Raw genomic sequence first — 56,201 nt, forward strand, 5'->3', positions numbered from 1 at the left:
GCCGTTCCTGCTGCGCCTCTCCTCCGCCCCCGGCTGCCCCACCACGCCCGCCGCCTGGCGCAACGGCGGCGCCGACTGGCGGACCGCCGGGCCCGGGGTGTTCCAGGCGTTCCCGTACTGGGCGCTGGAGGCCGTCCCGGCCGGGCTCTGGCTGCGTCCCGAACCGCCGCACGTGCTCACCCCGCGCTTCCGCCGGCCCGAGCCGAGCCGTCCGCTGCTGATCGTCGGGGAGCGGGACCGCCCGGTACCGGCCGACGCGTTCGAGGAGCTGGGCGCCCTCCTGGGCCGGCTGCCGACGGCCGGCGCCGAGGGCTTCGGCCTGCTCGTCCACGGGCTGCTGGAGCCGGACGCCGAGACCGTCGGACGGTTCGTCGCCCGCACCTACGAGCTGGAGTGGCTCGGTTCCGAGCAGCCGGGCGGGCCGCCCGCCGTCGCGCCGGTGTCGTACGGCCTCGGCGGCGCGGACGCGGTCCGGCGGGCCGCGTCGGTGGCCGCGCCCCCGGTCGCGGCCGCCCGGACCGCCGCCGCCGTCGGTGGAGCGGGGCCGCAGGCGCCCGCCGCGCTGGGGCCCGGCACCGCCGCCCCTTCCGCGCACCGGGTACCGGCCGTCCCCGGGCCGGCCGTCCCCGACGGGTCGCGGACCGCCTCGCGCGGCGAACTGCCGACCGGTCACCGGGTACCGCCCGTGCCGGACACCGGTGGTGCGGCCGAGGCCGGTGCCGGTACCGGGGTCGGGGTCGGGGCCGAGGCCGGTGCCGGGGCCCGTGCCGGATTTGGGGCCGGGGCCGGGAGCCGCTTCGAGTCGCAGGCCGAAGGACAGCTCCGGCACCGGATGCCGCCCGTCCCCGAAGCCGGGGCCACGGACGGGTCCACGGACGGGGCCGGTGCCGAACCGCCGCTGCCGCCCCGGACGCCCGCCGTCGGCGACCCCTCCCCCGAGCCCGGGGAGGAGAGCCCGTACGCGTCCCAGGCCGACCCCCGGGCCCGGCACCAGCTGCCCACCGCGCCCGGGAGCGCCTCCGGCCAGGAGCCCGAGGCCGAACCGGTCCCGGTTCCGATGCCCACACCCGTCCGGGCCACCGGCGCGCCCGCCACCGGCAGCCTCGCCGGAGCCGGAGCGCCGCCCCGGCGGGTCCCCCTGGCGAGCGCCGACCCGGCCGCCGCCCCCGCCACCGGCACGGGCGCGGGCACGGGCGCAGCGTCCTCGGCCGGGAGCGCCACCGCCGGGTCCGGGTCCGCCCCGGCCGGCCCCGACCTCGTCGGCCGGCCGGGCGGGCCCGGCGAGCCGGAACGCCCACCGGTCCGGACCCCCGAGGTCCCCCCGCTCGCGTCGCCCGCACCGCCCGCCGGACCGGAGCCCGCAGCGCCCGCACCGGAGCCCGAGCCGCCGTCCGCGCCCGTCGCCCCGGAGGCACCGACGGAGGAGCCGCTGGAGGAGCCTCCGTCCGGGCCACCGCTCTCGACCGTTCCGGAACCGGCCCCGGCCCGGTACTTCGGCCTCGACGACAGCCCGGCCCCGGTCACCGCGAGCAGCGCCGCCGAGCGCGACACCGTGCGGGCCCAGCTCGGCGACCACTACCACCGCTGCACCGGCCGGGTCGAGCTGCTCGCCACCCGGCTCCCCGGTCTGCGGTCCACCTCGCAGGACGACTTCAAGCCCGACCTGGCCGCCGTCCTGCTCCACCACACCGACGCCGGCGTGCCCGCGACCCGGGCCGCCCTGATCGCGGCCGCCCGGTCCGGGGACCCGGAGCTGCAGCCGTTCCTGCGCTGCCTCGGCTCCGGTCTGCGCCGCCTGCCGAGCCACCACGGCGCGGTGCTGCTCGGCGCCGGGGCCGGCCTGGACCCGGAGTCCGTGCTGGCGCACTACCCGACCGGCCGACAGTTCCGGGAACCGGCACCGCTGGCCGGTCTGACCGCGCCGGGGGCCGAACTCCCCGGCTCGTCCGTGGAGTTCCTGGTCTGGTCGGCCACCGGCCGGCGCACCTCCGTCTTCGACCCGACCGACGGCCCGGCCCAGGCGGCGTTCCCGCCGGGCACCGCGTTCACCGTGGTCGGCCAGGTGCCGGCCGACGGCGACCGCCCGGCCTGCGTCCTGCTGCGCGAGTCGGGCGGCGACCCGTCCGAGCGCAACCGCAACTCGCTGACCCGGCTGCGCGCGTGGCTGGAGCGGCGCGCGGCGATGCCCCCGACCGAGCGCCCCCGGGCGGAGTCCCCCGAACGCTTCCACCTCACCCCGGGCGTCCACCTCGACACCCCCGAACCGCCGGAGCCCGCCCCCGGGGCCCCGGAGGACCCCGACGCGCCGGGCACCGACGACCCGGACCCCGCCCCGGCCGCCTGAGCGCCCGTCGCCCGGCCCGGGCCCGGCCGATGAGCGGCCCCGGTCCGGCCGGGCCGCGGGCCACGGCCTCGACGACACCCCGCCGGCGGGGAAACCGGGGTGCCCCGACGGCCGCCGCTCGGGTACCGTGCGGGCCATGTCGAGTCCCGAGTCAGACACGGTGGGGGCTTTCGGTCACGCCGTCAGCCCCCTGAACCACTGAGTTCGTAGTCCTGCCGTCCCGCCGCGTTCCGCGGCCGGACGAGCGCGCCCCTGGGTGCTGACCGCGGTGACGGGTTGACCTTCCCGTGCTTCTCCTCACCCCGGAGCCCTCGATGCCCCTCCCGCTGTATCTGCTCGCCCTGGCCGCCTTCGCCATGGGCACCTCGGAGTTCATGCTCGCCGGCCTCCTGCCGGACCTCGCCCCCGACCTCGACGTGACGGTCGGGACAGCAGGCGCCCTCACCTCGGCCTTCGCGGTCGGCATGGTCGTCGGTGCCCCGCTCGTGGCCGTGCTCGCCCGCCACCGGCCCGGACGTTCCGCCCTCACGGGGTTCGTCCTGGTGTTCATGGCCGCCCACGTCGTCGGTGCCGCCACGTCGAGCTTCCCGCTCCTGGTGGCGACCCGGGTGGTCGCGGCACTCGCCTACGCGGGGTTCCTCGCCGTGGCTCTGACGACCGCCACCACGCTGGTCCCGCCCGACCGGAAGGGACGCGCGCTCGCCGTCCTGCTGTCGGGAACCACGGTGGCCACGGTCGCCGGTGTCCCCGGCGGGGCGGTGCTCGGCACCTTGTTCGGCTGGCGGGCCGCGTTCTGGGCCGTCGCCGCCGTCTGCCTGCCCGCGGCCGTCGGCATCGCCACCGGGATCCCGGCGCGACGGGGGCGGAAGGCCGCCGCCGACGGCCCGGGCCTGCGGTCGGAACTCGCGCAGCTCAAACGGCCGCGGCTGCTCCTGGTCATGCTGCTCGGCGCCGTGGTGAACGCGGCGACCTTCGCCGGCTTCACCTTCCTCGCCCCCGTCGTGACCGGCACCGCCGGGCTGGGCGAGCTGTGGATCCCGGTCGTGCTGGCGCTCTTCGGCGCCGGCTCCTTCGCCGGGGTGACCGTCGCCGGCCGGTGGTCCGACCGGCGCCCCGGTCCGGTCGTCGCGGTCGTCGGTCCGCTGCTGCTCGTCGGCTGGCCGGCCCTGGCCGTGCTGGCCGACAGGCCGACCGCGCTGCTCGCCCTCGTGTTCGTCCAGGGCGCGCTGTCGTTCGCGCTCGGGAGCACGCTGATCACGCGGGTGCTCTACGAGGCGACGGCAGCGCCCACCCTGGCCGGCTCCTGCGCGACCGCCGCGCTGAACACGGGCGCCGTCGTCGGCCCCCTCGTCGCCGCGACGACCCTCGGCACAGCGGCCGGGGACCTCGGACCGTTCTGGGCGAGCGGACTCCTGGTCCTGGTCGCGCTGCTGGTCGCGTTCCCCCTGCGCGCTGTGATCGCGACCGACCGGAGCAGCGAGGTGCTCCGGTGACACCCGCCGACGCCCCGTCGGGCGTCACCCCGCCGCCGGAGACCGCCCTCCCGTCCCACGCCTCCGCGCGGGCGCCACCGACGTCGTGGTCGGCCACACCCTGAGGTTGTCCGACAACCCCTAGCGGCCGCTCCCCCAACCCTCCCGGGCCTCGCCACCCGCCACCGGCGCCGCCCGCTCGGCCTCCACCGGCCGGGCCTGCAGCGGCCTGGCCTCCAGCGCCCGGCCCTGCACCGCCCGGGCCGTCGGCGCGGGCCACACCGCCGGGGCGACCCGGCCCGTCGCCAACCGGCCCGCCTCCGCCGGGACGGCGTTCAGCAGACCCCGCTGCCCGGCCTCCGCGGCCCGCACCCCCGGCACCGGCCGCGCGGCCGGTGCCGGGGACACCGCGGGCATCGCGGGAACACCGGGCATCGCGGGAACGCCGGGCACCGCCCCGCCGACCGTGCCGGGCCCCGTGCCGGAGCTGGTCCGCAGACCGCCGCGGACCGCCGGGCCCACCGCCTCGGCGGCGGCCGGGGCCGCGCCCGGACGCTCCGCCACCGTCGCGGACAGCCGCAGCACGAAGTTCCGCTCGGTCGGGTCGCCGTTCGGCCAGTCGCAGTCCTTGCTGCGCACGATCCGGCTGCGCAGGCCGCCGGAGGTCTGCCACGGGTACGGCAGCACCCGGACGTTGGGCCGCCAGCCCGCGCCCGGCACGCAGTGCTGCAGCTCCAGCTCCCACTCCTCGGCCTGCACGTCCAGCGAGGCCCCGGGCCTCCCCTCCAGCACGAACGTGCCGTACGGGGTGCGCACCACCGCGCGCTGCTCGTAGTAGGCGTCCTTGTCGAGGACGGTGATCCGCAGCGGCCCGTTCATTCGCAGCATGGTGGCCCTTCCCGGCGGTCGAAGCTCTCGGAACCGCGACGGCCCCGCACTCTGATCGACGGGTCGTCCGGACGCCCGGGTTCATCTCCCGCCGGCAGGTGAACCCCGGATGGACATCCGTCCGTTGAACTCGTGGGACGGGTCGTCAGGGAGTCCGCCCGGAGCCCCGCGGCCGGTCCTGAGACCCCGTTCGGGGGTTCCCCTTGGGGCATCCCGGCGGGCCCGATCGCGCACACCTCCCGAACCGCCGGGCACGCGCTCCGCCCGGACGGTCCGCGCCGCTGGGACCCCGCTCCCGGGCCACAGGTCCCGGGCCTCGGCTCCCGGTCGCCGCCGCCGGACCCTCCCGCACCACCGCCCGCACCCGCCGCCGCCGCACCCGGCCCGCCCGGCGGCCCCTTCGTCAGCACGCGGACGACAGTGCCTCACCGGCGGCGCGACAGCGGCCCCGGAGCCTCGCCGGGCGGACACACCGTCCGCTTCCGGCCGGGGGACGCCCCCGCGCGCCCCCGCGGGGACCACGAACGGGCTGCCGTCAACCCCCCGGTCGGACAGATACCCACCATTCCCGAAATCGCACACCGAACGTCACAAGACGAACCTCCAGCGTGGCTAGACTGCGCCCCGCACAGGGATGGAAACCCTCGTCCACCCGCTCTCACCAGGGAGGATCCGTGTTCGTTCGGCTGCTGGGCCCGGTGGAACTGCGGACCGCCGACGGCCGGTCCGTCGAACCCGCCGCCGCCAAGCGGCGCGCCACGCTGGCCCTGCTGGCGCTCGAACTCGGCCGTACCGTCCCGGTCGGACGCTTCTTCGAACTGCTCTGGGGGGACGCGCCCGCCGGCCGGGCCCGGGCCGCACTGCAGGGCCACATCGCCGCGCTGCGCAAGCTGATCGCCGGTTCGGGCCTGGTCCTCTCCACCCGGCCGCCCGGCTACCGGCTGGACGGCCCGGCGGACGCGGTGGACTCGCTGCTGTTCGAACGGCTGGTCGCCGACGCCGCCGCCCGGACCGCCCCGGACGGCGACGAGGCGGCCGCCGGGCTGCTGCGCCGGGCGCTCTCCCTGTGGCAGGGGCCCTCCGCGCTCGCCGACCTGCCCGAGACCGACCTGCGGGACGCGCTCGCCGACCGGCTGCGGAAGGACCGGACCCTCGCGCTGGAGGCCTGGGCCGACCGCCTGCTCCGGCTCGGGCTGGGCGCGGACGCCGTGCCCGAGCTGGACCGCGCCGCGGAGGCCGATCCGTGGAACGAGGCGCTGGCCGCGCGGCTGGTGCTCTGTCTGCAGCAGTCCGGGCGCTCCTGGGACGCCCTGAACGCCTATCACCGCACCCGCCGCCGGCTCGCCGCCGACCTCGGCGTCGGTCCGGGCAGCGCGCTGCGGTCGGCGGTGTCGGGGGTGCTCTCCGACGACCCGGCCCGGCGCCCGGCAGCGGCGACGACGGCGATCACGGCGGGCGCGGGAACGGGCACGACCCCGGGGCCGGTCCGCCTCATCGGCCGTCCCCGACCCGGCACCGTACCGGCCGCCGCCCGCCCGGCCGCCGCCCCGGTCCCGGCGACGACCGCCGCCGCCCCGGCCGTCCGGCCGCCCGCGGCGGCACCGTTCGCGAGCTGCAAGTCGTCCACCCGCCCCTCCGACGGCGCACGCGCGGCCGTCACCCGGCCCGTGTCCGCGCCCACGTCCGCGCCCGCGGTCACCACCCCCGCCGCACCGCCCGCACCCCCGACCCCGACCCCGGCCGCCACCCCCGACCAACTCCCCCGCCCGGCCGCCGGTTTCGTCGGCCGGACCCCCGAACTCGACTGGCTCTCGGACCGCTTGCGCGGCTCGGCCGGCACCGACCCGGACGCCGTCGAGGCGGCCGCCGTCGGCACACCGGGCGCCGGCACATCGGACACCGGCACGCCCGGCGCCGCCGCGCTCGGTGTCCTGGTCGGCCCGGCCGGAACCGGCAAGACCGCCACCGCCCTCCGCTGGGCCCACGACGCGGCCGCCGCCTACCCGGACGGACGGCTCTTCGCCGACCTCAACGCCTTCGGCCCGGGCCGCCCCGCCGACCCCGCCGCCGTCCTGGGCCGGTTCCTCCACGCCCTGGGCGTACCGGAGTCCGAACTGCCCGCCGACCGCCCGGCCCGCGCCGCGCTCTACCGCTCGCTCAGCCGCGGCCGCCGCCTGCTGGTGGTACTGGACGACGTCGCGGACGCCGGGGACCTCACCGACCTGCTGCCCGCCGGTCCCGGCTGCGCGACCGTGGTGACCAGCCGCAGCACCCTGGAGGACCTCGTGGTCACCGAGGGCGCCGCCCTGCTGCGCCTCGGCCCGCTGCCCGCCGAGGAGGCCGGGCGACTGCTGGAGCACCTGCTCGGCCGCCCCCGGGTGGCCGCCGAACCGGAGGCCGCCGCCCGGCTCGCCGAGCTCTGCGGCCGACTGCCGCTCGCCCTGCGGATCGTCGCCGCCCGGCTGGCCTCCCACCCCGCCTGGGCGATCGCCGACCTGCTGCCCGAACTCGACGACGAGCGGACCAGGTTGCACGCCCTGGGCACCCGGGGCAGCAGCAGCCTGCGCGCCTCGCTGGACCGGTCGCTCCGCCACCTGAGCGGTACGGCGGCCCACCTGCTGGCCCTGCTCGCCGTCCACCCCGGCCGGGAGACCGACGTCCCCGCCGCGGCCGCGCTGCTCGGCGCGGGCCCGGACGAGGCCCGGGACGCGCTGGCCGCCCTCGCCGCGCACCACCTGCTCACCGAGATCGCGCCCGGCCGCTACCTCCGCTGCGACCTGGTCCGGCTCTACGGGGCCGAACTCCTCGACGAACGGCACGCGTCCGAACACGTCACCGCCACCGCCGCGCTCGCCGACCACTACCTGGCGACGGTGGCCCACGGCGCCGCCCTGCTCCAACCCGCCCCGGGCGCCGCCGGTCCCACCGGCCCCGGCTCCACCCGCCCCGGCTCCGTCGGCCCGGGCCCCGGCGGCCCGCTACCGAGGCCCGGCGTCCGACGCGCCGACCGGCCCCATCTGCCCACCGTCCGCTCGATCCTGGACTGGTTCCAGGCCGAGGAGCCCGCCGTCCGGGGCCTGGTCGCCGCCGCCTCCGGGACCGGCGACCACGACCGCGCCTGGCGGCTCGCCTACCGCGCCGACGGGCTCTACTACAGCGTCGGGCGCCGCCAGGACCGGCTGGCCTGCCTGCGGACCGGACTCGACGCGGCCGGCCGCACCGGCGATCCGGCCGCGGTGGCCGCGATGGAGGCCGTGACGGCCCGCGCCCTGAGCGGCCGGGGCCGGACGGCGGAGGCGCACCGGCTGGCCCTCCGGGCGGTCGACCGCAGTTCCGGCACCGACGACGCCGTCCGGGTGCAGGCGCTCACCGTGCTGGCCGTGACCACGGCGGCAGGCGGCCGACCCGACGAGGCGGTCCGGCTGGGCGAGCGGGCGATCGCCCTGGCCGAGACGCACGGCCACGCCGAGCACGCCCCCTACGCGCTCAGCAACACCGCCGGCCTGTACGGGCTGGCCGGCGAACCGGCCCAGGCACTGCGCCGCGCCCGGGAGGCCAGGGCCCTGCTCGCCGAGCACCCGCTGGCCGTCTTCCACCTCTCCGCGATGGTCAACGAGGCGCACGCCCTGCAGCTGCTCGGCCGGTACGGCGAGGCCGAGGAGGCCTGGCGGCAGACGGTGGAGCGCTGCCGGTTCGCCGGCGCCGTCCATCTGCAGGCGGTGGCCGAACGCCACTTCGCCGATTTCCTGCTGGCGACCGGCCGCACCCCGGAGGCCGTCGGCACCCTGCGGGCGGCACGCGGACTGTACGGGCGGCTCGGCGACACCTCGGTGGTCGGCGAACTGGACCGGCGGCTGGCGGTGTTAGCCGGCTGAGGCGCGTCCGGACCCCGGGTCCCCCACCCCGGACCCCGGGTCCCCCACCCCGGACCCCCCGGCCGGGCCCGTCGACCCGACCGACCGCGCCGAGCCCGCCGACCGCGCCTCCCCGGCCAGTTCGGCCGTCAGCATCGTGACGCCGTCCTCCCCGAAGCGGTCGAGCAGCAGCGCCACCCACTCCACGGCCTCCGCCCGCTCCCGCTCCGTCCACGCCCCCGCCGACGGGTGCTCGTCCACCACCAGGGCCTCGGCGATCAGCCGCAGCCCCTCCGGCGCCGGCGACGGCGTACCGCCCGGCCCAGGACCGGCCCCGGCCAGCCGCCGGGCGGCCGCGACCACCACCGCCCCGGCGGCCGGGGGCACCGCCCACCCGCCGTCGGCCGGTTCCCCGCCGCCGGGCCCCTCCTCGCCGGGCCGCTCCGCCGCGAGCCACCCCGCGACCAGCTCCCGGACTCCCGCCTCACCCACCGCTTCCGCCATGGCGGCCAGCTTGCCAGCACCGCGTCCCGAGGTCATCACTGTCACGGTGACGGATACGGCCCGCACCCCGTCGCGCGTTCACCGGCACCCCGGCCCCGGCCCGGCGGGACCGCCCGACGACGCGCCGACCTGCGCGCCGACCCGCGCGCCGACCTACGCGCCGACCTCCCCGTCGATCGCCTCCCGCAGGAAGTCCGCGTGCCCGTTGTGCCGCGCGTACTCGTGGATCAGGTGCAGCATCACCAGCCGCAGCGACACGTCCTCCTGCCAGCGCGCCTGGTACCCGGTGACGTCCAGCGACTCCGCCTCCCGCTCGATCCGCCGGGCGTGCTCCACCTCCGTCTCCCAGGCCGCGAAGGCCTCGGCCCGGTCCGCCCCGTCCGCTTCGTAGGCGGCCTGGAAGTCGCCCTCCGCCGACCACACCAGCGGGACGTCCTCCCCGTCGATGACCCGCCGGAACCACGTCCGCTCGACCTCCGCCATGTGGCGCACCAGCCCGAGCAGGGTCAGGGTCGACGGCGGGCTCGACCGCAGTCGCAGCTGTTCGTCCGTCAGCCCGGCGCACTTCATCGCCAGCGTGGCCCGGTGGAAGTCCAGGAAGGCCCGCAGCGTCTCGCGCTCGCCCCCGGTCAGCGGCGGCGCGATCCGCCCGTCCCCCGCACCGCTCCCCGCGCCCGTCCCCATCCCCATGACACTCCCCGTTTCCGTCGGACCCGAACGATCGGCGCCCAGTCTCCCAGCCCGCTCCTCTTCCGCCCACCCATTTCCCACCTGCCCCTCCTGACCTGCTCCTCCCCTCCCGAAACCACTTCCTTCGGGTAGTTCCACCAGCGGCCGGTTTGGGTACGTACTGCGGCGCGCGCCCGCGGGAGCCCGGTCCACCGGCCCTTCCCCGCCCGCGCCGTCACCCCGGCCACCGCCTTCACCCGGCCGTCGCCACGACACACGAGGAGCCCGAGCGAGCCATGAACCAGGACCGCATCCCAGGACCGGTACGCCAGACCTACGGCGCCGACGACCTCTCGCAGGCCGCCTCCTTCGCGGGCGGATTCATCAACTTCGGCGACTGGAGCGGCATCCGCACCACCGACCCGACGACCGAGGACCGGGTCCGCAGTCAGGAGAACCTCTACCGCCGGGTGCTGCGCGCCTTCCCCGGACCGGCCGAGTCGCTGCGGCTGGGCGAGGTGGGCTGCGGGCGCGGGCTGGGCGCGGCGCTCGCGCTCTGCGAGTTCCGGTTCGCCGCCGTCACCGGGGTCGACATCCACCCCGACCAGATCGAACGCGCCCGCGCCGTCAACGCCAAGGCGCTGGCCACCTTCCCGGACCGGCTCGGCTACACCCTGGGCTCCGCCGACGACCTGCCCTTCGCGGGCGCCTCGCTGGACGGCCTGTACTCGGTCGAGGCGGCCCAGCACTTCCGCGAGCTGACCGGCTTCGCCCACGAGGCGGCCCGGGTGCTGCGCCCCGGCGGCCGGCTGGTGGTGACCACCTTCTTCTCCGCCGAGGGGCCCGAGGTCGCCGAGCGGCTGAGCATCCTGCTCGGCAGCTTCGCCAACGGACTGGACGTGCCCCACCCACTGGACGGCTTCACGACCGACCTCGGGGCGGCCGGCTTCGCCGAGGTCACCACCGAGTCCATCGGCCCGGACGTCTGGCCCGGCCTCGACCGCTATCTCGAAGGCACCGTCCCGCCCGGCCACTGGACCCGCAACTTCCTCCCCGCCTGGCGGGACGGCCTGTTGGACTACTACCTGCTCACCGCCACCCGCCGCTGACCGCGGCACCACGGCACTCTGTCACCCCGGCACCCAGCCCCCGAGCGATCCCCGCACGCCGCGGGGATCGCCCCGACCCGGCCCTGCCCCGGTCGGCCCGGCCCCGGTCGGCCGACGGGTCAGCCCGTGTGCACCAGCAGCGCGCTCCGGACGGCCGACTCGAGCGCGCCCTCGATCCAGGCCGGCTTGGTCGAGGTGTGGTCCCCCGCGAAGTGCAGCGGCCCCTCCGAACCGGGGATGTCGGGGAAGAGCTCGGTGTGCTGGCCCGGCAGCAGCACCGAGGCCTCCCCGTAGGCGTAGTGGTCACGCATCCACGACTGCGTCCTGCCCTTGGTGGTGGAGAAGACCTCGCAGCGGCGGCCGAAGACGGCCTGCACCCCGGCCAGCGCCCGCAGGTAGCGCTCCTCGTCGGCGTAGGCGTCCCACTTCAGCGCGTCGTCCGCCCAGCTGTAGGAGGCCAGCACCACGCCGCCCTCGCTGCCCTTCACCGGGTGGTCGGGCTGGAAGTAGACGAACCGGTTGGCGTTGTCGGTCACCGCGCCGCCGCCGCGCACCCGGGCGGCCGGCGGGTCGCCGCCGACCGGGCGGAAGGCCGCGAAGCACTCCCGCAGCTCGCCGGGGACACTCACCCCCAGCGCCTTCACCGAACCGTGGGCGCCGAGGTACCGCCCGTCGGGCACCTTGTCCTGCCGGTACTTCTCGTAGAGACCGGGCTCCACCGAGTCCAGCGCGGCCCGCCAGTCCTCCTCGGTGAACTCCCACCAGCGGCGGGAGAACTCCAGCAGCACCTTGGTCGCGGCGTCGTAGTGGAGTTCGGTGACCGCCCGCCGCTTGCCGTAGCCCAGCGGCGGGTCGAAGGTGACGTGCCGCAGCCCGGCGAAGGGGACGGTGACGATCGCCTCGTCCCCCTCGAAGACCTCGGCGACCCCTCCGCGGCCGGTCCCGCCGTCCTCGGAGACGGTGTGCACCCGGACCTTGCCGCCCTGCCGGTCGATCCGCACCGCGCGCCGGTCGAACCGCACCTTCCCCTTGACCGCCGCGTACAGGGCGTCGACGAGCTTCGCCGTGCCGCCCTCGATCTCCCAGAACCTCGTCCTCGGGTCGATCAGCGCGGCGGACAGGAAGCTGTGCACGAAGGAGAGGTGCAGCCGCGAGGTCACGTTCTGGACGGTGCCGATCAGGTCGATCGTCCTGGTGTCGAGCCGGCCCTGCTCGGTGAGGTACCGGTACATCGACCAGTGCCCGTACCGGCGCAGCACGGTGGTCCAGCCCTCCACCAGTGCCGCCCCCTCCTTGCCCCGGACGAGCGCCAGCGCTCCCTCCAGCGCCTCGGCGTAGATCGCGGCGGCGGTCCTGGCCCGGTTCGGACCGGTGACGCCGAAGGACTCGTTGACCGCCGAGGGGTCCCGCTCGTAGTCGGCCCGCCGGACGTGCAGCCCGTTGACGTGGATCCAGGTGCGGTTGGTCCGCTGCGCGGGGTTCCCCGGGTCGACGTCCACCAGCAGGAACTCCTGCTTCGGCAGCCGGTACTTGTCGAGCAGTTCCATCACCAGCGGGTGGCTCTCGGGCAGCCGCATCGCCCCGGCCTCGGCGTACAGCAGCGGGTCGGCGAAGGGCTGGGCGGCGTTCTCGTGGCCGCCCTTGCGGAAGGTCTTGATCCGGCCGCCGACGCGGTTGCCGTTGGCCTCGATCACGACCACGTCGTGCCCGGCCCGGTTGAGCAGGTCGGCGGCGAGCAGTCCGGCCGGTCCGGCGCCGACGACCAGCACCCGCTTGGTCCCCCGGGCCCGCCCCGGCGGCAGGCCGTTCCGGACGATCTCCCGATAGCCCGGGACGAGCGGTCGGTCGAGGTCGTCGTGGACGGCGATGGCCCGGGCGACCGTCGTGTACGCCTCGTCGTCGGTGCCGGGCGGCACGGCCGGCGGCGCGGCGGCGGGCGGGTCGGCCGCGGGCGGCACGGTCGGCGGGGCCGCGGGGGCGAGCGCGGCGGCCGGAACGGCGGCGGCCGAGGCGAGGCCGGCGGCGAGCACCGACACGCCGGTCGCCGTGACGACCGACCGCCGGGCCGGCCCGGACACGGCGCCGGCCGGGCCCGGGCGGGATACGTCCAAATCTTCAGTGGTCATGGCGCACCACTCTTGGCGCTTCTTGGCGCACGAACGGCCCGACGGAGCCGCTGTCACCCGGACGGGATGTATCCGCCACCCGATCGCGTCAAGCCGCGCGCCCCGCCTTGACGCCCGGACCTGCGTTGACGCTCAGGCCCGCCCCGACGCCCGGCCCCGCCCCGACGCTCAGGCCTGCCGGGTCGGCAGGGCCACCAGATGACGGAGGTTCACATGGCGCGGGCGGGTGACGGTGAAGGCGATCAGCTCGGCGATGTCCTCGGCGGTCAGCGCGGGCATCGCCTCGAACATCCCGTCCAGCTGCGCGCGCAGCACCGGGTTGTCGATGTGCCCGCCGAGCTCGGTGTCGGTGAGCCCGGGCTCGATCGCGGAGACCCGCACGTCCCGGGGGCCGAGTTCGGTGCGCAGCGCGGCGGACAGCTGGGTGAGCGCCGCCTTGGTGGCCCCGTAGACGGCGTAGTCGGGGAACAGCACGTGGGAGGCGATGGAGGAGACGTTGACCAGGTCGGCGGCGCGGCCCTCGGCGGCGGCCGCGACGAGGTCGGCGGAGAAGGCGCGGACGATCCGCAGCGCCCCGGTCAGATTGGTGTCGATCATCCGGGTCCACTCGTCGATCCGCCCGTCCGCGAGCGGGTTGGGCAGCATCACCCCGGCGTTGTTGACCACCAGGTCGACCGGGCCCCAGGTGTCGTGCACGGTCCGGACGGCGGCGTCCACCGAGGACTGGTCGGTGACGTCGGCGGTGACGGCGAGGGCCCGGCCGCCGTCGGCGGTGATCGCGGCGGCGAGGGCGTCCAGCCGCTCGGCGCGGCGGGCCAGCAGGGCGACCCGGGCCCCGCCGGCGGCGAGCAGCCGGGCGGTGGCCTCACCCATGCCGCTGGCGGCTCCGGTGACGACGGCGGTGCGGGTGGCGAGGGCGGGGGCGGCGTGGTTCATCTTCTGCTCCGGTGCGGTTCGTTGGCGGCCGACGGCCTGACGGGAACCACTCTGGTCCCACCGCCGCGCGCCACCCAGGGCCCTGTTCCACCCGGGTCCGGCGGACCATGGGTCCGGCAGACCCTGGTTGCGCCGTCGCACCTCCGCACGTCCGCACCTCTGCACCTCTGCGCGTCCGCACCTCTGCGCGTCCGCGCCTCCGCACCTCTGCGCAGCCGCACCGCTGCGGCACGAGGTGCCGGGGACCGGGGCCGGTCCCGCCGATTTCGCCGCGGCCCCGGAAGGATCCGCGGGACCGGCCCCGGTCAGTGCTTCATCAGCAGGTGACCGGCACAGTGACGGTGGCGGTCGACGGCGGCCAGCCCCACTGGGTCACGTTGAACGTGGCCTGGACGCTGGAGCCGCACGGCGCGGTGCCGGAGACGTTGCCGACCGGGATGCCGCCGCCGGGGATGAGCACGTAGGGCGAGTCGCTCCCGATCAGGGCGCCGCCGACGACACCGGCGGTCAGGTTGAAGGCGACCTTCTGCGGGTTCCACGCGACGCTGGCGGGGGTCGCGTAGCCGGAGAACACGACCTGGTCGCCGGTCACCGAGGCGCAGAGCCGCAGGTTGACGACGCCCGGGAACCCGTCGACGCAGTTCTTGGTGGGGCCGGTGGGGCCGCCGGTGGTCTGCGCGGAGGCCTGGGTGGCCCCGGTGACGGCCAGCGCGGAGAGCGCGGCGCCGGTGGCGAGGAGCGCGGCGAATCGCTTCATCTCGGTACTTCTCCTTCGGACGAACGGAGGGTGGGTTCGTTCGCGAGGCGGGCACCGCAGGTGATCGCACGTCACACGTGATCGCACGTCACATGTGCAATGTCACGCCTCACATGCGAGATGCTGCCACGCCACCACCGGGAATACCGACCGGTAGCCCGGGCTCCGAAGATCCTTACCGGAATTGACCTTCTTCTGGCGCGATTTCGCGGCCGTAGCGCAGACTCTCCGGGACGGCTCCCACCGCACCCGCCCGCACCACCACCCCGCATCCGCACCAGCGCATCGGAGAACCCCCACGGTGACCACGAGTCGACAACTGGAGATACCCTTCGCCGACGGCCGCTCCGGCAGCGGCCCCGCCACCTGGGGCCAGCGAGCCATCTGGGACGTCGTCAACCGCCTGGCCCCCGCCGACCGCCCCCGCTACAACATCGGCACCGCCACCCCGCTCGACCCCGGGCTGCCGCTCCCGGTGGTCCTGGACGCCCTCGGGCACCTGCTGCACCTGCACGACTCCCTGCACACCCGGCTGCTCCCCGAACCGGACGGCCCCGGGCTGCGCCAGACCGTCGACCCGACCGGCACCCTGCCCGCCGTGGTCCACGACCTCCCCGCCGGCACCGACCGCGCCGCGCTCACCGCCGCCGGAGCGGCGCTGCACCGGGAACTGACGGGCCGTGCCTTCGACTGCGGCACCGAGTGGCCGATCCGGGCCGGCCTGGTCGTGGCCGACGGCCTGGTCCGGCACATCTCCCTGGTGCTCTCCCACACCGCCGTCGACGGCACCGGGATGGGCCTGCTGGTCCGCGACCTCACCGCCCTCGCCCTGGGCGCCGACCCGGCCGCGGTCCGGGCCGGCCGGACCACCCAGCAGCCCCTGGAGGAGGCCGCGTTCCAGACCTCCGAGCGCGGCCTCAAGCGCGACGCCAACGCCCGCGCGCACACCCTGCGCAAGCTGCGCGCCGCCCCGGCCCGGCTGTTCCCGCCCGCCCCGGCGGCCGACCCCGCCGCCCGGTTCCCGAACGCCGTCCTCAGCTCGCCCGCCCTGCTGCGCGCGGTCGACACGGTGGCCGCCGCCCACCGGACCGGCTCCTCCGCCGTCCTGCTGGCGGCCACCGCCGCCATGACGGCCCGGCTGGCCGGCCGCCCGGACGCGGTGCTCCAGGTGGTGGTCAACAACCGCTTCCTGTCCGGCCTCACCGACGCGGTGAGCGTGGTCGCCGGTGACGCCCTGCTCCACCTCCAGGACGCCGACGGCGAGTTCGGCGCGGCCGTGCGCCGCACCCACGCCGCGTCGATCGCCGCCTACCGGCACGCCTACTACGACCGACGTCTGCTGGACGCCGAGATCGAGCGCCTCACCGCCGACCGGGTACCGCTCGCCGACCGCTCCTGCGTCTTCAACGACACCCGCGACCTGCTCCCCGGCGGCCTCACCGCCCCGGACCAGGAGGTCGCCGACGGCGGGGCCGACGGGGGCACCACCCTCGACTGGCCGGTCGACTTCGACCCGCGCCCCGGACTCACCTACGCCCTGGACGCGATGCGCACCCCGACCGCCCTGCAACTCGCCATGACGGCCGACCCCTCGGTGCTCCCCCGGCCCGCGATGGAGCGCTTCCTGCGCGGCGTCGAGGACCTCGTCCTCACCGAGGAGCGCGCACTGCGCCCCTGAGAACCCGGAGGCCCGGCCGTCCGCCCCCGTGGTGGGCGGCCGACCGGGCCCCGACGGCGCCCGCTCCGCGCCGGCGCCGGACCGTCAGCCCCGGTGCTCGTGCACCGCGTTGGTGTCCTGGATCTTCTGCCAGGACTTCGGCTGCGCCGGAGCCGCCGCCGACGCCCCCGGGGCGAGGGCCGCGACCCCGGGCGCCGCCGCGAGCGCCGAGGCGGCCGGCGCGCCGGACGAGCCCACCGCCGGCTTCCCGGCCGTGAACAGCCAGGTGTTGAACAGCGCGCCCAGCGGCTTGCCGGAGATCTTCTCCGCGTAGGCCTGGAACTGCGGGATGGTGGCGTTGCCGTACTTGCGCTCGGTCGGCCACCCCTTCAGGATCGCGAAGAACTTGTCCTCCCCGACCGTGTTGCGCAGCGCCTGGATGGCGATCGCGCCCCGGTCGTAGACCGCACCGGCGAACTGGTGGTCCGGGCCCGGGTCGCCCGGCCGCACGGACCAGAACGCGTTGTCGGCCGCGTAGTTGTTGTAGACGTAGTCGGCCAGCTCCTGCGCGGTGCCCTCGTTCTCGTGCTCCGACCAGAGCCACTGCGCGTACCGGGCGAAGCCCTCGTTGAGCCAGATGTCGCTCCAGCGCTGCACCGAGACGCTGTCGCCGTACCACTGGTGGGCCAGCTCGTGCGCCACCACCGAGGTGTTGGCGCCGCGCGCGAACTGCGCGGGGCTGTAGAAGACCTGGCCCTGGGTCTCCAGCGCGTAGCCGGTCGGCACATTGGGCACGTAGCCGCCCACGGTGTCGAACGGGTAGGGGCCGAACACCGTGCTCAGCCAGTCGGTCAGCTCGCCGGTCCGCTCGACGCTGGCCTGCGCCGCGCCGAGGTTGACGCCGAGGTCCGGGCTGTAGGCGGTGATGACCGGCAGCCCGCCGTCGGTGGTGTCCTTGCGGATGTCGAACTTCCCGATCGCCAGCGTGGCCAGGTAGGTGGCCTGCGGCTTGGTCTGCCGGTAGTTGTAGCGGGTCCAGCCGGGCCGGGAGCTGGTGGTCTGGGTGCCGTTGCTGACCACCTGGGTGCCCTCCGGCACCAGCACCGAGACGTCGAAGGTGGCCTTGTCGGTCGGGTGGTCGTTGGCCGGGAACCACCAGGCGGCGCCCTCGGGCTCGTTGGCGGCCACCCCGCCGTCGGGGGTGCGCAGCCAGGCGGAGTACCCGCCGCGCTCGACCTCGCCCGGCTTGTCGGCGTAGCGGACGACCACGGTGAGCGGGCTGCCCTTGGCGACGGTGCGGGACGGGGTGATCACCAGCTCCTGCTCGCCGCTGGTGGTGAACTTGGCGGCCCGGCCGTTGACCAGCACCTCCTTCACGCTGAGCACGAAGTCGAGGTTGAAGCGGGTGAGGTCCTGGGTGGCGGTGGCCAGGACGGTGGTGGTGCCCTCCAGCTCGTCGGTGGCGGGCTGGTATTTGAGCCGGATGTCGTAGTGCGAGACGTCGTAGCCGCCGTTGCCGGCGTTCGGGTAGTAGGGATCGCCGATGCCCGCCGCGCCCGGGCCGGCCTGGGCGGCGGAGGCGGGGACGGACAGGAGCAGGGCGAGCGCGCCGGCAGCGGCAGAGACGATCAGCCTCTTGCGCACAGGGGTCCTCCACAGGGGTCACTGGGACAACTGGTCGGATCGATCCTTGTCCCAACGAACCCGGTCCTACGCCTGAATGATGAAATGTTCATGAGAAGAAACAGGCCGAAATGGCCGGGCGGCCCAGTCGTGACCCGGCGTCATGCCCCCGCGGCCGCAGGCCGGCTGCCGCCCCGTCAGGCGCCCAGCGCCACCGGCGCCCGGACCAGCGAGCCGTACTCGGTCCACGACCCGTCGTAGTTCTTGACGTGCTCGAAGCCGAGCAGCTCGGTCAGCGCGAACCAGGTGTGCGCCGAGCGCTCCCCGATCCGGCAGTAGGCGATCACCTCCTGCTCCGGCCCGACGCCCCGCCCGCCGTACAGCTCCCGCAGCTCCTCCGCCGACCGGAACGTCCCGTCCTCCCTGGTCGCCTGCGACCAGGGGATGTTGACGGCGCCCGGGATGTGCCCGGGCACCTGGGCCTGCTCCTGCGGCAGGTGCGCCGGGGCCAGCGCCTCGCCCCGGTACTCGGCCGGCGAGCGGACGTCCACCAGCACCGCGTCCGAACCGGGCTTGGCGAAGACCTCCGCCTTCGCCAGGACCTCGTCCCGCATCGCCCGCACCTCCGGGTGCTCGGGCCCGGTCAGCCGGTACGGGCTGTGCTGGTGGTCCATCACCTCCGCGGTCAGCTCCCGCCCCTCCAGCTCCCACTTCTTCCGCCCGCCGTCCAGCAGCCGCACCGGACCGAAGCCGCGCAGCCGCAGCAGCCAGAAGGCGTAGGCGGCGAACCAGTTGTTGTTGCCGCCGTACAGCACCACGGTGGTGTCCTGCTCGACCCCGGCCGCGCGCAGCAGGTGCTCGACGCCCGCGCGGTCCACGTAGTCGCGCCCGACCGGGCTGTGCAGATCGGTGGCCCAGTTCCAGCCGACCGCGCCGGGCACGTGGCCGCGTTCGTAGGCGCCGTTGTCCTCGTCCACCTCGACCACGCGGAGCGTGCCGTCGTCGAGGTGCCGGGCCAGCCACTCGGTGCCGACCAGTGCCTCGGGGTGTGCGTAGCCGTTGCCGGTCATCGACGCCCTCCTTCGCTCGGGCCTCAGGGCCTGTCCCCGCCGGGCCGCTCCCGGCCGGGGCGGGCGCTACGCCGCGACGGCCAGCCGCGCCACGTAGTACTGGTTGAGCGGATCGCCGTCGATCCGCGACACGTCCACCGAGCCGAACCCGGCCTCGGCGAGCATCCGGCGCGCGGTCTGCTCGCCCCAGACGGTGCCCAGCCCGGCGCCGCCCTCGCCGAGCGAGACCGTCATGCAGTAGAAGGTCGAGAAGGTGTACAGCGCCGGGGCGAGCGGGTGGTCGATGTTGTCCTCCAGCAGGCTGCTGGCGGCGATGTCGCCCATCAGGAAGACGCCCTCGGGCCGCAGCACCCCGGCGACGGCCCGCAGGGTGCGGTCGGGGCGGGCCAGGTCGTGGACCACGTCGAAGGCGGTCACCAGGTCGTACCCGCCGGTCAGGTCGGCCGAGTCGGCGAGTTCGAAGCGGGCGTTGTCCAGTCCGTGCGCGGCGGCCTCGGCCTTGGCCGCGCCGATGCCCTGCTCGGAGATGTCCGTCCCGGTGAACCGGCTGGCCGGGAAGGCCCTGGCCAGGACGTTGACGGCGTGGCCCTGCCCGGTGCCGATGTCCACCACGTCGATCCCGGCCCGCAGCCGCTCGGCGAGGCCGGGCACCAGCGGCACCACGGCGTCCACCAGCGACAGGTCGTAGCCGGCCGCGCTCTCCTCGGCCTGGAGCTCCTGGAAGCGCGGGTAGGCCGAGTACGGCAGTCCGCCGCCGGTGCGGAAGGCTTCGACGATCCCGTCCTCGACCTCGCCGAACAGGGCGAGGTACTGCATCATCCCGGCCAGGTTCTCCGGCCCGGCCGCCCGGGTCAGCGAGGCGGCGTGCTCCGGCGGCAGCCGGTAGGTGCGCTGCTTCGGCTCGTACTCGACGAAGCCGCCGACCACCATCGCGCCCAGCCACTCCCGGACGTAGCGCGCGTCCAGTCCGGCCGCGGCGGCCACGTCCTCGACGGTCGACGGCGGCAGGCCGGCCATGGTGTCGAAGAGCCCGGTCCGGTGGCCGAGACTGGCCATGAATCCCAGGCAGGCGTCGTTGAGCACCTGCAGTACGCGACCCGCGAACTCCTCCTGCTCCGCCGGGTCCGGTTCCCGTTCGGACATCGTTCCTCCTGCGCCGTGTCGGGACTGCGCGAACCCCTCCCCCGGCCACGCTACGCCGTTCGTGCGCGATCCCCCATCCCCGGCGGCCGGCGGCGGCCACCGGCGACCGCTACCGGGCCGGCCAGGGCACCTCGTGCCGCCGCTCGTAGGCGTAGCCGGCGGCCTCCCAGCGGGCGCCCTCCTCGGCGAGGCGGCCCTTGAACCGCCCCCAGTCGTGGCTGTCCCGGGGCGACCAGCCCAGCTCGGCGAGCGCGGGCAGCCGGGGCAGCAGCATCAGGTCGAGCTCGCCGGGGGTGTCCAGGGTCTCGGTCCACAGCGGGGCCTCGACGCCGACGACCGAGCCCGCCCGCAGCGGCAGCAGGGTGTCCGGGTCCCAGTCGTACGCGGTCCTGACCTCGACGGTGCCGGCCCAGACCAGGCCGAGCGGATAGGTCGACTCGTACTTCATGTCCAGGTAGCTGCGGCCGGACGGCGACATGATCACCTCGGCGCCGCGTTCGGCGGCCTCCCGCAGTTCGGTGTCGCGCCCGGCCCGGCCGTCCCAGAACTGCAGCAGCCCGATCCCGCCCGGCGCGGCCTGGTTCCAGCCGACCGGGGTCTTCCCGGCCGCGCGCACCTGCTCGCCGACCCGCCGGACGAACTCCGCGTACTCGGCCGGGGCTATCCCCTTCACCTCGTCGCCACCGAGGTGGAGGTACGGCCCCGGGGTGAGCCGGGCCAGCTCCGTGACCACGTCCCGGGTGAAGGAGAACACCGCGTCACCGGTCGGGCAGAGCGTGGAGAAGCCGACCTCGATCCCGGTGTACGGCCAGGGGCGGGCGCTGCCCGTGCAGTCCAGCTCGGGGTAGGCGGCCAGGGCCGCGTTGCTGTGGCCCGGCAGGTCGATCTCCGGGACGACGGTCAGGTAGCGCTCCTGCGCGTAGCGGACGATCTCCTGGTAGTCGGCCGCGGTGTAGAACCCGCCGGGGGTGCCGCCGACCTCGCTGGTCGCGCCCACCGCCGTCAGCGCGGGCCGGGCCGGGACCTCGATCCGCCAGCCCTGGTCGTCGGTCAGGTGCAGATGCAGGCGGTTGAGCTTGTACAGCGCGAGGCGGTCGACGAAGCCCTTGACCTCGGCCGGGGTGAAGAAGTGCCGGGCGACGTCGAGCATCGCGCCCCGGTAGGCGTAGCGCGGGCGGTCCTCGACGGTCACCGGGGCGAGCGTCCACTCGGTGCCGTCGGCCACCGGGGTCGGGCTCTCGACCTGCGGCGGCAGCAGCTGCCGGAGCGTCTGGGTGCCCCGGAACAGGCCCTCGGGGCTGCGGGCGGTGATCCGCACCCCGTCGGCGTCGGCGGTCAGCCGGTAGCCCTCGGTGCCGGTGGCCCCGGGGAGCGCGGGGTCGAGTGCCAGGGCGATGCCGTCGCCCGCGCTGGGCTCCACCACCGGGAGGGGCAGTCCGGTGGGGCGGCGCAGCGCCTCGGCGAGCCGCTCGGCGATCCCCCGCACCTCCCCGGCCTGCCGTTCCACCGCCTCCGCCGCCGGGGCGGTCCGGATCACGGTGCGGTCGGTGAGCCGGTAGCCGGGGCCGCTGCCGGGGGTGACGGAGAGCGGCACCGGGACGATCCGGTCGGCGGTGCGCGGTCCGGCGGGGACGGGCCGGGCGGCGGTGGCGTCGTGGGACGACCCGAGCACGCGCTGGAGGCCGAGGCCGACGGCGGTCAGGGCGAGGACGCAGAGGACGGTCAGAAGTACGCGGGTCCGGGCGGACAGCCCGGCGATTCCTCTCGGCACGGACGCTCCCGGTGTCGTTTCACCGGAATGGTCTCAACCAATCGCCGAACTGTCCCGCATTTCGCCGAAGTCGGCGGCCTCAGGAGAACAGCACCGAGCGGAAGTGCAGCCGCCGACCGGCCGAGGCGCCCGGGTCCAGCACCCGGTAGACGTCCCCGACGCAGCCGAAGTCCAGGAAGGCGACGGCGCTCCCGTTGGTGCGGTTGACGGGTGCGTAGGCGGCGTCCTGGTCGGTGGCTCCCTTGACGTCGACGCACTCCTCGGCCTTGGGGTCGACCAGTTCGCCGCGGTGTTCGGAGCCGTCGGCCCGGTAGGTGTAGCGGAACACGCCGTCGGCGGCGTTGGCGGAGACCGGGACGGCGAGGACGAGGCCGATCGCGCTCGTGGCGGCGAGCAGGGTGTTGCGGAGACGCATGACGGGGGACCTTTCGGGCGGTACTCGACGGCACCGGGGGAATAGTGCGGTATCACCCTAAGGGCCCCAAAATTGGGGAAACGATTCTGCTAATCCATCCTTTCGGGTGGTTTATCCGCTATTTGCGCGACCTTTTCGACTCCGGCCCCCTGTGCTCAGGACATCAGCCGGGCGGGGCGGTGAAGTGGTAGCCGGAGTCGATCAGCACCGGCAGGTACGCCTTCAGCGCCGCCACCGTCTGCGAACGGTCCCCGCCGCCGTCGTGGTTGAGCACGATCGCGCCGGGCCGGACGTCCTTGAGGATCCGGTCGGTGATCACGACCGTCCCCGGGCGGGCCCAGTCCCGGGGGTCGACCGACCAGGCCATCGGGCGCATACCGAGCTCCGCGCTGACCTTCAGCGAGGCCGGGGACCAGTCGCCACCGGGCGCCCGGAACCAGGTCGGCGCCTTGCCGGTGGTCCGGTGCAGCAGCTCGGAGGTGCGCTCCAGCTCCTCGCGGACCTTGGCCTCGGAGAGGTGGCGCAGGTCGGGGTGGGTCCAGGTGTGGTTGGCGATGTGGTGGCCCCGGGCGGCGATCTCCCGGACCAGGTCGGGGTGCTCGACGGCGTTCTCGCCGATCAGGAAGAAGGTGGCCCGGATGCCGTGCTGCTCCAGCAGGGCCAGCACGGTCGGGGTGTGCCGGGGGTCGGGGCCGTCGTCGATGGTGAGCGCCACCACCCGCCGGTCGGCGTCGAGCTCGTACACCGGGCGGCTCTCGGCCTCCGTCAGCGCCCGCGCGGGCGCCGCCCCGGCCGGGGGCGCGGACGGTGCGGCGGCGGTGGGCGAGGGGGCGGAGGCGGGCGCGGCGGCGGACGGCGCGGCGGGGGCGGCGGACGGGGCCGCGGACGGCCCGACGGTCGACTGGGCGGACGGCTCGGCGGCCGGAGTCGTGGGCGGCCCGTCGGCGGACGGCTCCCCCGGGAGCGGGTCCGGACCCGCCGAACGGGCCGCGGCGGCGGCCCTCGCCACCTCCTCGGCCCGGCCGCACCCGGCGACCCCGAGCAGCGACATCCCCGCCGCGACCAGCAGCAACCTTCGCGAAGTAATCTGACGATCAGACAGCATGAACAATCTGTCCCCCGTTCATCGGCCCGTCTCCCAGCGGCCGCCCCGACGGGTCCGATCACCACCCCAACGGCCCAAGGCGGGCCCTGTGCACCGGCTGTTCGCCCACCCCGTGACCGGATCCCCGCCGGGCCCGCTAATCTGACCTCTCCCAGTGTGATGATCTGTCTTAAAAGGACGTGGCCATGACGACGAGTCAGGACTTCGCCGACCGGTCCGAGAACGATGCCGCCGAACTCAGCCAGTGGGAGAAGTACGGGGTCGACACCAGCACCCCGCACTCCGCCCGCGTCTACGACTACTGGCTGGGCGGGAAGACCAACTTCCCGCCCGACCGCGCGATGGGCCAGGCCATCGAGCAGGCCGTGCCCACCATGAAGGCGCAGGCCAAGGAGAACCGGGGCTTCCAGAAGCGCGCCGTGCGCCACCTCGCCGAGCGCTACGGCATCCGCCAGTTCCTCGACCTCGGCACCGGCATCCCCACCTCGCCGAACACCCACGAGATCGCCGAGTCGGTCAGCACCGGCACCCGGGTCGTCTACGTGGACAACGACCCGATCGTGCTGGCCCACGCCCGCGCGCTGATGGTCTCCACCCCGGCCAGCCGCACCACCTACATCCACGCCGACCTGGGCAAGCCCGCCGAGCTGCTGGCCGACCCGGCCCTCAACACGACGCTGGACCTCGACCAGCCGGTCGGCATGCTGATGATCGCCGTGCTGATGCTGATCGCCGACGAGGACGACCCGTGGGGCAAGGTCGCCGCGCTGCGCGACGCCCTCCCCTCCGGCAGCTACCTGGCGCTCACCCACCCCACCCAGGACTTCAACGAGGCCGCCGTCGCCCAGGTGACCGCCTCCGCCCGCGCCGCCGGGATGACCCTGGTGCCGCGCAGCAAGGAGGAGGTCACCCGGTTCTTCGACGGCTGGGAGCTGATCGAGCCCGGCGTCGCCCCGGTGATGGCCTGGAACCCGGACGGCGAGCAGCCGGCCGACCCGTACGCGGCGTACTACTGGGGCGGCCTCGCCCGCAAGCCGTAGCCCGTCCTCGGCGTCCCGCCGGCCCCGCCTCCCGACACGGAACGGGGCCGGCCGTCGGCGTGCGCCGCTCCGGCCGCCGCACCGCTCCGGCGGCCGCGCTACTTCAGCAGCCGGGAGAGCCGCCGGTCCGCGAGCGGCTTCCCCCCGGTCTGGCAGGTCGGGCAGTACTGCAGCGAGGAGTCCGCGAACGACACCTCCCGCACGGTGTCCCCGCACACCGGACAGGGCTGCCCGGTCCGCCCGTGCACCCGCAGGCCCAGCTTCTTCTCCGCCTTCAGCTCCCCCGCCGCCAGTCCGCGCGAACGCTCCACCGCCTCCCGCAGGGTCGAGCCGAGCGCCTCGAACAGCCGCGCCGACTCCTCCTCCGACAGATCGGCCGCCAGCTTGTACGGGGACATCCGCGCCACGTGCAGCACCTCGTCCGAGTAGGCGTTGCCCACCCCGGCCAGCACCGTCTGGTCCCGCAGCACTCCCTTGATCCGGCGGCGCTCACCGGCCAGCAGCGCCCGGAAGCGCGCCAGGTCGAAGTCCGGGTCGAACGGGTCCGGGCCCAGCCTGGCCACCCCCGGGACCTCCTCGGCCTCCCGCACCACGTACACCGCGAGCCCCTTCTTGGTGCCCGCCTCGGTGAGGTCGAAGCCGTCCCCGTCCGGGCCCTCCAGCCGCACCCGCAGCGCCAGCGGGTTGCGCCCGCCCGGCTTCGGCGGCTCCGTCGGCAGCTGCTCCCGCCAGCGCAGCCAGCCCGCCCTGGCCAGGTGGACCACCAGGTGCAGCCCGTCCGACCCGGTGTCCGCCGCCCCGGTGGCCGCCGACCCGGTGTCCGCCGCCCCGGTGTCCGCCGCCCCGGTGTCCGCCGCCCCGGTGGCCACGAACCCGATGTCCAGGAACTTCCCGTGCCGGACCACCGGGCCGACCGTCCGACCGGCCAGCGCCGTCACCGGCGGGTCGTAGGTCTTGAGCGCGCTGATCGCCACCGGCCGCACCTCGGCGACCACCCGCCCGGTCAGCCGTTCGGACAGGAAGGCGGTCAGGGCCTCGACCTCGGGCAGCTCCGGCATGTGCCCAGTCTCGCCCGGCCGCCCGCCGTTCGCCTCCTCCGCCGCCCGCTGCTTTGCCCGGGGCGGCCCCGCGGCGCAGTCTGGAGGGGCGGCCCGCGCGCCAACCCGAGGAGGTCCGGCCGGCCATGAGCACGCTGGAGGAGCAGATCGACATCGACGCCCCCGTCCTGGCGGCCTGGGAGCAGCTGCACCGCGTCCACGAGTACCCGCGCTTCGTCGACGGCGTCCGCACCGCCCAGCCGCACGGCCGCAACCTGGCCCATCTCGGGGTGGAGATCGCCGGCGCCGAACGGGACGTCGAGACCGAGATCACCGACCGGGGCCGCGGCCGGGTGATGGCCTGGCGCACCCTGGACGGTCCGGAGCTGCACGGCGCCTTCGCGCTGCGCCCGCTCGACGCGGCGCACACCCGGGTGCAGGTCCGGGTCGAGTACGACCCGGGGGCGCTCCGGGAGGCGTTCGGCGGGCCCGGCGGCTTCGCGCTGGCCGGGGCGATCGAGCGGACCGTCCGGACCGACCTGGAGGCGTTCCGGGAGCTGGTCGAGGCCCGGGTCGCGGCCGCCGCGGAACCGCCCGAGCCGGTCGTCGAGGCCCCCGGCACGGTCACCGTAAACGGCATATAAGCGCAGCTCAGGACCGGTGGTGAGGATCTTCACAGCGGACCCCGCAGCCAGTCGTCCGACTTTCAACCTGTGGCACACTCGGGACTCATGAACTGTGCCCGGGACACCAGGACGCTGCGCGCGGCGGTCTTCGCCGCGCTGCTCGTGCTGCTCGCCGGGCTCGGCCAGGTGCTGGTCACCGACCGCCCGCTGCCGCTGGGCACGCTGGCGGTGGCCGGGGCCGCCGTCTTCGCGGTGGCCTTCGCACTGTCCGGCCGCGAGCGCGGCTACCGGGTCGTCGCGGCGGTCTTCCTGCCGCTGGAACTGGGCCTGAGCGCCCTGTTCGACCTCGCCCAGTCGACCTGCCCCTCGCTGCCGCCCGGCACCGCCCGGGGCCTCGAACCGCTGCTGTGCGGCGGCGGCTCGCTCGGCGGCCTCCTGCTCGGCCACGGCCTCTCCCGGCCGGTCGGGCTCGCCCTGCTGCTGCTCCTGCACACCGCGCTGGCGCTGGCCGCCGCCTACTGGCTGCGCAGCGCCGACGCCGCGCTGTCCGGGCTGGCCCGCACGGCGCGGATCCTGGGCGACTTCGCCCGGCGCTTCCCCGCCGCGGCCGGCCACTGGCTGACGCTGCTCACCGCACCGCTGCCGGCCCGTCCGGTGGCGCGGGTGCCGTTCCCCCGGGCCAGCCGGGTGCTGGTCCCCGCCGAGTCCGTCCGGCTCCGGCCCGCCGTCCGGCGCGGCCCGCCCGCGCGGCTGCCGGCGCCCGCCCGCTAGGCGACCCGCGGACCCTCCCGGTCCCCCGGTCCCGGCCGGCCGTGCGCCCGACGCGCCCGCACGCCCCGCCACGAGCACCAGGACGACCTCCACCATGAGCACCTCCCCCAAGAAGAGCACCACGCCCGGCGACCGGAAGGCCGCCCGCCGGGCCGCCACCGAGCAGATGCGCCGGGAGCGCGAGCAGGCCGAGCGCTCGGCCCGGATCCGCCGCCGGGCGGTGGTCGGCACCGCCTCCGCCGTCCTGCTGGCCCTCGCCGCGGGCGTCGCCTTCGCCGTCGGCGGCTCGACCGGCTCCGGCGGCGGCTCCGGTTCCGCCGACATCTCGGGCCCGCTGGTCGTGCCGGCGAACGCGAGCGGCGCGGACGGCACCGTGGTCACCTACGGCAAGGCGGACGCCCCGCACACGCTGGAGGTCTACGAGGACTTCCGCTGCCCGTTCTGCGAGCAGCTGGAGACCACCACCGGCCCGACCGTCCAGCAGCTCGCCGACGCGGGCAGCTACAAGATCGAGTACCACCTGGCGACCTTCCTCGACCAGGGCCTCGGCGGCAAGGGCTCGCGCACCGCGCTGGCCGCCGCCGGCGCGGCGCTGAACGAGGGCGTGGACAAGTTCAAGCAGTTCCACGACGTGCTCTACGCCAACCAGCCGGACGAGCGCGACGACGCCTTCGCCGACGTCAACCACCTGCTCGACCTGGCCGACAAGGTGCCGGGCCTGAAGACCGACGGCTTCGTCAAGGCGGTCCGCGAGGGCACCTACCTGCCCTGGGCCGGCCAGGTGAACAAGGCCTTCGACAAGAGCGGCGTCACCGGTACCCCGACCGTCCGCCTGGACGGCAAGAAGCTCGACGTGTTCTCCGGCGGCAAGGCCGTCTCGCCCGAGCAGTTCACCACGATGGTCAAGCAGGTGACCGGATGACGGCCCCCGCCCCCGCTCCCGTCGGCACCCGCCCCGGGTACGGCGCGAGCCGCCCGTTCGCCCTGCTGCTGGTGATCGGCGGCGCGCTCGGGCTGTTCGCCTCGGCGGTCCTCACCCTGGACAAGATCCGGCTGCTGAAGGACCCGTCCTACGTCCCGAACTGCAACATCAATCCGATCATCAGCTGCGGCTCGATCATGCGCAGCGACCAGGCCGAGGCCTTCGGCTTCCCCAACTCGCTGCTCGGCCTGGTCGGCTTCGCCGTGGTGATCACGATCGGCGCCGGACTGCTGGCCGGCGCCACCTACCGGCGCTGGTTCTGGCTGGGCCTCCAGGCCGGCACCGTTTTCGGGATCGGCTTCGTGACCTGGCTGATGTACCAGGCGCTGTACCGGATCGGCGCGCTCTGCCCGTTCTGCATGGTGGTGTGGACGGCGATGATCCCGCTGTTCTGGTACACCACCCTGCACAACCTGCGCACCGGCGTCGTCCCCGTCCCCCGCTCCCTGCGCCCGGCCGTCCGCGAGGCCGCCCGCTACCACTGGGTCGTCCCGGCCCTCTGGTACGCGGTGATCGCCCTGCTGATCCTGAACCGCTTCTGGTACTACTGGTCGACCCTGCTCTGACCGGGCCTCCCCGACGGCCCCCACCCGCGGTTCCCCGGGTGGGGGCCGTCGGCTTGTCCGCTCCGGGCCGTCGCCGGCCACCCGGAGCGGACCTGCGGATTCCTACAAGCCCGCGTCGGTCCGGGCGCCCTACGCTCGGGACGGAAGACCGCACGACCCCACGGCTCGGCATCCTCGCCCCCCACGGAGCCGGCGGCGCCCCGAGGCGCCGGCCGTCCGGCACCGACGCGTCGCTGCCCCCTGCCGCCACCGGCGATCCGGTGGCGGCCGCGCGAGCCGCCGCTTCTCCGGCACCACCCGTGAGCGCCCTCCGCCCTGAGGAAGGCGCTCGTGCGAGAGAAGAGGATCGCCCATGACCGGCAAGAAGCTCCGTCCCGCCGTGGCGGCCCTGGGCCTGCTGGCCCTGCCCGTCGTCGCCGCAACACCCGCCGCCGCCAGGCCCGTCGCCGCCGCGCCCACCGCGACGGCGGCGTCCCCCGGCGTCCGCGTCCCGTGCTCCGACAGCCGCTACTACTGGTGCGACCAGGTGGACGCCACCGGCACGCACGCCACGCTGTCGATCCACAACGGCGCGGACACCGGTGGGCACGACGTCGCCTACATCGACTTCTGGGGCAACTGCGGTCAGAACGTCTGGATCCTGACGTCCAACGGCAGCGGTGGCTGGACGTGGGAGGGCATCCCCGCGGACCTCTACCTGACGCAGGGCTACTGCTACATCGAGACCAGGTCCAGGTCCGACCGCGGCGTCCTGATCAAGCTCGCCGCCTACAACTACGACACCGGCGCGTACATGTACACCAACGCGCACTGATCCACGCGAGCGCCCGGCGGCCGCCGGGCGCTCGCTCCCGCGGCCGTCTCAGGCGGTGCCGAACTCGTAGGCATCGACCTCGGCCAGCAGGGCAGCGCGGCGCTCCTCGGGCAGGAAGGACGCCCGGAAGGAGTTGGCGGCGAGCAGGCGCAGGGTGTCCTGGTCCAGGCCGAGCGCCTCGGCGAGGGCGTCGAAGTTGTCGCCGACGTAGCCGCCGAAGTAGGCCGGGTCGTCGGAGTTGACGGTGGCCAGCAGGCCGGCCGCGAGGATCGCGGGCAGCGGGTGGTCGGCCAGCGTGTCGACGCAGCGCAGCCGCACGTTGGAGAGCGGGCAGAGGGTGAGCGGGATCCGCTCCCGGACCAGCCGCTCGACCAGGGCCGGGTCCTCCAGGCAGCGCAGCCCGTGGTCGATCCGCTCCACCCCGAGCACGTCCAGCGCCTCGGTGATGTACGAGGCGGGGCCCTCCTCCCCGGCGTGCGCGACCCGGTGCAGCCCGGCCTCGGCGGCCCTCCGGTAGACCTCGCGGAACTTGGCCGGCGGGTGGCCGACCTCGGCGGAGTCCAGGCCGACGCCGGTGATCCGCCCGCCGAACCACGGTCGGGCGGCCTCGAAGGTCTCCAGAGCCGACTCGGCCGACTCGTCCCGCAGGAAGCACATGATCAGCCGGGTGCTGATGCCGTGCCGCTGCTCGGCCCGGTCCAGCGCCCGCCCGAGCCCGTCCACGACGACCGGCAGCGGAACCCCGCGCGCGGTGTGCGCCTGCGGGTCGAAGAAGATCTCCGCGTGCCGCACCCCCTGCGCCGCCGCCCGCGCCAGGTACGCCTCGGCCAGCTCCTCGAAGTCCTCCTCGGTCCGCAGCACCGACATCAGCGCGTAGTACAGGTCGAGGAAGGACTGCAGGTCGCCGAACGCGTACGCCCGCCGCAGCTCCTCGGCGTCCGCGAACGGCAGCTCCACGCCGTTGCGCCGGGCGAGCGCGAACGCCAGCTCGGGCTCCAGAGTGCCTTCGATGTGCAGGTGGAGTTCGGCCTTGGGAATTGCCATCGACGCCTGTCCGGTGGTTTCGGTGCGGATACGAAGGTTTCATCCTACGTTTCCGCAGACCTGGCACGACCCCACCACCATCGAACAGGTGTACCGGTGGGGCCGACGGGGCAACGGGTACTCGGGGGGTTTCCCGTCCGAGGAGGAGTGGACATGGCGCACCCCGACACCGCGCACGCCAGGCCCGAGGGCATCTCCCCGCACGCCCTGGGCAACGACACGCTGCTGCACGAGCTGGAGCAGCTGCACCGGACCAGGCACGAGACCTTCCTGTACGGGTCGGAGGACGCCCTGAAGCGGCACACCCTGCGCACCGGCCAGCTGGAGGCCGAGTACCTGCACCGCTTCCCCAACCGCCTGATCACCGCCGGGCGGACCAGGGCCGGCGCCCGGGCCCGCGACGCGGCGGCCCGGGCGGAGGCGCTGCCGGAGTAGGCCGGGGCCGCCGGGCCGACCGCCCGCGCCGGGGCCGTCCGCCGGGACACGCCGGGCGGGGGTGGTACCCGGGGCGCGGGCGGTGGGCCAGGGTGGGAGGACCGACACCTCCACCCCCGCGCACCCCTGGGAGGGGCCCCGATGCCCATCGCAAGCGTGAACCCGGCGACCGGCGAGACCCTGGAGACCTTCGAGCCGCTGGACGCGGCCGGCCTGGAACAACGGCTGGCCCGCGCCGAGGAGGCCTTCCGCACCTACCGCACCACCTCCTTCGCCCAGCGCGCCGGGCTGCTGCGCCGCGCCGCCGAGCTGCTCGACGAGGACCGCGAGACCCTCGCCCGGACCATGACCGAGGAGATGGGCAAGCCGATCGCCGCCGCCCGCGCCGAGGCCGCCAAGTGCGCCAAGGCGATGCGCTGGTACGCCGAGAACGCCGAGGCGCTGCTCGCCGACGAGCACCCGGAGCCGGCCGACGTGGCCGACGCCGGGGCGGCCCGCGCCTATGTGCGCTACCGGCCGCTGGGCGCGGTCCTGGCGGTGATGCCGTGGAACTTCCCGTTCTGGCAGGTGGTGCGGTTCGCCGCGCCCGCGCTGATGGCGGGCAACGTCGGGCTGCTCAAGCACGCGTCCAACGTGCCGCGCACGGCGGTGGCGCTGGAGGAGCTGTTCCGGCGGGCCGGCTTCCCGGAGGGCTGCTTCCAGACGCTGCTGATCGGCTCGGCGGCGGTGGAGGCGGTGGTCCGCGATCCCCGGGTGGCCGCGGTGACGCTGACCGGCAGCGAGCCGGCCGGGCGGGCGGTCGCGGCCGCGGCGGCCGACGAGGTGAAGAAGGCGGTGCTGGAGCTGGGCGGCAGCGACCCGTTCGTGGTGATGCCGAGCGCGGACCCGGACGCCGCCGCAGCCACCGCCGTCACCGCGCGGGCGCAGAACAACGGGCAGTCCTGCATCGCCGCCAAGCGGTTCATCGTGCACACCGACGTCTACGACCGGTTCACCGCCGCGTTCACCGCCGCCATGGCGGCGCTGCGGGTCGGCGACCCGATGGACGAGGCGACCCAGGTCGGCCCATTGGCCAGCCGGCAGGGCCGGGACGAGATCGCCGAGCTGGTCGAGGACGCCCGGGCGCACGGGGCCCGGGTGGAGTGCGGCGGGCGGCGGCCAGAGAGCCTGGACGCGGGCTGGTTCTACGAGCCGACGGTGCTGACCGGCATCACGCCGCGGATGCGGATCCACCAGGAGGAGACCTTCGGCCCGGTGGCCACGGTCTACCGAGTGGCCGACCTGGACGAGGCGGTGGCGCTGGCCAACGACACCCCGTTCGGGCTCAGCTCCAACGTCTGGACCGAGGACCCGGCGGAGCAGGAGCGGTTCGTCCGGGACATCCAGGCGGGCGGGGTGTTCTTCAACGGCATGACCGCCTCCCACCCGGCGCTGCCGTTCGGCGGCGTCAAGCGTTCCGGTTTCGGCCGCGAGCTGTCGGGCCACGGCATCAAGGAGTTCTGCAACGTCACCACGGTGTGGATCGCCTGAGTCCGCTCCCCCGCGCGACCTGTGCGCCTCCGCGCCCCCGGCCGGGGCCGTGCGCCCCGGCCGGATCCGGCCAAGTTCGGGCACGGTCGATTGCCCGTTTTGCCTGCTTGCCCCGGGCCCGTCGCCCGAAAGGGAACCCGCCGGCCTTCACACGGCCCGGACGGACCCTCCACAGAAACCCCTTCGTTGACAAACAGGCGTGAATTATTGCTCTAATATTCAGAGCATTTTGACGATATAACTCACCGTGGCCGAAGAAGGTCGGGCCGAACCGGTCGTCGTACCGTCACCGGCGCATTCCCGGATAAGTTCCGTAACGACCGGCCGGAGGGCCGGTCACCACGGGAAGGAAATGCGATGAATCTCCTCCAGCGCACCGTCGCCCTCGTCGCCTCGACCGCCGTCCTGGCCGGCGGCGCGACCGTTCTGGCCGCCGGCCAGGCGAGCGCCGCCACCAGCGAGATCACCCTCCAGAACGTCGCCACCAGCCGCTACCTGGACAGCAACGGCAACGGCAACGTGTACACCCTCCCCGGCAACGGCGGCTCCTACCAGCGCTGGTACTCCAGCGACCTGGGCGGCTCCACCTTCACCCTGCGCAACAAGGCCACCGGTTTCTGCCTCGACTCCAACGGCAACGGCAACGTCTACACGCTGAACTGCAACGGCGGCAGCTACCAGAAGTGGGTCCGGGGCAACGGCCCCTACGGGCACACCTACCGGAACCTCGCGACCGGCCTCTACCTGGACAGCAACGGGAACGGCGACGTCTACGCCCTGAGCGGCAACGGCGGCTCGTACCAGCAGTGGAAGTGAATACCAGTCAGATCCACGATCATCAGTACAGCATGATGATCTGACGATCAGGCAGGATATGAGTGCCCTCCCCGGCGCCTCAATCGCCGGGGAGGGCTTCTCCATGCTACGGTGCCCGCCCGGGGGCCGACACGCCCGGCGGCGTTCGCCCGTGGCTGAACCCGCCCGCCACCCCGAGGCGTCGAACAAGAATCGGCCACAGATCGGCCGCAGACCACTCGCACCCGGAACGACGGGGATGTTCAGTGACAATTAGTACACTCACATCAGCACTTCAACGCAGGACGGAGGGTGACGAACCGTCGAGCGTAACGTCCCCCGCCGATCGGCGGGTGCGATTCATCCCCTGGGCGGTCGCCCTCACCCTGTTCCTGGTCTATTCGTTCTTCACCATTCGCCGTCATGAACTCCTGCTCACCAGCGGATACGACCTCGGGATCTTCGAGCAGGGTGTGCGCGGCTACGCCGAGGGCCGAGGCCCGATCGTCGAGCTCAAGGGCCCCGGCTTCAACCTGCTGGGCGACCACTTCTCGCCCGCCCTCGCCGCCCTCGCCCCGTTCTACTGGCTCTGGCCCTCCGCGAAGGTCCTGCTGCTGGCCCAGTCGGCCCTGGTCGCCGTCGCCGCCGTCCCGATCACCCGCTGGGCGCTGCGCGAGCTCGGACCGCTCGCCGCCGGAGTCACCGGCCTCGGCTACGGGTTCTCCTGGGGGCTCGCCTCCGCCCTCGGCTTCGACTTCCACGAGATCACCTTCGCCGTCCCGCTGATCGCCTTCTCCGTCGTCGCACTCGGCGAACGGCGCTGGATCGCCGCCCTCGCCTGGGCCGCGCCGCTGGTCCTGGTCAAGGAGGACCTCGGCATCACCGTGGCCGCCGTCGGCGCCTACATCCTGTGGCGCGGCGACCGGCGCGTCGGCGTGGCCGGCATCCTCTTCGGCGTCGGCTCCTCGCTGCTGGAACTCCTGGTGCTGCTCCCGGCGATGAGCCCGGGCGGCAGCTTCGCGTACTGGGACAACCTGAGCGGCGGCTCCGGCGGGCGGAACCTGCTCACCCTGCCGCTCGACCTGATCACCCCGGGCGAGAAGGTCACCACCGTCCTGCTGCTGCTGGCACCGACCGTGCTGCTGGCCGCCCGCTCCCCGCTGATGATCGTCGCCCTGCCCACCCTCGGCTGGCGGCTGCTGTCCAACAACCCGGCCTACTGGGGCACCAGTTACCACTACAGCGCCGTACTGATGCCGATCGTCTTCGCCGCCTTCGTGGACGTGCTGGTCAAGGCCCGCACCTGGCAGGGGCTGCTGCCCCGCTGGATCGCCCGCGCGGCCCTGCCGGTCAGTCTGACGGTCACCCTGGCCCTGCTGCCGGGCTTCGCGTTCGGGCAGCTCTTCTCCACCGAACTCTGGCGGACCCCGGCCCGGGTCGAGGCCGCCCGCTCGGTGCTCGCCACCGTCCCCGACGACGCCCGGGTCGCCGCGTCGAACCGGCTGGTGCCGCAGCTCACCAACCGCTGCGAGGTCATCGTGTTCGGCTGGCCGCAGAACTGGTCGACGGCCGAATGGATCGTGGTCGACGAGGGGCAGCCGATGGGCTGGCCGATGGCGCCGGACCGCGAGCGGCAGGAGCTCGCCACCGTGAAGAGCAGCGGCTACCAGGTGGTACGCAGCGACCACGGCATCACCCTGCTGCGGCGGGCACCCGGCGCCGTCGCCCCGGCGGCGGCCGACGCACCGGCGCCCCCCAGCCCCGGGAGCGGCTGATCCGGCGCCCCGCCGCACCGCGGCCCGCCCGAACAGCGACCCTCGCCCCCGTCTCCGACCACCCCAGGGATCCCGTGCCAGTCGAAACCGGGCTCAGCCCGTCCACCCGCCCGAACCGTCCGCTGCTGCCGCGCACCACGCGCCCGCCCGCACCCGGCGCCGCCGCGCTCTCCGGCCGCCGGACCGCCGCGCTGACGCTGCTCTGCTTCGCCGTCGTCGCGGCCTGCGGGCTCCAGCAGTGGTCGGCGGTCCTGCTGGGCGGCTTCGACCTCGGCATCTTCCACCAGGGTGTGGCCGGCTACGCGCACTTAGAGCTGCCGATCTCGCCGGTCAAGAGCTACCACCACGAGTTCCCGCCCGCCTTCTCCCTGCTGGGCGACCACTTCTCGCCGATCCTGGCCGCGCTCGCCCCGCTCTACTGGATCTGGGAGGACCCCCGCACCCTGATCCTCGGCCAGGCACTGCTGCTCGCCGCCGGCGTCCCGCTGGTCCGCCGGATCGCGGTGCGCTGCTTCACCCCGCCGACCGCCGGCGCCGCGGCCGACGGCACCGGGGCCGGCGACGGGGACCCGAAGGCCGGTGACCCGGCCGGGACCGACCCCGCGGGACTGCGGACCGCACGTCTGGCCGCCGACCTGGCCGGCCTCGTCTACGGCCTCGGCTGGCCCCTGCTCGCCGCCGGCCGCGGCGGCTTCCACGAGGTCGCCTTCGCCGTCCCGCTCACCCTGCTGATGCTCGAACGCGGCCTGGCCCGCCGCTACGGCACCGCCGCCCTCGCCGCCGCCCTGCTCTGCCTCACCAAGGAGGACCTCGGGCTGCTGGTCGGCACGTACGGCCTGGTCCTGCTCTGGCGCGGCCGCCCGCGCGGCGACCGGCAGGGCGAACGGGCCGGGGACCGCCGCACCCTCGCCTACGGCGCGGGCCTGCTGATCGGCGGCCCGCTGGCCTCCGCGCTCGCCATCGTCGTGCTCATCCCCGCCATGGGCGGCCAGCCCGACTACTACTGGGTGTACGGCCCGCTCGGCCCGGACGCCGGGACGGCGTTCGGCAATGTGCTCGGCGACCCCCTGCTGCTCGTCCAGGTCGCCACCAACGCCACCGTCAAGCCGCTGCTGGTGCTCTGGCTGTTCGGCACCCTGCTGCTGCTGCCGCTGCGCTCCGCCACCACGCTCTGCCTGCTGCCGCTGCTCGCCGAACGCGTCCTGTCGGACAACCCCAACCACTGGTCGATCGCCCACCACTACGACGCCTTCCTGTGGCCGGTGCTGCTCACCGCGACCCTGGAGGCGCTCGGCCGCCTGCACGCCCGGGGCGGGCTCCACCGGCGCACCGGCCTCGGCCTGGGCATCGCGGTGGTCGCGATCTCCCTGGTCAGCAGCCTGGCGCTGGGCGGGGTCAGCCTGCTCACCCCGGCCTTCTGGCGCCCCTCGGCGAGCAACGCGGCCCTGGTCCGGGGCGCCGCGCAGATCCCGGACGGCGCCCTGGTCGAGGCCGACAACCAGGTGGTGCCGCGACTGGTCGGCCGCACCGACGTGGTCCTGGTCGACGGCGTGCCGCGCGGACGCGACTACGTGCTGATCCGCTCCGACACCCGGACCTTCCCGTTCCAGACCTCGGCCGAGCAGGCCGACCGGATCGAGCTGCTGCTGGCCCACGGCTACCGGCAGGTCTGGGGCGAGAACGGGGTGGTGCTGCTGCACCGCGAGAGCGACGAACCGGTGCCCGGCGCGCGGGTGCCCGACGACAGCAGCACGCCGGTCAAGGAGCTCGTGCCCTCCGACGTCGGCCACAACCTCTTCAAGGGCTGAGCCCGCGAGGGGTTCCGGTCCCCGGGCCGCGGCTCGGGGACCGGAACCCCTCGCGGGACGGTCGTCGCGGGACGGTCAGGTGGCCATCCGGTGGCGGCCCCGGCCGGGCGTGGCCCACCGGGCGATGACGCCGACCAGCGCCAGCACGGTCACGCCCCAGACGATGCTGAAAATGATCAGCCAGGTCAGCGAGGCCTGGGTGCCGATGGCGCCCAGGCCGATCGACAGGCCGACCAGGAAGACCACGGCCGTCGGGGTGAGACTGCACAGCCAGTGCCAGGCCCGGTGCGCCGGGCTCGGGTGGGCGGGCGCTTCGGGGCCGGTGTCCTGCGCCTTGTACGTGATCAGGTCCATCGGGAATCGCCTCCGGGGGTGAGGGGGGAGGTCACGAGGCCTTCCGGGGAGTGGCGGGCTTCCGGGTCGTGGTGGTGGTCGTGCTCTTCTTCGCGGTCGTGCTCTTCGTTGCCGCCGTCCGCTTCGTCGCGGCCGTGCTCTTCTTCTCGGTCGCGGACTTCGGCGCCGTGGCGGACTTCTTGGCGGCCGTGGACTTCTTGCTGGTGGCGGCCGACGGTTTCGTGGCCGTCGTCTTCGTGGCCGTCGTCTTCTTCGCGGCGGCACGCTTGCGCGGCGGCGGCCGCTCCTCGGCCGGCTCCCCCGCCTCCGCCTCGTCGGCCTCCGTCTCCTCGGCCCGGGACCGCTCCGGACGGGCGTCCTTGGCCCGCCGCAGACTGCTGCGCAGCGCCTCCATCAGGTCGATCACGTTGTCCGGCGCCTCCCCCGCCTCCTCCTCGTGCGGGACCTCGACGCCCTGCAACCGCGCCTCGATCACCTGCTGCAGCGCCTGCTGGTAGTCGTCGTGGAGCTGCTCCAGGTCGAAGTCCTCGGAGAGGGTCTCCATCAGCGAACGCGCCATCCGCAGCTCCTGCGGCCGCACGGTCACGTCCTCCTCGGGCGCGATCCCGGCCGCCGGACGGACCTCGTCGGGCCAGATGCAGGTCTGGAGCACCAGCGTGCCGTCGTGCACCCGGAGCACGGCCGGCGACTCCCGGCTGCGCAGCGCGATCTTGGTGACGGCGATCTGCCCGGACTCCACCAGCGCGTCGCGCAGCAGCGCGTAGGGCTTCGAGGCGGCCTTGTCGGCGACGCCGACGTAGTAGGCCTTGGAGAACATCAGCGGGTCGATCTCGCCCTCGTCGACGAAGGCCAGCACGTCGATGATCTTCTTGCTGGGCAGCGGGAGGTCGGCGAGGTCCTCGTCGGTGAGCGTGACCGTCCGGCCGTCCGGGGACTCGTAGCCCTTGGCGATCTCCGCGTACGGGACCTCCTTCTCCTCCTCCTCGCAGTACCGCTTCATCCGCACCCGGCCGCCGTCCTTGGCGTGCACCTGGTGCAGGGGGACGTCGTGCTCCTTGGTGGCGGAGTACAGGTGGACGGGGATGGAGACCAGGCCGAAGCTGATCGTCCCCTTCCAGGTGGTCTGCATGGGGTCGCTCCTTCCCGGAGCCTGCCCGGAGCCGGCCCCGGAGAATTCCACTCTGCCCGGGTTCGTCCCGATCGGCCACCTGCCGCCGACCGGCGGACAATGGACGGCGAACGGAGGTGAACGCACCGTGCGCGACCCCGGACCGCCCCCGCCGCCGGACACCACGACGTACCGCGTCCGCTACACCCTGGCCGGCCACCCGGGCGTCCGGCAGGCGGAGGTCACCCTCGTCCCCGGCCACTCCCGGGAGAGCGACATCCCGGCCCTGCTGGACGCCCGGCTCCACCGCCACCCGGACGGCCGCCGGGTCGTCCTGCTCGACGTCACCGAGACCTGAACCCGCCCGCCGCGCCGGACCCCCGGGCCGCCCGACCGCCGGTGCCGCCGTTCAGGCCCGGAGCGAGGCGAGCGTGACGATCGTGATGTCCGACGGCGCGCCGACCCGCACCGGCGGGCCCCAGGCGCCGGCGCCGCGGGTGACGTAGAGCTGGGTGTCGCCGTACCGCTCCAGTCCGGCGACGGTCGGGTTGGCCAGCTCCGCCACGAAGTTGCCCGGCCAGAGCTGCCCGCCGTGGGTGTGCCCGGACAGCTGGAGGTCGACCCCGTGCCGGACCGCGTCGTGGATGGTGACCGGCTGGTGCGAGAGCAGGACGGCGGTACGAGCCGGGTCGCGGTCCCCGAGCGCCCGGCCGAAGTCGGGGCCGTCGCCCTCGCGCTCCCCGGCGATGTCGTTGACCCCGGCCAGGTCGAAGCCGCCCAGCTCGACCCGGGCGTTCTGCAGCGGGTGGACGCCCAGCTCGCGGACGAAGTCCACCCAGGGCGCCGCGCCGGAGAAGTACTCGTGGTTGCCGGTGACGAAGTAGGCCCCGTCGCGGGCCCGCAGCTGCGCCAGCGGTTCGGCGTCCCGCCCGAGCTCGGGGACCGTGCCGTCGACCAGGTCGCCCACGATCGTGATCAGGTCGGGCTTCGCGGCGTTGATGGTGTCCACGATCCGCTGGGTGTGGGCGCGGCCGAGGATCGGGCCGAGGTGGATGTCGCTGACCACCGCGATCCGGTAGCCGTCGGCACCGGCCGGGAGCTTGGCGAGCGGGACGGTCACCTGCTTGAGCCTCGGCCCGCGCAGCACCCCGTACATGCCGGTGCCGACCACGGCCGCCGCCGCGCCGGAGGCCCCGATCGCGACCGCGCGGGCGACGAACAGCCGCCGTTCCGGCGAGGGCGCGGCGGGAGTGACGGGCGCGGCGGGGGCGGCGGGCGCGGCGTGGGCGGCGACCTCGTTCACCCGGGGCTCGTCCGGCACGGGGTCCTCCGCGGTCGGCACATCCGCCGCGGGCGCGTCCGCCGATCCCGCCCGCGCCGCCCGGGGCGGCAGTCGGAGCAGCAGCGGCCGGACCAGTTCCCCGACACCGAGCGCGAGCAGCAGGTACAGCAGCACCGCGAGCCAGAGGTAGCCGGGCCAGGCGAACCAGCGTTCGACCGCTATCGGGAACGCCCGCCCGCCGACCAGTGCCCCCACCGAGAGCAGCGGCAGGACGACGGCGAGCACCGTGCCGGTCCGGCGCCAGAGGCCTCCGGGCGCCGAGACGTCGCGCACCAGTCGGCGCCAGAGGTACCAGTGGACGAGGGTCAGCAGGGCGAGCACGAGGAGGACGCCGAGCACCACGAGGACGATCATCACGCCGCCAGTATGTACGGCCTCCCGACAAACCCCCCGGGAGGGCCCCGAGTTGCTGGCGATGCGTCAGATCTGAGCTTTCCGGACCACCACTTCACCCGCCCTGACCTGGGCTTTTACGTCCGCTGAGCGAACAGTTCCCGGTACCTTGTTCCGATACCCGGAGGTAGAGGTTAGGTTGCACCGCAATGCGCGGATCCGTCCCCCACCCTTCGGTGATCGAGCCGAGGGTCGGGCCGCGCCGGAAAGGCACAGGGCACCCTCACGATGAGTGCGGACACCACAACCCGGGCCGGATCCCCTCCGCCCCGCGACTCCGCCCAGCAGCACCCCGCCGGGCACGGCGGGCACGGCCACGGCGGCGACGGCCACCTCAAGGCCGGGCTCAAGAACCGCCACCTGTCGATGATCGCCATCGGCGGTGTGATCGGCGCCGGCCTGTTCGTCGGCTCGGGCGCGGGCATCGCGTCCACCGGCCCCGGCATCCTGCTCTCCTACGCGCTGGCCGGTGTGCTGGTCGTCCTGGTGATGCGGATGCTCGGCGAGATGGCCGCGGCCGACCCGCAGAGCGGCTCCTTCTCCGCGTACGCGGACCGGGCGCTGGGCCGCTGGGCCGGCTTCAGCATCGGCTGGCTGTACTGGTTCTTCTGGGTGGTGGTGCTGGCCGTCGAGGCCACCGCCGGCGCGAAGATCCTCAACAACTGGATGCCGGGCGTCCCGCAGTGGGCGTTCGCCCTGATCGTGATGGCCGTGCTGACCGCGACCAACCTGGGCTCGGTCGCCTCCTACGGCGAGTTCGAGTTCTGGTTCGCCGGCATCAAGGTGGTGGCCATCGCCGCCTTCCTGGTCGTCGCCACGCTGGCCGTGTTCGGCCTGCTGCCCGGCACCCACGCGGTCGGCACCAGCAACCTGACCGGCCACGGCGGTTTCCTGCCGCACGGGGTGGGCGCGGTGTTCACCGGCATGCTCACCGTCGTCTTCGCCTTCATGGGCAGCGAGATCGTCACCCTGGCCGCCGGCGAGTCCGAGGACCCGGAGAAGGCGGTCAGCAAGGCCACCAACAGCGTGATCTGGCGGATCGGGATCTTCTACCTCGGCTCGATCCTGCTCGTGGTGACCCTGCTGCCGTGGGACTCCGCCGCCGTCAAGGGCAGCCCGTACGTCGCGGTGCTGGAGCACGTGGGCATCCCGGGCGCCGGGCGGGTGATGGACGTGATCGTGCTGACCGCCGTGCTGTCCTGCCTCAACTCGGGCATGTACACCGCCTCCCGGATGGCCTTCTCGCTCGGACAGCGCGGCGACGCGCCCAAGTCCTTCGCGACGGTGAACCGGCGCGGTGTGCCGCAGGTGGCGATCCTGTCCTCGGTGGTGTTCGGTTTCGTGGCCGTCTTCTTCAACTACACCTCCCCCGACACGGTCTTCTCCTTCCTGCTGAACTCCTCCGGCGCGGTGGCGCTCTTCGTGTGGCTCGTGATCTGCTTCTCCCAGCTCCGGATGCGCCGGATCATCGAGCGCGAGATGCCGGAGCGGCTGACCGTCCGGATGTGGCTGTACCCGTACCTCACCTGGGCCGCGATCGGCATGATCGGGTTCGTGATGGCGTACATGTTCACCGACGCCGACGGTCGGAAGCAGATGTACCTGTCGCTGGTCGCCGCAGTTGTCGTGCTGGCGGCGTCGGCCGTGGTGGGCCGTCGGCGGCGGGCCGCGGTGGAGGCACCGGCATCCTGAGCCGGGGCGCAGTACCGTCCGCGGGCACCGGGCCCGGGAGCCGTTGCGGAGGCTCCCGGGCCCGGTGCCGTTCCACCCGTCCTCCCGCCCGTCCTCCCGCCCGTCTCCGCCGCACGTCGTCCCGCCCGGAGCCGGGAACCTCCGGTTCCGTTCCGTGACCGGACGGACATGACCCGGCGACCCGTCAGCACCTACCCTTCCCCTCATGCGAGATCTTGCAGCGGGGATTGGGTATCTGGCCAAGGGCCAGAAGTGGGTGGCGCGGCACGGCCGCTGGTGGGCGTTCGGGATGATCCCGGCCCTGATCACCCTGGCCGGTTACGTGGTGGCGCTGTTCCTCCTCGGCGGCTGGGCCGGGGACATCGCCGCCTGGGCCACCCCCTTCGCCGACCACTGGACCTCGTTCTGGCAGGACCTGCTGCGCACCACGCTCGCCGCGCTGGTGTTCGTCGGCGGGCTGCTGCTCTCCGTGCTCACCTTCACGGCGGTCACCCTGCTGGTCGGCCAGCCGTTCTACGAGGAGCTCTGCGAGAAGGTCGACGAGACCGAGGGCGGCGCGCCGACCCCGCCGGACGTGCCGCTCTGGCGCGAGCTGGTGGTGGCGGCCCGCGACAGCCTCTTCGTCCTGGTGCGGGCGGGCGGCTTCGGGGTGCTGCTGTTCGCGGCCGGGTTCGTCCCGGTGGTCGGGCAGACCGTCGTCCCGGTGCTGGGCTTCCTGGTCTCCGGTTTCTTCCTCACCCTGGAGCTGACCTCCGTCGCCCTGCAGCGGCGCGGGGTGCCGCAGCGGGAACGGCTGCGGCTGCTGCGCGGGCGGCTCGGGCTGGCCTTCGGCTTCGGCGTGCCACTGGTGCTGGGGTTCCTGGTCCCACTGGTGACGGTGGTCGCCATGCCGGGCGCCGTCGCCGGGGCGACCCTGCTGGCCCGCGACCTGGTGCCGGTCGAGGAGGAGCCCGGGACGGACGAGGAGCCGGAGGAAGGGGAGTCCCCGGACCCGGCGGCCGTCCCGGAGGTGCCGGACGTGCCGGAGTACCGGGCGCAGCGCCCGGCGGCGGCCAACCCGTACGCCGGGGCCCCCTACCCGGACAACCCGTACGCGCAGGACACCTACGCCGCCGCACCGCAGCCTGCGGAGCCTAATCCGTACCGGAGCGCGTGACCGGACCGTCACACCGCGTGCGGTTCGCCGCCCGCTCGTGTGAGGCCCCCCACAGGGCTCCGGCGATCAACTACCCCCGATAGTGGTGGGCCGCGCGACGGTGCCCCGCCCCGGGCCGGGGCCCGACGGTCCGACACCCGGCCGGGACGGTGGACCGGTCGTCACGGACCCGAAGAACGCAGGCGGTCGGCCGGTTCGGGCCGATCGTTCGTCGACGATCCCGGGGCCCGCCCCATCGATTCGCCAAAACGGACATATCCCATCGAAGCGCCCGCCATCGCTCGGGCGCTTCGCCGTTTCCGGGCCCTCGAACCACTACCGACCGTAGTAGCCCGCGCCTTTGCCGCCCGTGCCGGGCTCTGCCAAGAATGGTCCGTCGCCAGGCAGCGCGGCCGGTCCCCCCCGCCGCGCAGCTCCCACCGCCCCGCAGTTCGCCGGGGCGGGCACGCACACCACGGCCGTCCCGTACGCCACCCGCGGGCCGCTCCCCCGAGCGGGGCCCCGTGTGATGCCCGGCGCCCGCGCCGCCGCCCCGCCCGGGGCCGGCACGCCTCGACGGCCACCCGGCCCTGACGGCACCCCGACGGAAAAGGATTGTCCGCTCCATGCAGCTCAGCCATGCCCGCCGCAACTCGCTGATCACCGGTGTCGCCACCCTCGTGGTGGCGAGCGCGGCCACCGCCGCCCTCGCCATCCCGGAGAGCGGGACCGCCGTCGCCGAGGCGCCCGTCGCCGCGGTGGCCGCCACCACCGGCGGGATCTCGGCGGACGCGCAGGCCGCCGCGCAGGCGCAGGCCGAGGCGGACGCCAAGGCCCAGGCCGACGCCCAGGCCGCCGCCGCGCAGGCCGAGGCGGACGCCGCCGCTGCTACCGCCGCTGCCGCCCAGGCGCAGGCCGACGCCAAGGCTCAGGCCGACGCCCAGGCCGCGGCGAAGGCAGCCGACGCCAAGGCGAAGTCGGACGCCGCCGCCTCCCGCTCGCAGGAGCGCTCGGCGCTGAACAGCAAGCCGTCCTACTCGGGCAGCCCGCGCGAGATCGCCGCCCAGATCGTCCCGGCCGGCCAGCTCCAGTGCTTCAGCAACATCGTGTCCCGCGAGAGCAGCTGGAACGTCACCGCCACCAACGCCTCCTCCGGCGCCTACGGCCTGGTCCAGTCCCTGCCCGGCTCCAAGATGGCCTCGGCCGGCTCCGACTGGCGCACCAACCCGGCCACCCAGATCAAGTGGGGCCTGGACTACATGAACTCCCGCTACGGCAGCCCGTGCGGCGCCTGGGCGTTCTGGCAGTCCCACCACTGGTACTGAGCCGACCCCGGCACCCCGCCGCCCCCGGCACCGCACCGAGCCCGCAGGCCCCCGCCTGCGGGCTCGGCCGCGTTCGGGGGCGGTCGCGTCCGGGACCGGTCGCCTTCGGGGGCTCGGCTCAGGCCCGGGTCGCGACCGCCCGCCGCCCGCCGGGACCACCCGGGCCGCCGGGAGCACCCGGACCGCCCGGACGCCCCCACAGCGCCTGGCGCAGCAGCGGCAGATAGGAGCGCGCGATTTCATCGGCCGGCAGCGCGGCGAGCGGTTGGAGCCGCAGGACGTAGCGGGCCATGATCAGCCCGGCCAGCTGGGTGCCGAACAGGCAGGCGCGCCGACGGGCGTCCGCACCGCCGAGCCGGGCCGCGACCAGGTCCACCATCTCCCGCTGCACCACCTCGCCCACCAGCTGCGCGACCGCCGGGTCCAGCGCCGAGCCGCCGATCATGGCGCGCAGCGGGCCCGCGCTGTCGGGGGCGTCCCAGACTCCGATCAGCAGCCGCAGGGCCCGCTCGGGGAAGGTCTCCAGCTCGCCGTCCAGTGCCCCGGCCAGCAGTACCGCCGGGTTCCCGGTCAGGGCGAGGGCCGCCCCGAACAGGCCCTTCTTGCTGCCGAAGTAGTAGCTGACCAGGGCGAGGTCGACGCCCGCCTCGGCGGCCACCGATCGGAGCGTCACCGCGTGGTACCCCTCGGTCAGGAAGCGGCGGCGGGCGACGGCGAGGATCTGCTCCTTCGCCCCGGAGTTCCCGCTGCGCCGGCCCCGGCGGGGCGCCGGCTCCCCGGCCGTCGCGGCCCCGGAGGTCGTAGCCCCGGGCGCCGCAGCCCCGGCGGTCGTCTCCGCACCCGTTTCCCCACCCGTCGGCCCGCCCGCCGCCTCTCCGGCCGCTGCCTCTCCGGCCGCCGCCCCGGAAGAATTCATCATGGTTGAAATGCTAGCCGCAGCGCGCCCACGCTGGTCGGGCACCGACCGACCAGCGTGAGGAAGCCCCGTCATGCCCGCCACCGCCGCACGTCCGGACCGGGCGGCCGCACCCGCCGCCCCGGACCGCCGTCACCGCGCCGTCCTCCTCGTCACCTGTCTCGCGCTGGCCACCGTGGTCGCCGCGATGGCCTCGCTCAACGTGGCCCTGCCGGACATCGCCCGCGCCACCGGCGGCAGCCAGACCCAGCTGTCCTGGATCATCGACGCCTACAGCCTGGTGTTCGCCGCCCTGCTGCTGCCGGCCGGCGCCATCGGGGACCGGTTCGGGCGGCGGCGGGCCCTGCTGGTGGGTCTGGCGCTGTTCGGCGCCGGCTCCGGACTCGCCGCGCTGACCACCGACCCCGGTGCCCTGATCGCGCTGCGCGCCCTGCTGGGCGTCGGCGCGGCGCTGGTCATGCCGGCCACCCTGTCGACGATCACCAGCACCTTCCCGCCGGAGCGGCGGGCCCGGGGCGTCGCCGCCTGGGCGGCGGTCGCGGGTGCGGCGGCGGTGCTCGGCCTGTTCGCCACCGGCCTCCTGCTGGAGCTGTGGTCCTGGCCGTCGATCTTCGTCCTGAACGTGGTGCTCGCGGTCCTGGCCCTGGCCGGCACCCTGCTGTTCGTCCCGGAGTCCGCCGAACCGGACGCGCCCCGGCTGGACGTCGTCGGCGCCCTGCTCGCCGTGGCCGGTCTCGGTTCCCTGGTCTACGCGGTGATCGAGGCGCCGGTCCGGGGCTGGGCCGACCCGTGGACCCTCGGCGGCGGGCTCGCCGGGCTGGCGCTGCTGGCCGGCTTCGTCCGCTGGGAGCTGCGGCGGCGGCACCCGCTGCTGGACCCCCGGCTGTTCCGCGAGCGCCGGTTCGCGGCCGGGACGCTGTCGATCACCTGCCAGTTCTTCGCCTTCTTCGGCTACCTCTTCGTGATCATGCAGTACCTCCAGCTGGTCCGGGAGCGCAGCGCCCTGGCGGCGGCCGTCGCACTGCTGCCGATGGTGCTCGGGATGGCGCCCGGCGCCCGGCTCAGCCCCCGGCTGACCGACCGGTTCGGCCCGCGCGGCCCCTGGGTCGCGGGCCTGCTGCTGGTCGCGGGCGCGCTGGCCTCGCTCGGGCTGCTGGACGCCGACAGCTCCGGGTGGCTGGTGGCGGCCGTCCTGTTCCCGCTCGGCCTGGGCTCCGGGCTCGCCATGACGCCCGCCACCACCGCCATCACCGAGGCGCTGCCGACCGCCCTGCAGAACGTCGGCTCGGCGATGAACGACCTGGCCCGGGAGCTGGGCGGCGCCCTCGGGATCGCCGTGCTCGGCAGCGTCCTGACGGCCGGCTACCGCGCCCGGGTGGACGTCGCCGGACTGCCGCCGCAGCTCGCCGACGCCGCCCGCTCCTCGCTCGCCGCCGCCTCCCGGTTCGGGCCGCCGGTCGCCGACCGGGCCCGCGACGCCTTCGTCCACGCGATGCACCTGACCGTCCTGACCGCCGCGGGCGTCGTCGCCCTCGCCGCCGTCGCGGTGGCGGTCCTGCTGCGCGGCACGACGACGCGGACCGGCCGCTGAGCGCACCCGCCGGACGCGGCGCCTCCGGGCCGCCCCCGCGCCGTCCGGGGGCGGCCCGAGGCTCGTTCATGACTCGCCCGACACTCGTCGACCGCTCGTTCGGGGATCGCCCGGGGCTCGTTCGAGAACGATTCGCGGTGCTTCGTTGACTGTCCGTTCGAATACGGGCTGGCCGAAATCCCAGTGGCCCGGCGAACCCACGCCGGGCCAGAGTGGGCGCATGGATCAGGTGAGGCTCTCGGACGGGGTCGTCGTGCTCACCCCGTTCCGGGTGGCGGACATCGACGCGCACCTGGCGGGCGAGGACGAGCAGCTGGTGCGCTGGCTGAACGGCGGGCCGAGCACCCGGGCGGGCACCGAGGAGTACGTGCGGCGGTGCACCGCGCACTGGTCGTACCGGGGGCCGGCCCGGGTGTTCGGCATCCGGACCGGACCGGAGCCGGTGCTGGCCGGCACGATCGACCTGCGGTTCGCGATGCCGCGCCTCGGCCCGGGGCAGGTCAACATCGCCTACGGCCTCTACCCCGCCTGGCGCGGACGGGGTCTGGCGACCCGGGCCGTGCACCTGGTGTGCCGGTACGCGGCGCAGGAGGGCGCGAGCGAGGGCGTGATCCGGGTCGACCCGGAGAACACCGCCTCGGCGGCGGTCGCCCGGCGGGCCGGGTTCCGCTACTCCGAACGGGTCATGGAACCGACCGGCAACCGGCTCGACTGGTACCTGCGCGAGCTGGCCGCCGTCCCGGCGGAGCGGGGCGCCCCGGCGCAGCGCCCCGTCCCCGCGGCCGGCTGCTCCGTCTGACGGCCTGTTCCTCCCCCCGGCTCAGTCCCGGCGCCGGGCGGCCGCCAGCACCTCGCCCGCCAGCAGGCCCACCGCGATCGTCGTCACCAGCGTCACCAGCTGCGTCAGATCGCGGAAACCGGCGATGGCATGACCGCCGGCCAGGTCGGTCAGCCCGCGCATGCCGAGCGAGCCGACGGTCAGGGTGAAGAAGCCGGGCAGCAGCAGGATCAGCCGCGGCGGCGCGGACGGCCGGAGGCCGACCCTGGTCGCGGCGGCGCTGAGCGCGGCCGCGGCGACGAAGGTCCCGGCGACCTCGCCCGCCAGCCACGTGAACAGCGTCTGCACCGCCACCGTCAGATAGACCAGCAGCAGCAACGACGGCCCGAACCGCAGCGGGATCGCGAAGGCCAGCACCGTGCCCGCCGTGAAGACGATCCAGGCCGTGAACAGCGCCCAGCGCGGCAGGTCCTGCGCGGCGGCCACGTCGAACAGCGCGTGCCGGTCCCGCCCGGTGACGGCGAGTCCGACCAGCACCCCGACGTACAGCTGGAGCAGCAGGAACCCGGCGTAGACCAGCCGCACCGCGCCCGGGGTGATGTGCCCGGCGGCGAGTTCGGCGGCGGCGGCGCTCAGATAGTCGCCGGGGACGAAGAAGAACAGCGCGGGCAGCATGATCAGCACCGGCCCGCCGTGCTCCGGGGTCCGGGCGAACACCAGCAGCGCGATCACCGACACCACGACGGCCGCCACGAACGGCAGCACCGCGCCCAGCCGGGGCCAGCGGGCCGCCCCGACCGCGAGCGCCGCGGTCGCCAGGCCGAGGACGACGGTGGAGCCGACCTCCCACCAGGTCGGCTGCATCAGCGGGGCGAAGCCGACGGCGAACATCACGATCCCGATCACCTTCACCCACCAGGGGTACGGCGGCGGGGCGGTGTCGATGGCGGCGAGCCGGGCGGCCGCGGCGGGCAGGTCGACCCGGCCGGCCCGGACCTCGGCGAGCAGCGGCTTCACGGCGGCGAGCTGGTCGAGCCGGAACACCTCGGGGAACGCCCGGACCGTCACCGTGCCGGTCGTGCCCTCGGCGGTGACGGTCAGCACCGCGCCGTCCGGGACGACCAGCAGGCGGGCCGCACCGCCGAGGGCCCGCGCCGCGCCCTCCACCTCCGGTTCCAGCTGCTGGACGCCCTCGCCGCTGTTGCGCAGCAGGACGGAGGTCAGCCGGGTCAGGAAGGCGGTGAGCTCGCCCCACCGGGGCGGCCGGGTCCGCTGCTCCATGCCCGCCTCCGTCCGCGCGCCGCCGCGGCGTCCCCGCGACGTCCGGTGCTGTCCCCGCGCTGTCCGTGTGCCGTCCCGCGGCGTCCCCGCGGCATCGCCTCCAGACTGCCCGGCACCGACCGATGCCGCGCGGCGAACCGGCGCAGCGGGGCATCGGCGGCACGGAGGTTCCTGACGTGGACGCGACCGGGGCAGCTGGTGAAGATATGGCGTACGTCCATACGATTTGACAGATCTTGACCGGATTTACGGACCGTCAGGGCTTTGCCACCGTTCGCAGGCGCTCCTACGCTCCGGCGTCATGCCCTCACCCCTGATCAGCGTCGTGATCCCCGCCTACGACCAGCAGAAACAGCTGGCGGACTGCCTGGACTCGCTGCTCGCCCAGTCCTTCCGCGACTTCGAGGTGCTGGTGGTCGCCGACCGGTCCCCCGACTGCCCGGCCCAGCTCGTCGAGCGCTACGCGGCCCGGCACCCCCAGGTCTCCGTCCTCCAGCTCGACGCGGCGGTCGGCGTCGGCGTCGGCCGCAACGCGGGCGCCGCCCGGGCCGCCGGCGAGTACCTGCTGTTCCTGGACGCCGACCACCTGCTCGCCCGCGACGCCCTCAGTTCCTTCGCCGACCACCTGGAGCGGACCGGGCCGGTCGACCTGCTGCTGTTCGGGCACACCCGCCAGCACGCCGGCCGGGACTGGCCCGGCGGCGCCGAGACGCTGCTGGCCGAGGCCGGACCCGAGGTGTTCGGCCCGGCGGACCGTCCCGAGCTGCTGGGCGCGCCGCCGCTGATCTGGGACCGCCTGGTGCGGCTCGAACACTGGCGCGGGCAGGCGCTGGCGTTCCCCGAGGGCCGCTACGAGGAGATCCCCGTCGTGCACCGGGCGATGCTGACGGCCCGGCGGATCGCCGTCCTGCCGCGCGCCTGCGTGCAGTTGCGCCGCCGGGAGACCGTGCACCCGACCGGCTCGCCGGGGAGCAGCAGCTTCGACCTCTTCGACCAGTACGAGCGGAGCTTCGCGCTGCTGGACGAGCTGGACGCCCCCGGGCCCGTCCGTGACGCGCTGTTCACCCGGATGGTCCGGCACTACCTGTTCGTCTTCGACCTGGCCGGCTGCGTCGCCCGCGCCGAGCGCCCGCAGTTCTTCCACCGCGCGGCCGAGCACCACCGGCGCTTCCAGCCGCCGGGCCACCGGCGCCCGGGCGGCCGCGAGGGCGTCAAGTTCTCCCTGCTGGCCGGGGGCGCCTACCCGGCCTTCGAGGTGGCCAAGCTCTCCCACATCGCCGCCGGGACGCTGACCGGCGCCTCCCGCCGGCGCTGAGGCCGGGCGGGGGCGGACGGGTACGGGGGCGGGGGCGGCGCGGGTCCGTGCCGCCCCCACCTGTGGGGTCGGGCGTGTGCGGGGTCGGGCGTGCGCGGGGTCAGGTGTCCGCGGGGTCGGGCGTGCCCGGGGTCAGGCGTGCGCGGTGCCGCCGTCGGCCGCCATGGCGGTGGCGATGCGGTGCAGGGTGTCGGCGCGGAGCTCGTCCGGCAGCGGCGGGAGCAGGTCCATCCAGAGCGCGAGGGTGGAGCCGATCAGCTGGCGCTGGCCCTCGGGGCGGGCGATCAGCCACAGGTGGAGATGGGCCCCGCCGTCGCCCCAGCGGTTCACATGGACGCGCCCGATGCCGCCGAGTGCCAGGATCGCCCGCTCCACCCGCTGGAGCATCGGGCCGAGCTCGACCGCCCGGGCCGGCGGCAGGTCCATCAGGTCGTGGTGCTCGCGCGGGCCGAGGAACAGCACGGCGGGCAGGCCGTGCGGCGCGTCGAAGGCCCGCAGCCGCCAGTGCTCGTCGGTCCAGACGAAGTCCTCCTCCGGACGGCGGCACTCGTGGCACTCCGCCGCCCCGGCCTCGCCGTGCCGGCCGGGCTCGGGCAGCACGGGGGCGTCCAGCGGACGGACGGTCAGCTCGCCCTCGTAGGGGAAGATCGACCAGGAGGGGGCCGCGTCCTCCGGTATCGGGAGCCGCTCGCCGACCGGCAGATGGGCGAGGAAACGGCGGGGGTCGTCAGGGTTCTCGGTGATCACGGAGACCGACCGTCCCACACTCCCCCGGAGCGCCGCCAGCGTTTTTCCTCCGCACCCGTCCCGCCCGGCCGGCGCGGGTTCGACGACGGCCCTTGCCCCGTGTCGTTCTCCGGGGCGGGCTGCGATGATCGGCGGGGACCGTTCGCCACCGCCAGGGAGGACCGCCCGTGAGCCGCCCCGACACCACCCCCGGCACCGAGCTCGCGCGGGAGCTGGCCGCCGCGCTGCGCGGCGAGGTCCGGTTCGACGCCGCCGAACGGACCGTCTACAGCCAGGACGCCTCCAACTACGTCCACCTGCCGCTGGGCGTGGTGAAGCCCGCCGACACCGAGGACGTGCGCACCGCCCTCGCGCTCTGCCGCCACCACCGGGTGCCCGTGGTGGCGCGCGGCGCCGGGACCAGCATCGGCGGACAGGCGATCGGCCCCGGCGCGGTGGTGCTCGACTTCCGCCGCCACCTGGGCGCCGTCCTCGACGTCGACCCCGAGCGCCGCACCGCCCGCGTCCAGCCCGGCACCGTCCTCGACGACCTCCAGCGCGCCGCCCGCCCGCACGGCCTGCGGTTCGGGCCGGACCCGTCCACCCACAGCCGCTGCACGCTCGGCGGCATGATCGGCAACGACTCCTGCGGCGCCCACTCGGTCGCCTGGGGCCGCACCGCCGACAACGTCGAATCGCTCGACCTGCTGCTCGCCGACGGCACCGAACTGACCGTCGGCGGCCCGCTCACCCCCGCCGAACGCGCCGCCCTCGCCACCCGGCCCGGACCCGAGGGCCTGCTCCACCACCGGCTCCAGGCCTTCACCGACCGGAACCTCGCCACCATCCGCCGCGGCCTGCCCGAACTCCCCCGCCGGGTCTCCGGCTACCCGCTGGACGCCCTGCTGCCCGAGCGCGGCCACCACCTGGCCCGCGCCCTCACCGGCACCGAGGGCACCTGCGCGCTGCTGCTCGGCGCCACCGTCCGGCTCGTCGAGGAGCCGCGCGCCCGCGCCCTGGTGGTCGCCGGCTACCCCGACGAGACGGCCGCCGCCGACGCCGTGCCCGCGCTGCTGCCGCTCGGCCCGCTCACCGTCGAGGGCATGGCCGCCGACCTGATCGCCGCACTGCTCGCCGCCGGACCGCGCCCGGCCGCCCTCGACCGGCTGCCCGACGGCGCCTGCTGGCTCTTCCTGGAGACCGGCGGCGCCACCGCCGCCGAGGCCCTCGACGCCGCCCACCGGCTCGCCGACACCGTCCGGCGCGAACGCACCGCCACCGCCACCGTGGTCACCGACCCGGCCGAGCAGCGCCAGCTCTGGGGCGTGCGCGAGGCCGGCGCCGGGACCGTGACCCGGCTGCCCGGCGGCGGCGAGGCCTGGCCCGGCTGGGAGGACTCGGCCGTCCCGCCGGAGCGGCTCGGCGACTACCTGCGCGGACTGCGCGCCCTGCTGCGCCGGCACGGCCTGCGCGGTGTCCCGTACGGGCACTTCGGCGAGGGCTGCGTGCACCTGCGGATCGACTTCCCGCTCACCCGGCCGCAAGAGCTGCCGGTGTTCCGGGAGTTCATGGAACAGGCGGCCGACCTGGTGGTCTCGCACGGCGGTTCGCTCTCCGGCGAGCACGGGGACGGACAGGCCCGCGGCGAACTGCTGCCGCGCATGTACCCGCCCGAAGTCATCGCCCTGTTCCGCGAGTTCAAGCAGATCTGGGACCCGGGGAACCTGCTCAACCCCGGCATCGCGGTCGACCCGCGCCCGCTGGACGCCGACCTCCGCTTCGGCGGGCGGCCGGTCCGCGAGCTGCCGCTCGCCCTGCCGTACGAGCAGGACGACGGCAGCCTCGCCAAGGCGGTCCGCCGCTGTGTGGGGGTCGCCAAGTGCATCGATACGACCACCGGCGTGATGTGCCCGAGCTACATGGCCACCGGCGAGGAACGGCACTCGACCCGCGGGCGGGCCCGGCTGCTCGCCGAGATGCTGCGCGGCGCCGGGGCGGTCCCCGGCGCCGGAACGCTCCCCGGTGCCGGGGCCGCGATCACGGACGGCTGGCGGTCCGCCGAGGTCCGCGAGGCACTGGACCTCTGCCTGGGCTGCAAGGGCTGCGCCAGCGACTGCCCGGTCCACGTCGACATGGCCACCTACCGCAGCGAGTTCCTGTACCAGCACTACCGGCACCGGCCCAGGCCCGCCGCGCACTACGCGATGGGCCTGCTGCCGCTGTGGCTGCGCGGCGCCGCGCTCGCCCCCGGCCTGGTCAACGCGATCGGCCGCTCACCGGCCGCCCCGCTGCTCAAGCGGCTCGGCGGCGTCGACGGGCGCCGGGCACTGCCGGTGCTGCCCCCGGAGACCTTCACCCGCTGGTACCGGCGGCGCCGCGCCCTGCGTCCGGACCCGGCGGGCGCGCGGCCCGTCCTGCTCTGGCCGGACACCTTCTCCGAGCACCTCCAGCCGGAGGTGCTGCGCGCGGCCGTCGAGGTCCTGGAACACCTCGGCTTCGACGTCCGACTGCCCGCCGGACCGGTCTGCTGCGGCCTGACCCGGTACTCCACCGGCCAACTCCCGGGCGCCCGGCGGGTGATGCGCCGCAGCCTGGCCGCGCTCGCCGCCACCGGCCTGCCCGCCGACACACCCGTCGTCGGGATGGACCCGAGCTGCACCGCCACCCTGCGCGAGGAGGTCCCGCGCCTGCTCGGCGCCGAGGGCCGCCCGCTGGCCGAACGCACCCGCACCTTCGCCGAGTTCGTCGACGAGTACGCGCCGGACGCGCCGCTGCCGCAACTGCCGGTGAACGCCGTCACCCAGACCCACTGCCACCAGCACGCGGTGCTCGGCAGCGCGGCGGACCGCCGGATCGAGCGGCGGATGGGCGTCACCAACCGGGTCCTGGACTCCGGGTGCTGCGGACTCGCGGGCAACTTCGGCTTCGAACGCGGGCACTACGGGATCTCGGCGGCGATCGCCGAACGGGTGCTGCTCCCGGAGGTCCGGGCCGCCGCCCCGGACACCGTGGTCCTCGCGGACGGCTTCAGCTGCCGCACCCAGATCGCCCAACTGGCCGACGGGCGGCGGGCGGTGCACCTGGCGGAGCTGATGCTCCGGGCCCTGCGGGAGCAGCGGGATGGGCCCTCGGCCGAGTAGCCGGTTCGCCGCCGTCCGCCGCCCAGACGGCCGGGCGCGCCGAGTCCCTGACACCCTCCGCGGCGGCCGCCACAATGACGCCATGACCCTCACCACCGCCGAGGCGGACAAGATCCTGGCCGACAACTTCGCTCCCTGGGTGCAGGCGCTCGGCCTGTCCGTGACCGGGACCGGGGAGCGCCACGCCGTGCTCCGGCTGCCCTGGTCCGACCAGCTCGCCCGGGAGGGCGGCGCGCTGTCCGGCCAGGCGCTGATGGCGGCGGCGGACACCGCGAGCGTGATCGCGGTCTCCGCCGCCCGCGGCGGCTTCGGCCCGATGACGACCGTCCAGCAGTCCACCAGCTTCCAGCGCGCGGTCGTCGGACAGGACGTCCTGGTGCACGCCCGCGTCACCAAGCTGGGCCGACGGATCGCGTTCCTGGACATCACCCTCACCGCCGAGGGCGAGGAAGAACCGGCCGCCCACACCACCACGGTCTACGCCCTCGCCTGACCCTCCCGGCAGCCCCGGCCCTGCCCCTCCCCCCGCTCCGCACACTTTGCAAGGTGCGGGAAAGGGCGGGGTGAGCGAAGGCCAAAGCACCGCAGCGGCTCGGCCCGGGGGCGTGCCCCGGGCCGAGCCGAACCCGGCTACACCATCGAGCCCTGTGGCTGCCCCGTCCGGACCCAGTCGCGGGCGATCGCCTGCACGCAGATCTCGCGCATCCGGTCGAAGGCCTTCCGCGGATCCTCGTAGTCGCGCCACGGGCCGGCCACCTCGCGGCCCATCACGCGGAACAGCTCCAGAGCTTCCGCCGTCCGGGCATTCATGACCAGCCCCCAGGCGGCCCAGCCCCGGGCGTCCTGGAGCTGCGGATGCGCGGGATCGGCCTGGGCCAGGTCGGCCAGCAGGGCGTCCACGGCCGCGGTGAACTCCGGCGTCCGGTAGGCGGCCGCCGGTGCCTTGTCCCGGGTGATCTGTTCGAGGAACGCCTGCACCCGCAGAGCGGTCAGCAGACTGCCGGCCGGCGCCTCGGCGAGTGCGGTGTCCACAAAGGCGTGCATCAGCTCGTGGCTGCCGTGCCACTTGGCGCACCAGTACTGCAGCGCGCCCTCGTGCGCCCGCAGGTGGTGGGGGTCGCGGGCCACCACCTCGGCCCAGAGAGCGCGGAAGTCCTCGCGCGACCAGTTCAGCCCCATGGCGATGGCGATCTGCGCCACCCAGGGGTTGGGGTCCTCGGCCGGTGCCGTTCCGACGGCCTGCAGTGCGGTCTGCTCCGCCTCGCGCAGCGCCTTGCGGAACCCCCGGAACTGCTCCTCGCTCACCTCTGAGGCGAGCTTGCCGGTGCGGATGTCCCAGGCACGGTAGACCAGCGCCGTAGTCTGCACCAGGGCGGCCGCCGCACTGCGCGGGTCCTCCTCGCGCCACCGCCGCAGCCAGGTGTCGTCCTCGGCCGCCGCCGTGCACAACGGCCCCAGCCGCGCCCAGCGCCGGGACGCGTCGCGGTAGCCGCCGACCTCGGCCAGGTACCCGGCCGCCGGGCGCCAGTCACCGGACCGGGCCGCGTCGAGCGCGGCGGCCAGCTCGGCGGGCGGCTCCTCACCCTTCAGCACGAGCTGCTCGCGCGGGACGAGGGTCCCCCGCAGCTCCTCCGCCCGGCGGCTCTGCCGCCCCAGGGCGAGCAGCGGGGGAACGACCTTGACCGCACCGGCGACCACGAGCACGCCGAAGATCAAAAGGATGGAAACGAGGATCATGAACTGCTTTCCTGGCCGGCGAGGTGAGGAAGAACGCCCGGATCCGGGCGGTTCTGGATGGGCACCGGGCGCGGCGAGGACATCGTGCGGACGCGCCGCACCCCAGCCCCCGCCCTCGCACCTGCGTGCTCGGCGAGGAGGATCGTACCGGCACCACGCGACACCCTCGCGACCAAGGCCGGGCCTGCCCTGACCGACCGACAGGTTCGTCCCCTTGGGCCGGACATGTCCGCGGCTCAGTGAGCGTTCGCCACCCGATCGGGCCGCCGCGAGCAGCTCATCGCGGCGACCGTCGTCCGTGCCCGCAGACCACCGAACGCGATGTCTTCCGGAGCGGCCCGACCACCGCTCCGCACACTTGGCAAAGTGCACTTTGCAAAGTGCGGGGAAGGGCGGGGCGAGCGAGGTCGAGGACACCGCAGCGGCTCGGCCCGGGGCGTGCCCCGGGCCGAGCCGGCCTCCCTCGTGCGCCCTCGCCCGTCAGGCGCTCTGCGGCGTCTCCAGCACCTCCTTCGAGCCCGGCGAGTCCTCGGCGCAGACCGCCGTCACGAACTCCGCCAGCCGCGTCTGCGGCATGCCGCGGGCGATGTCCGCCTCGCTGATCATGCCGACCAGCTCGTGCTCCGGGTGGTTGATCACCGGCAGGCGCCGCACCCGGTACTGCTCCATCACCCGCAGCACCTGTTCGACGTCCTCGTCCGC

Annotated in this window: 47 protein-coding genes (2 of these 47 cut by a window edge); 25 read left to right on the forward strand and 22 right to left on the reverse strand. The window is 75.0% G+C overall.

From position 1 onward, the window contains the following. A protein-coding gene (locus ACW14Y_RS07995; RefSeq protein ID WP_456986351.1) for a hypothetical protein crosses the window boundary here: on the forward strand, nt 1-2,344 show its 3' portion. It extends 1,076 nt beyond the left edge of the window; the window shows 2,344 of its 3,420 coding nt (coding positions 1,077-3,420); its start codon lies beyond the left edge, outside the window; the stop codon is at nt 2,342-2,344. Between the two features lie 314 nt (nt 2,345-2,658). Then, on the forward strand, nt 2,659-3,837 hold the full coding sequence (locus ACW14Y_RS08000) for a Cmx/CmrA family chloramphenicol efflux MFS transporter (protein WP_456986353.1): 1,179 nt from the start codon (nt 2,659-2,661) through the stop codon (nt 3,835-3,837). Between the two features lie 120 nt (nt 3,838-3,957). On the opposite strand, the gene ACW14Y_RS08005 is transcribed toward ACW14Y_RS08000, so the two are convergent. Beyond that, nucleotides 3,958-4,704, reverse strand: coding sequence for a hypothetical protein (locus ACW14Y_RS08005; protein ID WP_380438675.1), 747 nt, complete (start codon nt 4,702-4,704; stop codon nt 3,958-3,960). A 674-nt stretch (nt 4,705-5,378) separates the two neighbouring features. On the opposite strand from ACW14Y_RS08005, the gene ACW14Y_RS08010 reads away from it, so the two are divergent. Continuing rightward, nucleotides 5,379-8,579 (forward strand): BTAD domain-containing putative transcriptional regulator, encoded by a 3,201-nt coding sequence (locus ACW14Y_RS08010; RefSeq protein WP_456986354.1) that lies wholly within the window; start codon nt 5,379-5,381, stop codon nt 8,577-8,579. Here the strand turns inward: ACW14Y_RS08010 and ACW14Y_RS08015 are convergent. After that, entirely contained in the window at nt 8,568-9,098 is a 531-nt protein-coding gene (locus ACW14Y_RS08015) for a hypothetical protein (protein WP_456986355.1), read from the reverse strand. The genes ACW14Y_RS08010 and ACW14Y_RS08015 overlap by 12 nt on opposite strands. A gap of 117 nt (nt 9,099-9,215) precedes the next feature. Further along, complete coding sequence (locus ACW14Y_RS08020; protein ID WP_380312490.1) at nt 9,216-9,752, reverse strand: DinB family protein; 537 nt, start codon at nt 9,750-9,752, stop codon at nt 9,216-9,218. A 275-nt stretch (nt 9,753-10,027) separates the two neighbouring features. On the opposite strand from ACW14Y_RS08020, the gene ACW14Y_RS08025 reads away from it, so the two are divergent. Beyond that, nucleotides 10,028-10,840, forward strand: coding sequence for a class I SAM-dependent methyltransferase (locus ACW14Y_RS08025; protein ID WP_380392722.1), 813 nt, complete (start codon nt 10,028-10,030; stop codon nt 10,838-10,840). Nucleotides 10,841-10,959: 119 nt separating this feature from the next. Here the strand turns inward: ACW14Y_RS08025 and ACW14Y_RS08030 are convergent, their stop codons facing one another. The 3 genes from ACW14Y_RS08030 to ACW14Y_RS08040 all read right to left on the reverse strand — a co-directional run bounded on the left by ACW14Y_RS08030 (nt 10,960) and on the right by ACW14Y_RS08040 (nt 14,659). Further along, a complete protein-coding gene (locus ACW14Y_RS08030) occupies nt 10,960-12,966 on the reverse strand; it encodes a flavin monoamine oxidase family protein (protein ID WP_380392725.1) in 2,007 nt (668 codons plus the stop codon). Between the two features lie 168 nt (nt 12,967-13,134). Further along, nucleotides 13,135-13,902, reverse strand: a complete 768-nt coding sequence (locus tag ACW14Y_RS08035) for an SDR family oxidoreductase (protein WP_380392728.1) — start codon at nt 13,900-13,902, stop codon at nt 13,135-13,137. 316 nt (nt 13,903-14,218) lie between these two features. Next, nucleotides 14,219-14,659: a hypothetical protein gene (locus tag ACW14Y_RS08040; protein WP_380310189.1), complete on the reverse strand. Its 441-nt coding sequence runs from the start codon at nt 14,657-14,659 to the stop codon at nt 14,219-14,221. Between the two features lie 301 nt (nt 14,660-14,960). On the opposite strand from ACW14Y_RS08040, the gene ACW14Y_RS08045 reads away from it, so the two are divergent. Further along, the gene (locus ACW14Y_RS08045; protein ID WP_456986356.1) at nt 14,961-16,337 is read left to right on the forward strand and encodes a condensation domain-containing protein; all 1,377 of its coding nucleotides are present in this window, start codon (nt 14,961-14,963) and stop codon (nt 16,335-16,337) included. An 84-nt stretch (nt 16,338-16,421) separates the two neighbouring features. Here ACW14Y_RS08045 and ACW14Y_RS08050 read toward each other — a convergent pair whose 3' ends face one another. From ACW14Y_RS08050 to ACW14Y_RS08075, 6 genes are all read right to left on the reverse strand, one after another. Beyond that, nucleotides 16,422-17,960: a M1 family metallopeptidase gene (locus ACW14Y_RS08050; RefSeq protein WP_380310185.1), complete on the reverse strand. Its 1,539-nt coding sequence runs from the start codon at nt 17,958-17,960 to the stop codon at nt 16,422-16,424. 176 nt (nt 17,961-18,136) lie between these two features. Further along, nucleotides 18,137-19,009: a sulfurtransferase gene (locus ACW14Y_RS08055; protein ID WP_456986357.1), complete on the reverse strand. Its 873-nt coding sequence runs from the start codon at nt 19,007-19,009 to the stop codon at nt 18,137-18,139. A gap of 66 nt (nt 19,010-19,075) precedes the next feature. Further along, nucleotides 19,076-20,152, reverse strand: a complete 1,077-nt coding sequence (locus ACW14Y_RS08060; RefSeq protein WP_380438665.1) for a class I SAM-dependent methyltransferase — start codon at nt 20,150-20,152, stop codon at nt 19,076-19,078. A 109-nt stretch (nt 20,153-20,261) separates the two neighbouring features. Next, entirely contained in the window at nt 20,262-21,923 is a 1,662-nt protein-coding gene (locus ACW14Y_RS08065) for a beta-N-acetylhexosaminidase (protein WP_456986358.1), read from the reverse strand. Nucleotides 21,924-22,002: 79 nt separating this feature from the next. Further along, a complete protein-coding gene (locus ACW14Y_RS08070) occupies nt 22,003-22,338 on the reverse strand; it encodes a hypothetical protein (RefSeq protein WP_380310179.1) in 336 nt (111 codons plus the stop codon). Nucleotides 22,339-22,501: 163 nt separating this feature from the next. Beyond that, entirely contained in the window at nt 22,502-23,443 is a 942-nt protein-coding gene (locus ACW14Y_RS08075) for a polysaccharide deacetylase family protein (protein WP_456986359.1), read from the reverse strand. A gap of 185 nt (nt 23,444-23,628) precedes the next feature. On the opposite strand from ACW14Y_RS08075, the gene ACW14Y_RS08080 reads away from it, so the two are divergent. Next, nucleotides 23,629-24,483, forward strand: a complete 855-nt coding sequence (locus ACW14Y_RS08080; protein ID WP_380310175.1) for an SAM-dependent methyltransferase — start codon at nt 23,629-23,631, stop codon at nt 24,481-24,483. A 98-nt stretch (nt 24,484-24,581) separates the two neighbouring features. Here ACW14Y_RS08080 and ACW14Y_RS08085 read toward each other — a convergent pair whose 3' ends face one another. Next, nucleotides 24,582-25,541, reverse strand: a complete 960-nt coding sequence (locus tag ACW14Y_RS08085; protein WP_456986360.1) for an Fpg/Nei family DNA glycosylase — start codon at nt 25,539-25,541, stop codon at nt 24,582-24,584. A gap of 125 nt (nt 25,542-25,666) precedes the next feature. On the opposite strand from ACW14Y_RS08085, the gene ACW14Y_RS08090 reads away from it, so the two are divergent. The 5 genes from ACW14Y_RS08090 to ACW14Y_RS08110 all read left to right on the forward strand — a co-directional run bounded on the left by ACW14Y_RS08090 (nt 25,667) and on the right by ACW14Y_RS08110 (nt 29,279). Then, complete coding sequence (locus ACW14Y_RS08090; RefSeq protein WP_380310172.1) at nt 25,667-26,164, forward strand: SRPBCC family protein; 498 nt, start codon at nt 25,667-25,669, stop codon at nt 26,162-26,164. Nucleotides 26,165-26,251: 87 nt separating this feature from the next. Next, nucleotides 26,252-26,917, forward strand: coding sequence for a hypothetical protein (locus ACW14Y_RS08095; protein ID WP_456986361.1), 666 nt, complete (start codon nt 26,252-26,254; stop codon nt 26,915-26,917). A 94-nt stretch (nt 26,918-27,011) separates the two neighbouring features. Beyond that, nucleotides 27,012-27,839, forward strand: coding sequence for a DsbA family protein (locus ACW14Y_RS08100; protein ID WP_456986362.1), 828 nt, complete (start codon nt 27,012-27,014; stop codon nt 27,837-27,839). Continuing rightward, complete coding sequence (locus tag ACW14Y_RS08105; protein ID WP_456986363.1) at nt 27,836-28,465, forward strand: vitamin K epoxide reductase family protein; 630 nt, start codon at nt 27,836-27,838, stop codon at nt 28,463-28,465. Before ACW14Y_RS08100 ends, ACW14Y_RS08105 begins: the two co-directional genes overlap by 4 nt. Nucleotides 28,466-28,817: 352 nt before the next feature. After that, the gene (locus ACW14Y_RS08110) at nt 28,818-29,279 is read left to right on the forward strand and encodes a hypothetical protein (RefSeq protein WP_380392276.1); all 462 of its coding nucleotides are present in this window, start codon (nt 28,818-28,820) and stop codon (nt 29,277-29,279) included. 48 nt (nt 29,280-29,327) lie between these two features. On the opposite strand, the gene ACW14Y_RS08115 is transcribed toward ACW14Y_RS08110, so the two are convergent. Then, nucleotides 29,328-30,323: an adenosine deaminase gene (locus ACW14Y_RS08115; protein WP_456986364.1), complete on the reverse strand. Its 996-nt coding sequence runs from the start codon at nt 30,321-30,323 to the stop codon at nt 29,328-29,330. A gap of 153 nt (nt 30,324-30,476) precedes the next feature. On the opposite strand from ACW14Y_RS08115, the gene ACW14Y_RS08120 reads away from it, so the two are divergent. From ACW14Y_RS08120 to ACW14Y_RS08140, 5 genes are all read left to right on the forward strand, one after another. Beyond that, a complete protein-coding gene (locus ACW14Y_RS08120) occupies nt 30,477-30,758 on the forward strand; it encodes a DUF6158 family protein (RefSeq protein WP_266275958.1) in 282 nt (93 codons plus the stop codon). Nucleotides 30,759-30,899: 141 nt separating this feature from the next. Further along, nucleotides 30,900-32,288: an NADP-dependent succinic semialdehyde dehydrogenase gene (locus ACW14Y_RS08125; protein WP_456986365.1), complete on the forward strand. Its 1,389-nt coding sequence runs from the start codon at nt 30,900-30,902 to the stop codon at nt 32,286-32,288. 357 nt (nt 32,289-32,645) lie between these two features. Further along, nucleotides 32,646-33,104: an RICIN domain-containing protein gene (locus ACW14Y_RS08130; RefSeq protein WP_380312097.1), complete on the forward strand. Its 459-nt coding sequence runs from the start codon at nt 32,646-32,648 to the stop codon at nt 33,102-33,104. Nucleotides 33,105-33,436: 332 nt separating this feature from the next. Next, complete coding sequence (locus ACW14Y_RS08135; protein ID WP_380312095.1) at nt 33,437-34,858, forward strand: DUF2079 domain-containing protein; 1,422 nt, start codon at nt 33,437-33,439, stop codon at nt 34,856-34,858. Between the two features lie 74 nt (nt 34,859-34,932). Continuing rightward, entirely contained in the window at nt 34,933-36,666 is a 1,734-nt protein-coding gene (locus tag ACW14Y_RS08140) for a DUF2079 domain-containing protein (RefSeq protein WP_456986366.1), read from the forward strand. 75 nt (nt 36,667-36,741) lie between these two features. Here the strand turns inward: ACW14Y_RS08140 and ACW14Y_RS08145 are convergent, their stop codons facing one another. Then, entirely contained in the window at nt 36,742-37,020 is a 279-nt protein-coding gene (locus ACW14Y_RS08145; protein WP_380311507.1) for a hypothetical protein, read from the reverse strand. Between the two features lie 31 nt (nt 37,021-37,051). After that, nucleotides 37,052-38,149 (reverse strand): non-homologous end joining protein Ku, encoded by a 1,098-nt coding sequence (gene ku, locus ACW14Y_RS08150; protein WP_456986367.1) that lies wholly within the window; start codon nt 38,147-38,149, stop codon nt 37,052-37,054. 127 nt (nt 38,150-38,276) lie between these two features. On the opposite strand from ku, the gene ACW14Y_RS08155 reads away from it, so the two are divergent. Continuing rightward, a complete protein-coding gene (locus tag ACW14Y_RS08155; protein ID WP_456986368.1) occupies nt 38,277-38,486 on the forward strand; it encodes a hypothetical protein in 210 nt (69 codons plus the stop codon). A gap of 51 nt (nt 38,487-38,537) precedes the next feature. Here the strand turns inward: ACW14Y_RS08155 and ACW14Y_RS08160 are convergent, their stop codons facing one another. Continuing rightward, nucleotides 38,538-39,824 carry a metallophosphoesterase gene (locus tag ACW14Y_RS08160; RefSeq protein ID WP_456988106.1) on the reverse strand — a complete coding sequence of 429 codons (1,287 nt, stop codon included), beginning with the start codon at nt 39,822-39,824 and terminating at the stop codon, nt 38,538-38,540. Between the two features lie 267 nt (nt 39,825-40,091). Between ACW14Y_RS08160 and ACW14Y_RS08165 the strand changes: the two genes are divergently transcribed. The 3 genes from ACW14Y_RS08165 to ACW14Y_RS08175 all read left to right on the forward strand — a co-directional run bounded on the left by ACW14Y_RS08165 (nt 40,092) and on the right by ACW14Y_RS08175 (nt 44,015). After that, entirely contained in the window at nt 40,092-41,555 is a 1,464-nt protein-coding gene (locus ACW14Y_RS08165) for an amino acid permease (RefSeq protein WP_380311512.1), read from the forward strand. 205 nt (nt 41,556-41,760) lie between these two features. Next, nucleotides 41,761-42,711 carry an EI24 domain-containing protein gene (locus ACW14Y_RS08170; RefSeq protein ID WP_456986369.1) on the forward strand — a complete coding sequence of 317 codons (951 nt, stop codon included), beginning with the start codon at nt 41,761-41,763 and terminating at the stop codon, nt 42,709-42,711. A gap of 605 nt (nt 42,712-43,316) precedes the next feature. Next, nucleotides 43,317-44,015 (forward strand): aggregation-promoting factor C-terminal-like domain-containing protein, encoded by a 699-nt coding sequence (locus tag ACW14Y_RS08175; RefSeq protein ID WP_456986370.1) that lies wholly within the window; start codon nt 43,317-43,319, stop codon nt 44,013-44,015. A 118-nt stretch (nt 44,016-44,133) separates the two neighbouring features. Here the strand turns inward: ACW14Y_RS08175 and ACW14Y_RS08180 are convergent, their stop codons facing one another. Continuing rightward, a complete protein-coding gene (locus ACW14Y_RS08180) occupies nt 44,134-44,934 on the reverse strand; it encodes a TetR/AcrR family transcriptional regulator (protein ID WP_456986371.1) in 801 nt (266 codons plus the stop codon). Nucleotides 44,935-45,004: 70 nt separating this feature from the next. Here ACW14Y_RS08180 and ACW14Y_RS08185 point away from each other — a divergent pair, with 70 nt between their 5' ends. Together ACW14Y_RS08185 and ACW14Y_RS08190 are read left to right on the forward strand one after the other, a co-directional pair. Continuing rightward, nucleotides 45,005-46,522 carry an MFS transporter gene (locus ACW14Y_RS08185; protein ID WP_456986372.1) on the forward strand — a complete coding sequence of 506 codons (1,518 nt, stop codon included), beginning with the start codon at nt 45,005-45,007 and terminating at the stop codon, nt 46,520-46,522. A gap of 220 nt (nt 46,523-46,742) precedes the next feature. Next, the gene (locus ACW14Y_RS08190; RefSeq protein WP_456986373.1) at nt 46,743-47,321 is read left to right on the forward strand and encodes a GNAT family N-acetyltransferase; all 579 of its coding nucleotides are present in this window, start codon (nt 46,743-46,745) and stop codon (nt 47,319-47,321) included. Nucleotides 47,322-47,342: 21 nt separating this feature from the next. On the opposite strand, the gene ACW14Y_RS08195 is transcribed toward ACW14Y_RS08190, so the two are convergent. Continuing rightward, nucleotides 47,343-48,581: a threonine/serine exporter family protein gene (locus ACW14Y_RS08195; RefSeq protein WP_456986374.1), complete on the reverse strand. Its 1,239-nt coding sequence runs from the start codon at nt 48,579-48,581 to the stop codon at nt 47,343-47,345. A gap of 301 nt (nt 48,582-48,882) precedes the next feature. Here ACW14Y_RS08195 and ACW14Y_RS08200 point away from each other — a divergent pair, with 301 nt between their 5' ends. Next, nucleotides 48,883-49,896, forward strand: a complete 1,014-nt coding sequence (locus ACW14Y_RS08200) for a glycosyltransferase family 2 protein (protein ID WP_456986375.1) — start codon at nt 48,883-48,885, stop codon at nt 49,894-49,896. A 132-nt stretch (nt 49,897-50,028) separates the two neighbouring features. On the opposite strand, the gene ACW14Y_RS08205 is transcribed toward ACW14Y_RS08200, so the two are convergent. Beyond that, nucleotides 50,029-50,643 carry a hypothetical protein gene (locus ACW14Y_RS08205; protein ID WP_380392247.1) on the reverse strand — a complete coding sequence of 205 codons (615 nt, stop codon included), beginning with the start codon at nt 50,641-50,643 and terminating at the stop codon, nt 50,029-50,031. A gap of 167 nt (nt 50,644-50,810) precedes the next feature. Here ACW14Y_RS08205 and ACW14Y_RS08210 point away from each other — a divergent pair, with 167 nt between their 5' ends. Together ACW14Y_RS08210 and ACW14Y_RS08215 are read left to right on the forward strand one after the other, a co-directional pair. Next, entirely contained in the window at nt 50,811-53,762 is a 2,952-nt protein-coding gene (locus ACW14Y_RS08210) for an FAD-binding and (Fe-S)-binding domain-containing protein (protein ID WP_456986376.1), read from the forward strand. Between the two features lie 82 nt (nt 53,763-53,844). Next, nucleotides 53,845-54,255 carry a PaaI family thioesterase gene (locus ACW14Y_RS08215; protein ID WP_456986377.1) on the forward strand — a complete coding sequence of 137 codons (411 nt, stop codon included), beginning with the start codon at nt 53,845-53,847 and terminating at the stop codon, nt 54,253-54,255. Nucleotides 54,256-54,392: 137 nt separating this feature from the next. Here the strand turns inward: ACW14Y_RS08215 and ACW14Y_RS08220 are convergent, their stop codons facing one another. Together ACW14Y_RS08220 and ACW14Y_RS08225 are read right to left on the reverse strand one after the other, a co-directional pair. Continuing rightward, nucleotides 54,393-55,499 (reverse strand): hypothetical protein, encoded by a 1,107-nt coding sequence (locus tag ACW14Y_RS08220; protein ID WP_456986378.1) that lies wholly within the window; start codon nt 55,497-55,499, stop codon nt 54,393-54,395. Between the two features lie 480 nt (nt 55,500-55,979). After that, nucleotides 55,980-56,201, reverse strand: the 3' portion of a protein-coding gene (locus ACW14Y_RS08225) for a CBS domain-containing protein (RefSeq protein WP_380307443.1). It continues 246 nt past the right edge of the window; the window shows 222 of its 468 coding nt (coding positions 247-468); its start codon lies beyond the right edge, outside the window; its stop codon occupies nt 55,980-55,982.

This window comes from Kitasatospora sp. cg17-2 (assembly GCF_054031055.1).

Bases quoted from the DNA above. Each gene is read 5' to 3' on its own strand.
- ACW14Y_RS08085 (WP_456986360.1), bottom strand. From the start codon at position 25,541: ATGCCGGAGCTGCCCGAGGTCGAGGCCCTGACCGCCTTCCTGTCCGAA.
- ACW14Y_RS08145 (WP_380311507.1), bottom strand. From the start codon at position 37,020: ATGGACCTGATCACGTACAAGGCGCAGGACACCGGCCCCGAAGCGCCC.
- ACW14Y_RS08215 (WP_456986377.1), top strand. From the start codon at position 53,845: ATGACCCTCACCACCGCCGAGGCGGACAAGATCCTGGCCGACAACTTC.
- ACW14Y_RS08025 (WP_380392722.1), top strand. From the start codon at position 10,028: ATGAACCAGGACCGCATCCCAGGACCGGTACGCCAGACCTACGGCGCC.
- ACW14Y_RS08120 (WP_266275958.1), top strand. From the start codon at position 30,477: ATGGCGCACCCCGACACCGCGCACGCCAGGCCCGAGGGCATCTCCCCG.
- ACW14Y_RS08030 (WP_380392725.1), bottom strand. From the start codon at position 12,966: ATGACCACTGAAGATTTGGACGTATCCCGCCCGGGCCCGGCCGGCGCC.
- ACW14Y_RS08110 (WP_380392276.1), top strand. From the start codon at position 28,818: ATGACCGGCAAGAAGCTCCGTCCCGCCGTGGCGGCCCTGGGCCTGCTG.
- ACW14Y_RS08130 (WP_380312097.1), top strand. From the start codon at position 32,646: ATGAATCTCCTCCAGCGCACCGTCGCCCTCGTCGCCTCGACCGCCGTC.
- ACW14Y_RS08005 (WP_380438675.1), bottom strand. From the start codon at position 4,704: ATGCTGCGAATGAACGGGCCGCTGCGGATCACCGTCCTCGACAAGGAC.
- ACW14Y_RS08200 (WP_456986375.1), top strand. From the start codon at position 48,883: ATGCCCTCACCCCTGATCAGCGTCGTGATCCCCGCCTACGACCAGCAG.
- ACW14Y_RS08195 (WP_456986374.1), bottom strand. From the start codon at position 48,581: ATGGAGCAGCGGACCCGGCCGCCCCGGTGGGGCGAGCTCACCGCCTTC.
- ACW14Y_RS08080 (WP_380310175.1), top strand. From the start codon at position 23,629: ATGACGACGAGTCAGGACTTCGCCGACCGGTCCGAGAACGATGCCGCC.
- ACW14Y_RS08020 (WP_380312490.1), bottom strand. From the start codon at position 9,752: ATGGGGATGGGGACGGGCGCGGGGAGCGGTGCGGGGGACGGGCGGATC.
- ACW14Y_RS08070 (WP_380310179.1), bottom strand. From the start codon at position 22,338: ATGCGTCTCCGCAACACCCTGCTCGCCGCCACGAGCGCGATCGGCCTC.
- ACW14Y_RS08170 (WP_456986369.1), top strand. From the start codon at position 41,761: ATGCGAGATCTTGCAGCGGGGATTGGGTATCTGGCCAAGGGCCAGAAG.
- ACW14Y_RS08180 (WP_456986371.1), bottom strand. From the start codon at position 44,934: ATGATGAATTCTTCCGGGGCGGCGGCCGGAGAGGCAGCGGCCGGAGAG.
- ACW14Y_RS08040 (WP_380310189.1), bottom strand. From the start codon at position 14,659: ATGAAGCGATTCGCCGCGCTCCTCGCCACCGGCGCCGCGCTCTCCGCG.
- ACW14Y_RS08175 (WP_456986370.1), top strand. From the start codon at position 43,317: ATGCAGCTCAGCCATGCCCGCCGCAACTCGCTGATCACCGGTGTCGCC.
- ACW14Y_RS08220 (WP_456986378.1), bottom strand. From the start codon at position 55,499: ATGATCCTCGTTTCCATCCTTTTGATCTTCGGCGTGCTCGTGGTCGCC.
- ACW14Y_RS08105 (WP_456986363.1), top strand. From the start codon at position 27,836: ATGACGGCCCCCGCCCCCGCTCCCGTCGGCACCCGCCCCGGGTACGGC.
- ACW14Y_RS08125 (WP_456986365.1), top strand. From the start codon at position 30,900: ATGCCCATCGCAAGCGTGAACCCGGCGACCGGCGAGACCCTGGAGACC.
- ACW14Y_RS08160 (WP_456988106.1), bottom strand. From the start codon at position 39,824: ATGATCGTCCTCGTGGTGCTCGGCGTCCTCCTCGTGCTCGCCCTGCTG.
- ACW14Y_RS08100 (WP_456986362.1), top strand. From the start codon at position 27,012: ATGAGCACCTCCCCCAAGAAGAGCACCACGCCCGGCGACCGGAAGGCC.
- ACW14Y_RS08165 (WP_380311512.1), top strand. From the start codon at position 40,092: ATGAGTGCGGACACCACAACCCGGGCCGGATCCCCTCCGCCCCGCGAC.
- ACW14Y_RS08090 (WP_380310172.1), top strand. From the start codon at position 25,667: ATGAGCACGCTGGAGGAGCAGATCGACATCGACGCCCCCGTCCTGGCG.
- ACW14Y_RS08060 (WP_380438665.1), bottom strand. From the start codon at position 20,152: ATGTCCGAACGGGAACCGGACCCGGCGGAGCAGGAGGAGTTCGCGGGT.
- ACW14Y_RS08075 (WP_456986359.1), bottom strand. From the start codon at position 23,443: ATGCTGTCTGATCGTCAGATTACTTCGCGAAGGTTGCTGCTGGTCGCG.
- ACW14Y_RS08000 (WP_456986353.1), top strand. From the start codon at position 2,659: ATGCCCCTCCCGCTGTATCTGCTCGCCCTGGCCGCCTTCGCCATGGGC.
- ACW14Y_RS08035 (WP_380392728.1), bottom strand. From the start codon at position 13,902: ATGAACCACGCCGCCCCCGCCCTCGCCACCCGCACCGCCGTCGTCACC.
- ACW14Y_RS08115 (WP_456986364.1), bottom strand. From the start codon at position 30,323: ATGGCAATTCCCAAGGCCGAACTCCACCTGCACATCGAAGGCACTCTG.
- ACW14Y_RS08015 (WP_456986355.1), bottom strand. From the start codon at position 9,098: ATGACCTCGGGACGCGGTGCTGGCAAGCTGGCCGCCATGGCGGAAGCG.
- ACW14Y_RS08185 (WP_456986372.1), top strand. From the start codon at position 45,005: ATGCCCGCCACCGCCGCACGTCCGGACCGGGCGGCCGCACCCGCCGCC.
- ACW14Y_RS08095 (WP_456986361.1), top strand. From the start codon at position 26,252: ATGAACTGTGCCCGGGACACCAGGACGCTGCGCGCGGCGGTCTTCGCC.
- ku (WP_456986367.1), bottom strand. From the start codon at position 38,149: ATGCAGACCACCTGGAAGGGGACGATCAGCTTCGGCCTGGTCTCCATC.
- ACW14Y_RS08190 (WP_456986373.1), top strand. From the start codon at position 46,743: ATGGATCAGGTGAGGCTCTCGGACGGGGTCGTCGTGCTCACCCCGTTC.
- ACW14Y_RS08055 (WP_456986357.1), bottom strand. From the start codon at position 19,009: ATGACCGGCAACGGCTACGCACACCCCGAGGCACTGGTCGGCACCGAG.